Annotated in this window: 48 protein-coding genes and 1 riboswitch (1 of these 49 only partly in view); of the genes, 12 read left to right on the top strand and 36 right to left on the bottom strand. The window is 36.3% G+C overall.

Features of this window, described 5'->3' with window-relative positions; translation table 11 throughout:
* Window positions 1-217: 217 nt before the first annotated feature.
* From HZF24_RS11915 to HZF24_RS11880, 8 genes are all read right to left on the bottom strand, one after another.
* Entirely contained in the window at window positions 218-442 is a 225-nt protein-coding gene (locus HZF24_RS11915) for a hypothetical protein (RefSeq protein ID WP_179238547.1), read from the bottom strand.
* Complete coding sequence (locus tag HZF24_RS11910) at window positions 435-980, bottom strand: replicative helicase loader/inhibitor (protein WP_179238546.1); 546 nt, start codon at window positions 978-980, stop codon at window positions 435-437. The genes HZF24_RS11915 and HZF24_RS11910 overlap by 8 nt, the downstream gene beginning before the upstream one ends.
* A complete protein-coding gene (locus HZF24_RS11905; protein ID WP_179238545.1) occupies window positions 967-1,731 on the bottom strand; it encodes a helix-turn-helix domain-containing protein in 765 nt (254 codons plus the stop codon). Before HZF24_RS11905 ends, HZF24_RS11910 begins: the two co-directional genes overlap by 14 nt.
* Before the next feature lie 54 nt (window positions 1,732-1,785).
* Entirely contained in the window at window positions 1,786-2,289 is a 504-nt protein-coding gene (locus HZF24_RS11900) for a hypothetical protein (RefSeq protein ID WP_179238544.1), read from the bottom strand.
* A 1-nt stretch (window position 2,290) separates the two neighbouring features.
* Window positions 2,291-2,953: a hypothetical protein gene (locus tag HZF24_RS11895; protein ID WP_179238543.1), complete on the bottom strand. Its 663-nt coding sequence runs from the start codon at window positions 2,951-2,953 to the stop codon at window positions 2,291-2,293.
* Between the two features lie 201 nt (window positions 2,954-3,154).
* Window positions 3,155-3,352, bottom strand: coding sequence for a hypothetical protein (locus HZF24_RS11890; RefSeq protein WP_179238542.1), 198 nt, complete (start codon window positions 3,350-3,352; stop codon window positions 3,155-3,157).
* 5 nt (window positions 3,353-3,357) lie between these two features.
* Complete coding sequence (locus HZF24_RS11885) at window positions 3,358-3,549, bottom strand: MerR family transcriptional regulator (RefSeq protein WP_179238541.1); 192 nt, start codon at window positions 3,547-3,549, stop codon at window positions 3,358-3,360.
* A gap of 15 nt (window positions 3,550-3,564) precedes the next feature.
* Window positions 3,565-3,753, bottom strand: coding sequence for a helix-turn-helix transcriptional regulator (locus tag HZF24_RS11880; RefSeq protein WP_179238540.1), 189 nt, complete (start codon window positions 3,751-3,753; stop codon window positions 3,565-3,567).
* A 198-nt stretch (window positions 3,754-3,951) separates the two neighbouring features.
* Between HZF24_RS11880 and HZF24_RS11875 the strand changes: the two genes are divergently transcribed.
* From HZF24_RS11875 to HZF24_RS11865, 3 genes are all read left to right on the top strand, one after another.
* Window positions 3,952-4,437 carry a helix-turn-helix domain-containing protein gene (locus HZF24_RS11875; protein WP_179238539.1) on the top strand — a complete coding sequence of 162 codons (486 nt, stop codon included), beginning with the start codon at window positions 3,952-3,954 and terminating at the stop codon, window positions 4,435-4,437.
* Window positions 4,438-4,452: 15 nt separating this feature from the next.
* A complete protein-coding gene (locus tag HZF24_RS11870; RefSeq protein ID WP_179238538.1) occupies window positions 4,453-4,620 on the top strand; it encodes a hypothetical protein in 168 nt (55 codons plus the stop codon).
* Between the two features lie 92 nt (window positions 4,621-4,712).
* Window positions 4,713-5,144, top strand: a complete 432-nt coding sequence (locus tag HZF24_RS11865) for a DUF4231 domain-containing protein (protein WP_179238537.1) — start codon at window positions 4,713-4,715, stop codon at window positions 5,142-5,144.
* Here the strand turns inward: HZF24_RS11865 and HZF24_RS11860 are convergent.
* Window positions 5,137-5,397, bottom strand: coding sequence for a hypothetical protein (locus HZF24_RS11860; RefSeq protein WP_179238536.1), 261 nt, complete (start codon window positions 5,395-5,397; stop codon window positions 5,137-5,139). The two genes, HZF24_RS11865 and HZF24_RS11860, sit on opposite strands and share 8 nt — an antisense overlap.
* A gap of 44 nt (window positions 5,398-5,441) precedes the next feature.
* Between HZF24_RS11860 and HZF24_RS11855 the strand changes: the two genes are divergently transcribed.
* The 3 genes from HZF24_RS11855 (at window position 5,442) to HZF24_RS11845 (ending at window position 7,764) form a co-directional block, all read left to right on the top strand.
* A complete protein-coding gene (locus HZF24_RS11855) occupies window positions 5,442-5,828 on the top strand; it encodes a TIR domain-containing protein (protein ID WP_179238535.1) in 387 nt (128 codons plus the stop codon).
* A 124-nt stretch (window positions 5,829-5,952) separates the two neighbouring features.
* Entirely contained in the window at window positions 5,953-7,134 is a 1,182-nt protein-coding gene (locus tag HZF24_RS11850) for a tyrosine-type recombinase/integrase (protein WP_179238534.1), read from the top strand.
* A 429-nt stretch (window positions 7,135-7,563) separates the two neighbouring features.
* Complete coding sequence (locus HZF24_RS11845; RefSeq protein WP_179238533.1) at window positions 7,564-7,764, top strand: cold-shock protein; 201 nt, start codon at window positions 7,564-7,566, stop codon at window positions 7,762-7,764.
* A 92-nt stretch (window positions 7,765-7,856) separates the two neighbouring features.
* On the opposite strand, the gene HZF24_RS11840 is transcribed toward HZF24_RS11845, so the two are convergent.
* The 21 genes from HZF24_RS11840 to HZF24_RS11740 all read right to left on the bottom strand — a co-directional run bounded on the left by HZF24_RS11840 (window position 7,857) and on the right by HZF24_RS11740 (window position 27,923).
* A complete protein-coding gene (locus HZF24_RS11840) occupies window positions 7,857-9,218 on the bottom strand; it encodes a pyridoxal-phosphate dependent enzyme (protein ID WP_179238532.1) in 1,362 nt (453 codons plus the stop codon).
* A gap of 143 nt (window positions 9,219-9,361) precedes the next feature.
* Window positions 9,362-9,913: a M23 family metallopeptidase gene (locus HZF24_RS11835; RefSeq protein WP_179238531.1), complete on the bottom strand. Its 552-nt coding sequence runs from the start codon at window positions 9,911-9,913 to the stop codon at window positions 9,362-9,364.
* Between the two features lie 99 nt (window positions 9,914-10,012).
* A complete protein-coding gene (locus HZF24_RS11830; RefSeq protein ID WP_246346108.1) occupies window positions 10,013-11,215 on the bottom strand; it encodes a DUF346 domain-containing protein in 1,203 nt (400 codons plus the stop codon).
* 93 nt (window positions 11,216-11,308) lie between these two features.
* The gene (locus HZF24_RS11825; RefSeq protein WP_179238530.1) at window positions 11,309-13,279 is read right to left on the bottom strand and encodes a sigma 54-interacting transcriptional regulator; all 1,971 of its coding nucleotides are present in this window, start codon (window positions 13,277-13,279) and stop codon (window positions 11,309-11,311) included.
* A 97-nt stretch (window positions 13,280-13,376) separates the two neighbouring features.
* Window positions 13,377-14,333: a 3-dehydro-scyllo-inosose hydrolase gene (iolN, locus tag HZF24_RS11820; RefSeq protein ID WP_179238529.1), complete on the bottom strand. Its 957-nt coding sequence runs from the start codon at window positions 14,331-14,333 to the stop codon at window positions 13,377-13,379.
* Window positions 14,334-14,354: 21 nt separating this feature from the next.
* Window positions 14,355-14,714 carry a cupin domain-containing protein gene (locus tag HZF24_RS11815; RefSeq protein ID WP_179238528.1) on the bottom strand — a complete coding sequence of 120 codons (360 nt, stop codon included), beginning with the start codon at window positions 14,712-14,714 and terminating at the stop codon, window positions 14,355-14,357.
* A gap of 37 nt (window positions 14,715-14,751) precedes the next feature.
* The gene (locus HZF24_RS11810; protein ID WP_179238527.1) at window positions 14,752-14,976 is read right to left on the bottom strand and encodes a MoaD/ThiS family protein; all 225 of its coding nucleotides are present in this window, start codon (window positions 14,974-14,976) and stop codon (window positions 14,752-14,754) included.
* Between the two features lie 8 nt (window positions 14,977-14,984).
* Entirely contained in the window at window positions 14,985-16,688 is a 1,704-nt protein-coding gene (locus HZF24_RS11805) for an aldehyde ferredoxin oxidoreductase C-terminal domain-containing protein (protein ID WP_179238526.1), read from the bottom strand.
* Window positions 16,689-16,702: 14 nt separating this feature from the next.
* A complete protein-coding gene (locus HZF24_RS11800) occupies window positions 16,703-18,181 on the bottom strand; it encodes a tripartite tricarboxylate transporter permease (RefSeq protein WP_179238525.1) in 1,479 nt (492 codons plus the stop codon).
* Window positions 18,182-18,193: 12 nt separating this feature from the next.
* The gene (locus HZF24_RS11795; protein ID WP_179238524.1) at window positions 18,194-18,670 is read right to left on the bottom strand and encodes a tripartite tricarboxylate transporter TctB family protein; all 477 of its coding nucleotides are present in this window, start codon (window positions 18,668-18,670) and stop codon (window positions 18,194-18,196) included.
* Between the two features lie 9 nt (window positions 18,671-18,679).
* Window positions 18,680-18,859 carry an indolepyruvate ferredoxin oxidoreductase subunit alpha gene (locus HZF24_RS11790; protein ID WP_179238523.1) on the bottom strand — a complete coding sequence of 60 codons (180 nt, stop codon included), beginning with the start codon at window positions 18,857-18,859 and terminating at the stop codon, window positions 18,680-18,682.
* A gap of 73 nt (window positions 18,860-18,932) precedes the next feature.
* Complete coding sequence (locus HZF24_RS11785) at window positions 18,933-20,033, bottom strand: tripartite tricarboxylate transporter substrate binding protein (protein ID WP_179238522.1); 1,101 nt, start codon at window positions 20,031-20,033, stop codon at window positions 18,933-18,935.
* 47 nt (window positions 20,034-20,080) lie between these two features.
* The gene (locus HZF24_RS11780; RefSeq protein ID WP_179238521.1) at window positions 20,081-20,845 is read right to left on the bottom strand and encodes a CoA-transferase subunit beta; all 765 of its coding nucleotides are present in this window, start codon (window positions 20,843-20,845) and stop codon (window positions 20,081-20,083) included.
* A complete protein-coding gene (locus HZF24_RS11775; RefSeq protein ID WP_179238520.1) occupies window positions 20,838-21,767 on the bottom strand; it encodes a CoA transferase subunit A in 930 nt (309 codons plus the stop codon). Before HZF24_RS11775 ends, HZF24_RS11780 begins: the two co-directional genes overlap by 8 nt.
* Window position 21,768: 1 nt before the next feature.
* Entirely contained in the window at window positions 21,769-22,212 is a 444-nt protein-coding gene (locus tag HZF24_RS11770; protein WP_179238519.1) for a hypothetical protein, read from the bottom strand.
* Between the two features lie 56 nt (window positions 22,213-22,268).
* Window positions 22,269-22,928 carry a nitroreductase family protein gene (locus HZF24_RS11765; protein ID WP_179238518.1) on the bottom strand — a complete coding sequence of 220 codons (660 nt, stop codon included), beginning with the start codon at window positions 22,926-22,928 and terminating at the stop codon, window positions 22,269-22,271.
* Between the two features lie 266 nt (window positions 22,929-23,194).
* Window positions 23,195-24,241, bottom strand: a complete 1,047-nt coding sequence (locus HZF24_RS11760) for an Ldh family oxidoreductase (protein WP_179238517.1) — start codon at window positions 24,239-24,241, stop codon at window positions 23,195-23,197.
* Between the two features lie 21 nt (window positions 24,242-24,262).
* Complete coding sequence (locus tag HZF24_RS11755; protein ID WP_179238516.1) at window positions 24,263-25,438, bottom strand: NAD(P)-dependent malic enzyme; 1,176 nt, start codon at window positions 25,436-25,438, stop codon at window positions 24,263-24,265.
* Window positions 25,439-25,451: 13 nt separating this feature from the next.
* Window positions 25,452-26,003, bottom strand: a complete 552-nt coding sequence (locus tag HZF24_RS11750) for a Fe-S-containing hydro-lyase (RefSeq protein ID WP_179238515.1) — start codon at window positions 26,001-26,003, stop codon at window positions 25,452-25,454.
* 30 nt (window positions 26,004-26,033) lie between these two features.
* Window positions 26,034-26,879, bottom strand: a complete 846-nt coding sequence (locus HZF24_RS11745; protein ID WP_179238514.1) for a fumarate hydratase — start codon at window positions 26,877-26,879, stop codon at window positions 26,034-26,036.
* A 108-nt stretch (window positions 26,880-26,987) separates the two neighbouring features.
* Window positions 26,988-27,923, bottom strand: a complete 936-nt coding sequence (locus HZF24_RS11740) for a peptidase (RefSeq protein ID WP_312815192.1) — start codon at window positions 27,921-27,923, stop codon at window positions 26,988-26,990.
* A gap of 453 nt (window positions 27,924-28,376) precedes the next feature.
* Here HZF24_RS11740 and ytvI point away from each other — a divergent pair, with 453 nt between their 5' ends.
* The gene (ytvI, locus tag HZF24_RS11735; protein WP_179238513.1) at window positions 28,377-29,450 is read left to right on the top strand and encodes a sporulation integral membrane protein YtvI; all 1,074 of its coding nucleotides are present in this window, start codon (window positions 28,377-28,379) and stop codon (window positions 29,448-29,450) included.
* A 435-nt stretch (window positions 29,451-29,885) separates the two neighbouring features.
* Window positions 29,886-30,007: riboswitch (molybdenum cofactor riboswitch) on the top strand.
* Window positions 30,008-30,083: 76 nt separating this feature from the next.
* Window positions 30,084-31,505 (top strand): aldehyde dehydrogenase family protein, encoded by a 1,422-nt coding sequence (locus HZF24_RS11730; RefSeq protein ID WP_179238512.1) that lies wholly within the window; start codon window positions 30,084-30,086, stop codon window positions 31,503-31,505.
* Window positions 31,506-31,607: 102 nt separating this feature from the next.
* On the opposite strand, the gene gdhA is transcribed toward HZF24_RS11730, so the two are convergent.
* The 4 genes from gdhA to HZF24_RS11710 all read right to left on the bottom strand — a co-directional run bounded on the left by gdhA (window position 31,608) and on the right by HZF24_RS11710 (window position 35,742).
* Entirely contained in the window at window positions 31,608-32,951 is a 1,344-nt protein-coding gene (gdhA, locus tag HZF24_RS11725) for an NADP-specific glutamate dehydrogenase (RefSeq protein ID WP_179238511.1), read from the bottom strand.
* A gap of 306 nt (window positions 32,952-33,257) precedes the next feature.
* Window positions 33,258-33,905 (bottom strand): redox-sensing transcriptional repressor Rex, encoded by a 648-nt coding sequence (locus tag HZF24_RS11720; RefSeq protein ID WP_179238510.1) that lies wholly within the window; start codon window positions 33,903-33,905, stop codon window positions 33,258-33,260.
* Between the two features lie 142 nt (window positions 33,906-34,047).
* The gene (locus tag HZF24_RS11715) at window positions 34,048-34,671 is read right to left on the bottom strand and encodes a DUF47 domain-containing protein (RefSeq protein ID WP_179238509.1); all 624 of its coding nucleotides are present in this window, start codon (window positions 34,669-34,671) and stop codon (window positions 34,048-34,050) included.
* A gap of 15 nt (window positions 34,672-34,686) precedes the next feature.
* The gene (locus tag HZF24_RS11710; RefSeq protein ID WP_179238508.1) at window positions 34,687-35,742 is read right to left on the bottom strand and encodes an inorganic phosphate transporter; all 1,056 of its coding nucleotides are present in this window, start codon (window positions 35,740-35,742) and stop codon (window positions 34,687-34,689) included.
* A 184-nt stretch (window positions 35,743-35,926) separates the two neighbouring features.
* Here HZF24_RS11710 and HZF24_RS11705 point away from each other — a divergent pair, with 184 nt between their 5' ends.
* The 3 genes from HZF24_RS11705 to HZF24_RS11695 all read left to right on the top strand — a co-directional run bounded on the left by HZF24_RS11705 (window position 35,927) and on the right by HZF24_RS11695 (window position 39,519).
* The gene (locus tag HZF24_RS11705) at window positions 35,927-36,466 is read left to right on the top strand and encodes an ABC transporter substrate-binding protein (RefSeq protein ID WP_179238507.1); all 540 of its coding nucleotides are present in this window, start codon (window positions 35,927-35,929) and stop codon (window positions 36,464-36,466) included.
* 130 nt (window positions 36,467-36,596) lie between these two features.
* Window positions 36,597-38,303 (top strand): IS1634 family transposase, encoded by a 1,707-nt coding sequence (locus tag HZF24_RS11700; protein WP_246346105.1) that lies wholly within the window; start codon window positions 36,597-36,599, stop codon window positions 38,301-38,303.
* Window positions 38,304-38,511: 208 nt separating this feature from the next.
* Entirely contained in the window at window positions 38,512-39,519 is a 1,008-nt protein-coding gene (locus HZF24_RS11695) for an ABC transporter substrate-binding protein (RefSeq protein ID WP_179238505.1), read from the top strand.
* A gap of 55 nt (window positions 39,520-39,574) precedes the next feature.
* Here HZF24_RS11695 and HZF24_RS11690 read toward each other — a convergent pair whose 3' ends face one another.
* Both HZF24_RS11690 and HZF24_RS11685 read right to left on the bottom strand, forming a co-directional pair.
* A complete protein-coding gene (locus tag HZF24_RS11690; RefSeq protein ID WP_179238504.1) occupies window positions 39,575-39,823 on the bottom strand; it encodes a hypothetical protein in 249 nt (82 codons plus the stop codon).
* Window positions 39,824-39,867: 44 nt separating this feature from the next.
* A complete protein-coding gene (locus tag HZF24_RS11685; protein WP_179238503.1) occupies window positions 39,868-42,363 on the bottom strand; it encodes an S-layer homology domain-containing protein in 2,496 nt (831 codons plus the stop codon).
* 202 nt (window positions 42,364-42,565) lie between these two features.
* Between HZF24_RS11685 and HZF24_RS11680 the strand changes: the two genes are divergently transcribed.
* On the top strand, window positions 42,566-43,148 hold the 5' portion of the coding sequence (locus tag HZF24_RS11680) for a response regulator transcription factor (protein ID WP_281372291.1). The gene runs 83 nt beyond the window's last position; the window shows 583 of its 666 coding nt (coding positions 1-583); the start codon lies at window positions 42,566-42,568; its stop codon lies off the right edge, out of view.

Here is a 43,148-nt window from a genome sequence, read left to right as displayed (position 1 = left end):
CTTGAACTGGATCATATTTTTTTAAATTTAATCTTTCAATAGTTTAATTGTGAAACTCATTCATGCGTTTGTCGTGTCAAAGTCCTCACTCCCTATTGATTTTTATTTATTGCTAATGTATAATAAAGATGGTATATTGCTTTGAGAGTGAAGACTTTATTAATGAGCTGCTGTTGGCAGGCAGCTTTTTTATTTCACAAATCAATTATTATCTTGATTATTTACGTATACCGTTATTGAGCAACTCATAATTTTGATGTGCCAATTCTTTTAATATATTTCTATTTTCTGATGATTTAATATCTATACTCGGTAGTTGACCGTGGTAACTGCCTCTACGGCAACTACACTGAAACATATAATTGTACGATGTGCCATTCTTACCAGTCTTACGGATGATTACTATCCCTGCATCTAAACATTGATAACATTCTTTAGCCATTTACACCACCTTCAATCATAGTTGATGCATTCTCCATTAATTTCTTCACATCAGACGGCAGCGCCTTATATTCTTTGTTCTGAGTCAGTTCTACTCGGTACGACCTCATTACATTCGATGCTATCACGGTTTGCGCTTCTTTGCTTTCGGTTAAAGCCCAGTCTTTTAACTGCGACGGTCCACCAACTACCTTTTTTAATATTTCAGGAAGCTTGTCAAACTCTTCAGCAGCATGATAAGCGCTGTTCTTGATTGCCCGGCTAACGTGGCTCCATGCTTCTTGCTCTGTCATTTGAGCAGGGGATGTAATAATATTTAATTTTTCTTTTATTTGACCTATTACAGGAGGAAACCCCTTTGTGTCGCTTGCAATATGAGCCTTGACCGCCGCCTTGACTGTATTAAAATCATCAGCAGCAAACATTTCAGCCCATAAATTCACTATATTTTCCGCCTCTTGCTTGCTTATATCTTTATAAAAAGCAGGGTACGCACTTTTTAATACGCTTAGTATGCCTAAAGTTTCAATCTTGTTCATTTCCTATTACCTCCTTGAACATCTCCGCGAACGGATTGCTGTTAGTATTTCCATTTGAGTGATTTTTAGGTTCATTCTCATTCTTTCTATTCCAGTTTAAGATTGTGGCATAATCACTTTTATATCTTTTTCCGGTAGAAGCCTTGTAATTATCAAGCTTGGAAACCATGTCTTCGGTTTTATGCATACCAAATTTATCTACAAGCTTGTTAAATTCATCATTCGTCAAACATACTTCTTCAAACTCACCATATTTTTCTTTTTTTTGTTTTGACTTTAGGCTTTCATCCGGGACAGATATATATATATCTTTTTTATTCTCATTATTAATCATTATTGTATCATTATTGTTTATGTCTTTCTGTTGTACCATCTGTTGTCTTTCTGTTGTACTTTCAGTTGTACCTTTTGTTGTATTGTCTTTCTGATATTTTGTGTAATTTAGAACGGTTATTACTGTCTTTCTGTTGTCCCTTTTTACGTCTATTTGCTGTTCACGTTCTAAGTCATTTAAGAAACGCCGTGTTTTGTTCCTTGACCACCCCCATCTTTCCGAAAGTTGAAGCTCAGAAGTTATTCTTTGTCCCGGTTCAACGTCGTATATGGAATCCCGAAAATATACTTTATCCGGATTATGATTAACTAACAGCAATATATCAATCCATGCTTGACCCTTTGAAAAGGGCTTATCTTTCCACGTCCAATTGTTCCATATTTGCCTATGAATGCTTATCCAACCTTCTCCTGCCAATCTATCACCACCCTCAGAAGCCCCATTGGAGCCCCACCTTAACTAAATCATTCTTTATTTCAATACTTCCAATACCTTTTCAATAACTGTTTTTCCGGTATCAATACTTCGTGTAATAATGTTACGTCTTCTCAACTCCTCACCCACTCTTTCGATTACCATTTGTCTTGCATTTCTCAACTTTTCTTCTTTTGAAAGATACTTCATTGCCTCTACCGCAAGATTACGTAAATCTTGAGTGCTGATATCTCTTAACATACAATCCAGATTATACTCATTTTGGCTGTACTCATTTAAAAGGTATATGTATTTATGTATATCTTCTATTAACTCTTCTTCAAAATAGCCTTTTAAAACGTTGGTAAATAAATAGATTCCGTCACAGTTCAGGTATACATCGTCGTCGTAAAATTTTACGAACTCTCCAAAGTTTTCATTTTCTTCAACCAACCTAAGGATCCGATTCCTTATTTGAAGCAAATAGGTAAGCTTGTCTGTTTTCTTGCATAATTTGTATAAACTCAGTACAAAAGGCTTGAATTCTTCATTTTCTCTCATATTAAACCTCTGATAAATCTTTTATGTTTTTGTCAGTATCACGAAGTATAACCGGAACTGTCTGCGAGATTATACTTTTGTTCAGTTCTTCAACTTCCTTGTTTATTTCATCCTGATATTTTTTCAAATTATCATCTGTAGGTAAGATCCCCTTTAATATCAAATTTTTAATATTTCCTCTTTTCACATGCTGATTCCATCCATAAAGCGTGTTTATATCAAGCGGAGAAGTATCAATACCCAATATAATATCTATAACCTGAGATTGTTTTTCGTAGTCCATCATAGTTACTATCACAGGATATATTCCTTTAAATTCCGGTATGGATTCCGTTAACTGCTTAACTTCATTCAACTTTCTTCGTTGAATTACATAATCTAATATGTATATCAATCTGTTACATGCTGAAGGTCTCGTTTTATTAAACACCGCCTTACCCTCTTGGCTCATCGATAAATAGGCAACTATTGTTTCCTTGAAAAGGTCAAATCCGTCATTATCAGCATTTAGAATTATCTTATCTTCATTCTCATTGTAGAACATAGTTAGATTATCCAACTTACCATCAACTTGTTTGTTAAACGTTTCTACCTCTTCTGAACCTAAATCCTTTGTACTGCATGAATAAATTCCTAATTCTTGATTAATTAAATTGTAACTCATAATTTTTCTCCTATTCTTTTTTAAATTTTTATTGATATTTCATATACGAATAGGCTATACTATTATTAATACATGCCTATTCGTTTGCAGCCTTTGCTCATCGGCTTGAGACTGTAATTAAAACCGTAGGCTTGAATGCAGCTTCTTACCCGGAGGCTGTATTCTTTTTGCCTATTTTTCAATATTGAACCTCCCATATTCTTAATTTGATTGAAATATGTATAATCCACCAAAAACCTTTCCCTCAACAACATCCTGCCTGATACATTTAACTCCTAATCTTTGAAGATAATCCATTAGTTCAGGCTTATTCGTATATATGCTGATTTCTCTGACATCATGGTTAATTGTGATGCACGTTTCAATGCCGTACATTTCGATTAATTCATCTCTGCTCATTCTTTTTATAGGTGCCTCCCCTCTCTTGCAGCCTTATCAAGATATTCTTTCATCAAAGGCATGTTTATCTTGGTGTATGGACCTACTTTGACCGATGGTACTGTATCGTCTGCATAACACAACTCTCTTAATTTTTCTCTGCCAATCCCTAATTGCTTGGCAGCCTCAGGAATACTGAGTAAGTATTGATTTTTCATATTGATCACCTCTCTCTATTTATTAAAAAATAATGTTAAAACATCTTCACCCAATACATTAGCAATATTTTTCATATCCTTCTTTGTTGCAGTATCATCGTTTCCATTTTCTATTCTGCATAACTTCTTAGGAGAAATATGAACCAATTTACATAGTTGTTCTTGAGTTAATCCAGCCTTTATTCTGGCAATTTTTACATTCATAGTATCACCTCTCAAACTTCTTTTAACGTAGTTTTTCTAAAATTATACTTCTTTAAACGTAGTATGTCAATGCAATTTTTATATTTTATTTCCATTAACGAAGTATTTTGATATATTTATTATATTTTTAGGAAGTTTTGTATTGTTTTTTGAAATTTATTGATTATAATAAAAGAAAAGGATTAGGGAGGGAACAATATGAAGGTAGGAGAAAATATAAAGTTATATAGGAAGAAAAAAGGGCTAACCCAAACAGAACTTGGTAAAAAAATAGGGGTTACCGGAGCGACTGTAACAAGATATGAAAAAGGGCAACTCAATCCAAGCATTGAACAAATTGGGAAAATATCATTAGCCTTGGATACTTCACCTTCCGAATTAATGGGCTTAGACATAATTTGGAATGAGGTTAAAGACAGGATAGAAACAGAAGAAAGATTAAGGCAAGTATTTAAAGCTATAGATTGTGAAATTAAGGTAATAACAGGGGTTGACCCTTCCAAAGACGTTGAAGACTCTCATAAATATTTTACATATTATAAATTCGAATATAAAGGAAATTTATTTAATGTAAATGTTCTGGAATATCGTGATTTAATGGAAAGTGTTAAAAAGTTTTTACGTTTTCAAGTTAATGAACTAATGGAGAAACATAATCATGAAAGTAATGAAGAAAAAATCTAAGAAAAATAAGAAGAAGTGAATGAGAATGAAAAAGAAATTGCTATCATCATTTTTAGCGTTAACGTATACGGCAGCGTACCTGCCGGCATACATATAGAAGCTGTAGAAGACATAATCCGGCCGGAAAGAGATATTTTTAGGTTGGGTAAAAGATGGACAAGAATACATAGCTCTCCGAATTAAAGCCTTATAAAGAAAATCAGAGAATTCAAAAATCGCACCAATGGTATTTGTACTTAAATCTACCCAATAAAAACAAAGGAGAAGAGTATGTCATGGATGAAGAAAGATACATAAAGGAAAGATTGGACGATCAACAAGAATGGCATGGTAAAAAAGCACAGGAATTTAAAAAGGCATACTACAATAGTAATATAGCCATATTGATATGTACGACATTAATAACTGTATGTTCTCCGTTTACAAATATATACATAAGAATTTTTACTTCTATATTAGGAGCTACCGCAACTGTTTTATTAGGTATAAATAAACTAAAAAACTATCACGAAAATTGGCTTCATTACAGATTAATTTCAGAAACCCTTAAAAGAGAGAAATATTTTTATTTGTCAAGATCAGGATTTTATAAAAATCAAGAAGAAAACTCTCTCAATATATTAGTCGAGAGAGTTGAGCAAATTATTTCTGATGAAAATTCTAATTGGGCACAGATAAATACCCAATGCAGCGAAAAAGCTAATTAACTACTTCGTAGGTTTTGGCGAATATATCAGGTTTGCACGGATAAAATTCCCCATGAACACCCCTTATAATAAAATCATTTAGATTAGCTCTGTGATCGCCCTCTAATGTTTTTATTATGAGCTCATTATTAGAATTTACATAAGCATGCCTATTGTTTTTTTTACAACCATTTATTATGCTAAGTATTTCATGTAAGTTAGTACCTACATATTGAAAAGCTTCTACTACAACAGGTTTTTTTCTATATAGCATAAAACTCACCTCACTTAATAATATATTACCGAAAGGATGGTGTAATGTCAATGTATAATATTTTTATAAGTCACGCATGGAAATATGATGATGATTATTACAAAATTGAAGAATGGTTAAGAAATTCAAATATATCCTATAAAAACTACAGCGTTCCACAGCATGACTCGTTTGCAAGTAATACAAACTTAAAAAAAGCTTTAACAGAACAAATAAAACATGCAAATGTTGTGTTAATAATTGCGGGAATGTACGCAAATTACAGTGATTGGATTGATTACGAGATAGATGAAGCTGTAAGAATGGAAAAATATATTATAGGTATATATCCATGGGGTCAAGAACGAGCACCAATAAAAATTACAACCTTTGCAGATAAAATGGTAGGTTGGAATAGTGCATCAGTAATAAATGCAATAAAGGAAACATAATAAATATTTTGAGTGGTGAGTTTTATGCAAAAATATTTATATAACCAATAATAACAGGTCCCCCTGGACCTTTTATTATAAACTATTAACCAAACATTCGTTTGAGAAAGGAGGAATAAATGTTATGGCAAACAAACCAAAGATAAATTCAAGTATAAACGGGCACGAATATTATCGCACAAGGGTAACTGTTGGCTATGATGCCAAGGGAAAGCCTATAAGAAAGAACTTCTATGGTACCTCAAAGAGCGATGCTGAAGCTAAAAAGAAAAAGTATCTTAAGGATATTGAATCAGGCCTGAATCCCGATTTAACTACTCACTCATTAGATATGTCAGTATATACATGGCTATGGAATATAGAAAAATCCTCCGGAAATAAATCTTCGAGTTTTGAGAGATACGAGGGCATATATCGAAATTATATTAAGGGAACTGAATTAGGCCGGCTTACAATTTCCGAGATAAAGAAGATTGCAATACAAAAATATTATAATGAGCTGAGAGCATCCGGGAAAAGCATATCTCAAGTCACTAATCTACATAAGCTGCTTAATAAGTTTTTTGGTTATGCAGAAACAGAGGGATACATTGTAAAAAATCCATGCAGGGGAATAAAAATTGCCAAGGAAAATGAAGAGGATCTCATTGATGATAGTGATTCTGTTATAGAAACATTTACTACCGATGAAATTAATACCATTGTAGAGAGTTTAGGACATGAAAAGCTTAGATACATCGTTATGTTTGCATTGCTGACCGGACTAAGAGAAGGTGAAATACTTGCTTTGGAAAAAACAGATATAAAGAATATATCCACCGTAAAGATAAATAAGACACTGCGTACAGTTAAAATATATGAAACCGAAGAAAAGTATCATTATGAAATGAAAGCCACCAGACCTAAAACCAAGAGCTCAAACAGGGAAGTTCCACTGCCGGAAATCCTATTATCAGATCTTAAAAAATTAGAAAAGCTTGTAGCAGAGGAAAAACTAAAACTCGGACCGGCATATGAAGAAAATAATTTGTTGTTCCCCTCTATATCCGGTACCTATATAGATGCAAAAAATTTAAGGCGCTCCTGGGAAAGAGCATTAAAGAGTGCAGGAGTTGGATATAAAAAATTTCATGCTCTCAGACATACTTATGCAACCAGGCTATTTGAGAATGGAGCATCTATTTTGACCGTTTCTCGGCTGCTCGGTCATAGCTCCATAAAAACAACAGAAATTTACACTCATGTATTGGAAGGAATAAAAGCTGCCGAGGTTGAGTGCTTGAATAACATGTTTAAAAAGGTTTAAATCTTTAGTCCATATTAGCCCTTTTTTAGCCCTTTCAAGATAATTTTTAATGGTATGCTTTGGATTGATTTTGAATATATAACATGTAGTTGCAAGCAATTCAGAATATTATTGAATGCTTCAGAATGATAAAAATTGAATCTGTTGGTCGGGGGTTCGAATCCCTCATGGTTCATAAAAAATCGCGCAGATATAAATCGCGCGATTTTTATTTTATATTCATTTCTTAACAGGTTTCTTAATACAAACAAATAATAAAAAATTATTGACATATATAAATATCTGTGATATTGTAATTAAGTATTACAGATGTATTTATAGATATCACATGTTTTTAGAGATCATATAAGTGTTTGTGTATATGATTTGTAAAAATGTGTGATTTTTTTTAACTTACATTGGGATATAATAAAAATTAGGAGGTACCTCATGAATAAAGGTACAGTAAAATGGTTTAACGCGGATAAAGGATTCGGATTTATTACAGCAGAAGGTGGAGATGATGTATTTGTTCATTTCTCATCTATCCAGGGGGACGGATTTAAATCTTTAGACGAAGGTCAGGCAGTTAGCTTTGATATTACTCAAGGAAACAGAGGACCACAAGCATCTAACGTACAAAGAATATAACTATATTTTATCGTAAGAGTACTAAAAGCCGAAAAGTTAATTTTCGGCTTTTTTATTCTATCTGCGAGAATTTCTTAAATATGGTAAATTGCTTAAGCCTGTTCCGTATTATTGTAAATCATTCTATAATATGCGGTTTTAAAACCTATTTTTTGATATAAGGTTCTTGCTTTTTTGTTTTCTAAATCTACGTGAAGTGAAAGCCGGCCTTCAGTTATTTCAATCAGATAATTTAAAAGCTCCGATGCTATTCCACGACCCTTGTTTCCTTCTTTTGTACCTATATATACTAAGTGGTATGTAGGTATGACCTTTTCAAATCCAAGGTTGACAACGACACCTATACCTTGAGGAATATTGTTTCTCAAGGCAATAACTACAAAGCCGTTTCTCATGGCAAATTCAATGGCCTCTTCAGTTTCATCCAATGTATCTGAATAATCCTGCAGCCACTCCTTTGTCCACTTAGTAAGACTTTCTTTTGAATACTCTTTAAAATTTTCAATCCTTATTAATTCTAAATCACTTTTACCGTTATTTAAAATTATAACATGCTTACCGTTTTTTATTTTTCCTTCCTTTGCCATCTTATAGAAACCGGCGAATGAATATCCTTCTTGAGCAGTTAAATATATGTGCTCCTGCTTTCTTAGAAAATGAACACTTTCTGTTAGCAAAGCTTCATCTACGGGAATTATTTTTCCGTCCGTATCGTTGATTGCATTCAATGCTTCTTCTAAAAGAGCGCCTTCATCTGCAAATAAATTCTTTGTGTATTTATTTGCCTTAACATCGAAATCATCCATGCTCAGATCGTTAAGCTCTAAATTCTTTTTATAGTCATTATATATAATATTACCGTATGGTATTGTACAAGAAAATATTTGAGGGTATTTGTTTATCTCACCTTCAACCCATTTATCAACAAAACCGTTGTATAATCCGGATACGGTATATCCATTGCTTAACTGCGTAAAAACAGTTGAAATATTATTTCCTAATCTCTCTGCAATTTCCTCTCCTATTTTTTGAAGGGATACGATGCTAAGATGCTTATTCCCATACGAATTTGATGCATTATAGTAGTTGTTTTCCTTACAGTATTTTTCTATTAATTCGTGTTTATTATTTATCTTATTATTTCTGAAATCTACAAATGACATGTTTTGAAATAAAGATTTTTTCCATTGCTCATTTTTAAATAGGGAAACTTTTATGTCTATATCAAATTTTTCAGAATAGTTAATAATTGATTTTATGTAATCGCTTGGCCCATCAACTAAAAGACCGCCGCGTTTACGAACTATTGCATCTTTGACCAATGTTTCGGAAATTCTGTCAAACTTATTTCCATAAGGATTTGCACCCTCCAGCTTCAAATAAATTTCTTCTACTCCCAAAGCTTTCTCTAATTTTTTTGACCTCATCAATGGTGTTTTACCTGTCTTTATCAAAATATCACTCCTTCTTCATATATTTTTCTTAATTAATTATTTATTATACCACAATATACTTGAATTTTGAACATTTGGAAAATATATACAAAAAATTTCAGAGGCGAACCTATAAAAGTTCGTCTCTGAATATGATTTGTCTGTTATTTCATTGCTTTTGCCAATTTTAAAAACAAAGCATCCGGATATGGATGTTTTGACAGATATTCCATGGTATTATTATCAAAGCCCGTTTTTTCCTGAACTAATTTCTTGGCTGCATCAACCTGACCCTGTTCCCAAGCCGCCAATATTTTAAAATACTCATCCGGATCTATTGCAATATTATCTGATTTTCTTCTGACCTCAAAATGCAAATGGCTGCCGGTAGTATATCCTGTCTGCCCTTCGATTCCTATCAATTGACCTTTTGCTACGGTTTCACCGGCATTTACCGTTCTTCTGGACAAATGACAAAAGAATAAAAAGAATCCGTTTAAGTCATCCATTTTAACATAATTGCCCCACTCCCAGGTAAGATTGCTTCTGTCGGTTATGATTTGAGATGTTACAATTTTTCCGTTAGTAGGTGTAATTATATTTTTACTATCTACACCTACATAATCAATTCCTTTATGAAAACTTGAATCACCGTTGCTTAATTTACGAGGACCATAGCCACTGCTTATTATATAGTTACCATTATATAACCTCAATTTTATCACATCCTAAAATTTTAAGGTATAGTAAAATACCTACCTTACACACAATATATGCGTTTAAAACCTATAAAGCGACTGTTAGTTTTCATGTAATTATTGACCCTGCCACGTATGAATTAAATTTCTGTTTTGCCCTCTCGCAAATACATCGGTCCTGTTTGGTCCCCAAGACACTGCAGCAGGTTCGGAATCCAAGTTACCTCCAAGGTCTTGCCAATCCTCCCAGCGGGAGCCATTCCAAGTTCGCTTATACAACCTGTTACCATTTCCTCTTACAAATACGTCTAATTGGTTTGGTCTTTTTGAAGATACTGCAGGTCCTGATGTTAATACGCCTCCTAAGCTTTCCCATCCGCTCCAACGATTGCCGTCCCACCATCTATGGATCAGTTCGTTATTTGTTCCTCTTGCAAAAACATCTATCCTATTTGGTCCCCAGGATACTGCCGCAGGTGATGAAGTTAAATTGCCGCCGAGATTTTCCCAGTCACTCCAGCGTCTACCGTCCCACCATTTGTGGTATAAGGAATTGTCAGTTCCTCTGACAAAGACATCTAATCTATTCGAGGTCCATGAAGATGCTGCCGGAGCGGATGTCAGTATTCCTCCCAAGCTCTCCCAATCACTCCACCTGCTTCCGTCCCACCATTTATGGTATAAGGAATTATCAGTTCCTCTAACGAAAGTGTCTATTCGTTCAGGACCCCATGAAACAGCAGCAGGTGATGACGCCAATATCCCGCCTAAGCTTTCCCAATCACTCCAACGTCTGCCATCCCACCATTTATGATACATGGCATTATCTGTGCCACCGGCAAAAACATCCAATCTGTTTGCAGCCCATGAAGATACTGCAGGAGCCGTTGATAATACACCTCCTAAATCCTCCCAATTTGACCAACCGGGCGCCGGTCCGGGGCTTGGCTGTCCGCTTCTGATTATATTTAAGATTATCTCTATAATTCTAACTATAAATCTGTCAATTTCATTTTGCCCCATGGGAAATTGTCTTGCCATTAAGTTAAACAACGGGAATTGATTTCGAATCTGGCTGTAAATTTGGCGCGGCGGGCGATTAGTATCAGTTTGATTCATAATATAGTTAATCAAAAAAAGTAATAAATTATCTGCTACTCCTCTATTTATACCTGCCTGCTCCAATTCAGCGTATATATCTCTGTTCTGCGAGCGAAATGTCTGCATTACATCCTGTGCATTTCTTTGTCTCTGTACACTGATAAAATCCATATCATTATATATAGGAAATGGAAAGCCTTCATACGGATTTCTAAACATTATAACCTCCTTGAAAATATTCTTTGATACCTTATTTTATTTTCAATTTGATTACATGTTACAGAAATAAAAATATAGTTTGAGGTTCTTATTCTATTCTTCTGACCCCTCCATGTTTTTTAACCGTCTCCATAATGTAGTTACACTTATACCAAGCCTTTCAGCCGCTAAGGACTTATTGCCGTTGGTTTCTTCGAGAATATTTTTTATTGTTTCATTTTCTATATGCTTCAAAACTCCTCTGTTACTGTTCTGAACTTCTTTATCCGTATCTTCTGTTCCGTTTATATGTGTGGGTATGCCTATTATAGCTTCATCAATAACATCTACATTTATCACGTCTCCTGCACACAACACGACGCATCTTTCTAAAAAATTTTCTAATTGTCTTACATTTCCCGGCCAATCATACAGTACAATCTTTGCAATTGATTCGCTTGATATACCTTTAATTCTTATATTCAAAAGTTTGCTTTTTTCATATAGGAAATATGATACCAATTCATACAGATCATCTTTTCTTTGTCTTAATGGAGGTATGTCCAACCTTAACACACACAATCTGTAAAATAAATCCTCCCTGAATTCGCCTTCCTCAACAAACTTATATAAATCTCTGTTAGTAGCTGCTATAACCCTTACATCTACAGGAATTATTTTATCATCTCCTAATCTTACAACTTCCTTTTCCTGAAGAACTCTCAAAAATCTTGCCTGCAAATTTGGAGACATCTCGCTTATTTCATCAAGAAATATAGTACCCCTGTGAGCTAACTCAAATAACCCTATTTTACCGCCCTTTCTTGCACCGGTAAACGCCCCTTCTACATAGCCGAACAACTCACTTTCCAGAAGATTCTCGGGCAATGCAGCACAGTTTACTGCAACAAACGGCTTATCTCCTCTTAAGCTTGCATTATGTATGCTTTGAGCAAAAAGTTCTTTCCCCGTACCGGTTTCACCTAAAATTAATACCGTACTGTCAACTCCTGCATATAATCTTGCCTTTTCTTTAGTTTTTAGTATTTCTTTACTTTTGCCCTTTATATCATCAAATGTTGTTTTTGCAATATGACCCTTTGCAAGTAATTTTTTTCTGATCTGTGTTTCCATTTTCTGAATCTTTTCTATTTCCTGAAAGGTAGCAACAGCTCCCAATATTTCACCCTCAACAACAATAGGTACTCTGTTGGTAACTATTGAGGTATTTCCTATTTGCTGTATTTCTCCTAATTCAGGGATGCCTGTCTTTAAAACCTGAATCATTCTTGTGTTTTCTATCACATCATCTACTGACTTTTCTATGGCATGATTGTATACTACTCCCGTAATTTTTTCTGCCACGGGATTAAATACTGTTATTAAGCCGTTTTTATCAATTCCTAATATACCGTCGTAAGCAAAATCTATGATAGATTTCAATATAGCTGCCTTTTCCTTTTCAATCATCTGTACTTCCATTATACCTTTTGCATAGCTGATAGCTTCTGCAATTGCTTCTTTGCCTGTTTCTATCAGAACCCCGGCATATCCTAATCTGTCTAAAACATCCATAACTGCCTGTCCGCCTATAAACACTCTGCATCCCAATAAATATAAGTTTGTTATGTGATGTTCTATTTCTCTTTCTGATTTAATAGTTGTGGTGATAATTTTAGCTGAAAATGTTTTCTCCAAAATCGAACTGACTTTTTTATATGTTAATGACAAACCGCTAAAACCGACTATACCTATCATATTGGAATATTGAATTGCTTTATGAATAGAATTAATAACATCATAGCTGCCGAATTCAATTTCAATCACAGGAATTTCTACATTTCGTTTTATTAAGTTACCCGTTCCTCCACGGCTGATAATCAGGTTTGCTCCGTTGCAAACAGCCAATCTTGCATATTTCAAGCCTTCACTGAACGAGCCGCGATATACTTCTATATCTTCGTTCAATTCATGTATAACCTCTTCGGCAGTTGCGGCTACTTTTTCATCCGGTACCACAAATACAATTTTTCCGATCATAGTATCACCCCAATTGATAACGTTATCTTTTAGAATATTATACATTAATTCATAGGTTATTAAAATGTTTATTTATAGCAATTAAAATACTGAAACTGAACTTCGCAGATATGCGAAGTTCAGTTTTAAAGGAGGGAACAACTTAAATTGGATAACGGTGAGCGTATAAGCTCTTACCGCCGTTGTGCGGACCTTTTAATAACGCTTCAATTACAGCACGGTCTTGTTCTGTAACATCACCGGGATCCGGAAGTACTCCCGGAGGGAATCTTTCTAAAATATCATTGTGTAATTTAATGAAGTAATCCAGTAATGCCTCCAATCCTTCTTCTGCTTTCTTCGGATCTGCCAATGACGGTTTTCCTACAACTCCTTCAGGATAACCTTTTATTTCAAGGTATCCGCAGCCCATTGTACAATGTCCCGGTAACGGCCATTGGTAAACATCTCCGCCCAAGTCTATATGACCATGCGGCAGGAAGCCTTTTGGTTCTGTATCTTCGAAATCTTCGGAATGATTAAGCTCCGGAAACAATGCCATGGCATAGGATGCTTCAACTTCATCCGCATGCCTGAAGGCAGTTTCCCACGGTCCACCGTGATTTTTGTCTCTTAAATGCTTAGCGATTGCCGTCGGCCAGTTTAAAAATGTAATTACAGCAGGCACCTGACATATTTTCCCGAATTCATGTATTGCGTTTGGTATTACGTATTCCTGTCCATGTCCGTTTAATAATATCATTTTTCTGAATCCCGCATTCCAATATCCTGCGATTACAGCTCTTATATATCCGATAAATATATCTTCCGGTATTACTATTGTTCCGGGCATGCCTATCTGACTCCATGGATGAGAACCGAACCATATTGGCTGAGATACTGTACAACCTGTTTCTTTTGCTACAATTTCAGCCATCCTTGTTACCAAAAATCCATCTTCTCCGGTACATTGCCCTCTACCGTGCTGTTCTGTAGACCCGATCGGAATAATGATTATATCGTTAACCTTTAGTCTCTCTTCTATTTGTTTCCACGTCATATTTTGAAAATATATTCCGTCACCTTTATCAAGGTGACCCTTTGAGTATTCATATTTCATGGCTTCCTCCTTACACTTATGTTATTTTAAATGATCCGGCAACGGTGGTGCATATGCCCAAACGATTTTAAAAGGTGTATCGCCCGTATTAATAATCTGGTGTTCTACTCCTAAAGGAGAAAACAATGCTGTTCCGGGATACAAGTCGTATTCTTCATTGCCGCATATTAATTTTCCTGTTCCTTCTATTACAAACATTGCTTCTTCGGAATCCGTATGCTTATGAATCGGAATACCGCTTCCCGGTTCTGAAACATTAGTTCCCATTGATATTTGTTTTGCTCCAACTGTGTGTTCACTTATTAATATTTTTGATACTCTTGGCCACGGGGTTTTTTTAGTACCCTCTACATCACTTTCTCTAACAATTACTTTTGCCATTTTCTATCTCCTCTCAATTAATTTAATTTTTATATTTTTATCCACCTTCAAGGTGAGGAAATAACTGTATTACATCATTTTCTTCTACTATGCAGTCCATGGGGGCCCATCTGCCATTTTTTATAATCATGCCAATCTCAGACTGTGTTAATCCGACTTTACTAATCAATTCATGAAGACTAACAGGACATTTTACATCTAATTCTATAACCTTTTTCCCGACGATATATATTAATGTTAAATTTAATTTTATAGTTATCATGACATACCTTAAACAATAGCTTTTAACATTTCCTCTTCTGTTAAATCAAATACTGCATTGGTCGGGCTTAAAGGTTCCTCATACAGATATTCGGGTAACTTGTCGTGTGCCGGACTTACTCCGGCTTTTATATTAAACTCCCTTTCAAGCTTCAATGTTTCAATTCCTAATTCCCAAATCGTATCTTTGTCAAAGCTGCTGCCTGATCTATAATTTACTATATTGGCAAGTATACTTGCATCTGCAAATAACGGACCTCTGGCAAACATGCAAAGCCCTATGCAGTCAAGTGTACCGATTTGTATTTGAAGCGTCCTGGACAGCTCTCCCTGGCTTTCGGTTCCTAATGGATCAACAGTTGCTCTTGAGCCAAAACAGTTTCCTGCAGTATGATCTCCTCCCATCGTAGACATAGAATATGTTACACCGTTTCCTTTCAACGCCCTTGGGTCATATCCCGCAAATCCCTGGCCCTTTCCTGTAGGTATTCTGTCACATCCCAATATCTGTCCTGTTAAAAGCGCACCGTTTCCTATCAATCTGCCAAGAGGAGTATTTCTGCTTATTTCATTTATCAATGCCATACAATCCTCTATACAACCAAATCTGCCGTACCCCATGTCGAGAGCAACACCCAATGCACATCCTGTTTCAATTGTATCTAAACCTAAATTGTTTATTTCATAATTTAACTGCGCAACCTGATCAAGATTTTTCATTCCTAAGTTAGAGCCAAGCAGTGCTATATTTTCATATTGCATTGTAGAAACTAATTTTTTACCGTCTTTATCCGGATAAATCGTACTGCACCTTATAGCACATATCTCCATGCATGAAAGAGCTAATTTTCCTTCACCGCCTCGGGACAAAATAAGTTCATTCATTTTTTCGCCGGACAAATCAGATACATGTTCGGTTGAACCATATCTGAAATTACATGTAGGAAGTGCTCCCATACCGTTAACTGCCTTTACAATAGCAGTTGTTCCATAATTATGATAAGTTCCCGTAACCTTGGGATCGCTTGCTAATTTTTTATTGTAATCCTTAGCTAATTCTATAAATTTTTCTTTATCTTTATATGTTATTAAATTACAGCCCTTATCATCGACTACAATTGCTTTGAGCCCTTTTGAGCCCATTACTGCACCCAACCCGCCACGGGCCGCAAATTTAAGCTCTCCTATGGAATCGCTTGATGCAATGCACGCACCTCTTAAACCTCTTTCTCCCGTAGGTCCGACACAAAGAATGCCTGTTTTCCTGCCGTATTTATTATAAAGATTTTCAACTGTATCGTAATTACCCAGATACTTTAATTTATTCATCACTTCAAGCTTGTAGCCATCTTTAGTTATAACAAGCACATAGCATTTATCATCTTCTGATTTTCCTTCAATAATGATTGCTTGTACTCCGCATTTTGACAGTTTGCCTCCGGCAACACCGCCGCAATTTGTCTCCTTAATGCCGTTTGTAAGGGGGCTTTTTGCTCCGATTGATATTCTGCTTGCACTTGAAGCAATAGTCCCTGACAACAAGCCCATAGCTATTACTAATTTGTTTTTTCTGCCTAAGGGCTCACAGGTTGGCTCCACCTCATCATATACAATTCTTGAGCTTAATGATCTTCCGCCTAAAAACTCATAATCTTTATTTATTTCACTTTTAATTTCATGAGTTGTCATATTAACTCTTATGATGCTTGACATATATATCACCCCGACTAATTTTCTGCTTCTGACTTCTTATTTGATTTAACTGTGAATGATTGAAGTACAAATGATGCTACCACTAAAATCAATATTGCTAATGCAAGCGGTCTTGTTATGAATGACATAAGAAGAGAAGATACCGAGCCTGCACTTATTAGCGCCTGCCTGAAATTAGTTTCAATCATTGGTCCAAGTATAATACCCAATACTATCGGCGACACGGGATATTCGCACTTTTCAAATAAATATCCTATAAAACCGAAGAAAGTCATTATTATTACATCATTAATACTGTTTTGCAGCGCATATGAACCGATAATACACAACATTGTAATCGTCGGAACTAATGCCCACTTTGGAAACTTTAAAACCTTCAGCATTATATTTGCTCCTAACAAACCGCTAAGATAAGCAAATACTATTCCTATTGCAAGGAATATTAATATATAATAAAAGTATCTTTTTTCTGTTATCATAAATGTTGGTCCCGGCAATAATCCATGCATATAAAAAGCACCTATTATAACTGCAGTAATTGAATCCCCCGGTATACCAAGTGTCAGCATCGTAGTTAAAGCACCGCCTATCGCAGCATCATTTGCTGTTTCAGGAGCTGCAACACCCTCATATGATCCTTCACCAAATGGTCTGTTTGGATTTTTAACTATGCTTTTAGTCGCTCCATATGCTACCAATGATCCAATGTCCCCGCCCGTACCCGGCAACAAACCTATTATCCAGCCTATAACAGCTGACCATGTCATCGTCGGAGCTATCCTTTTAATAATTTCTTTTTTAGGAAATAAATCTTTAATTTTATAGTTTTCATCAATTTTAAATGTTTTACTTCTCTTTAATTGAGTTAAAACTTCTTTCATGCCGAATAGTCCTATCATAGCTGCAATATAATTTATACCGCCGCTTAACACCTTGGAGCCAAGTGTAAATCTCATCAGACCTGTTATCGGATCCATGCCTATCATTCCAACAAATATACCTATAAAGGCGGCAATTAATCCTTTTGTCATTTTACCCTGGCTCAAAACAGCAACCAAGGTTATTCCCCATAAAGTGATTAAAAAGTATTCCTGCGGTCCAAACTTAAGAGCAATTTTTCCTAATAAAGGTCCCACCAGTCCAAGGATAGCCAAACCGAATATTCCTCCTATTAAGCTCACAAACAATGAAATTCCTAACGCATTATTTGCTTCACCCTTTAGCTTCATCGGATAACCGTCAAAAACAGTTGATACCGCAGCAGCTGTTCCCGGAATATTCAAGGCGATAGCTGAAATTGAGCCGCCCATAACACCTCCTGCAAATGCGCCTATTATAAAAGCCAAGGCAGGAATCATTGCCCAGCCGAAGGTCAGTGAAACCACCAATACTATAGTCATTGTTACAGTAAGCCCCGGAAGCGCACCCATTACCAAGCCGATAACACATCCTGCAAATATATATAATATGTATATCAATTCAAATTCTATCATTATTGCACCTCCCTACGGTAACATGACCTTAAATACTTCATGAAACACATAATATAAAACAGGTACTGTAATACAAGAAACAATAGCTGCATTTATAATTTTTTTACTATATTTTTCTTCATCATAATTCATAAATACCATTCCTGTTATTAAGAACAGGATGGATCCTAAGATAAATCCGATTTTACCTATTACTAAGGAATACGTTAAGACACCAATTATATAAATTATGACAACTACCATATCGTGCAGCAATTCTTTTGAATCATCCTTATTTGTTGTAACTGCTTTTTTTATGTCTTTTATTATTGTTAATATCCAACATACTAAAAGCGTAACACCAACAAGAAATGGAAAAATCAACGGTGAAGTTACTGAAAATAACTCAATGCCCTTATTGTTAACAAAGCCATAAATGCTAATCAATATAAAAGCAGTGATAGCTCCGACTATAGCTATTACTAACCAATCTATCCATCTCAGCTTCATAAGCTCCTCCTATTCCTCTTCGTAAATTGCTTCTTGAGGACAAGTGCTCATGCATGAATAGCATTCAATACACATATCAGGGTCTATGTAAGCTTTACCTTCTGCTTCATTTAATATTGCTGCACCTGCACCGCAAACCTCTGAACAAACACCGTCTCCGTTACATTTGTTTATATCTACTATTAACATAGCAACCCTCCTGTTATTTCTGTTTAGACAGCCCTTTGCCAAGCTTTAAGCAAGGGCTGTCATGAAAGCAATTTTATTCAGGTTTCTTAATTCCGAAATCCTCGGGAGAATTAGGAGCTGCCCCTGTTTCATATAACAGCCATGCTGCCTTTGATGTCCATTTTTCCAGATATTCATAAGCTGCTTCTTCATCGTAATCTATTTGAGTTAAGTACAATTTTGTGCAATATTCACTCCATCTTGGGTCAGCCATAGCTTCTGTCATTTTTTCCTTTAAGAACTGAATAATGTCGTCCGGAGTTTCTAACGGTGCAAACAATCCGAAATATGGTCCGTATGGAACATAATCCTTAAGTACAGGATAAACAGAGCTTATTGGAACTATATCATCAAGACCGGGAATCGGTTCGTTTGTAAACGAAGCCAATATCTTTAAATTTCCGCCCTTATGCGCTTCAACCATCGATTGTACCATTTCAATTGTTGCATCTACCTGACTGCCCATAACTGCAGTTATAGCCGGACCTCCGCCCTGAAACGGAACAAATGTAAATTCGGCACCAACATATTGTTCAAGCAACAGCCCGCTTATATGTGGAACTGTCGCAGGACCGGCAGTGGCAATTCTTAGTTCCCCAGGATGATCAATTGCATACTGGATTAATTGCTCTGCCGATTCAAATTTTGAATCCGGCGGAACTGCCAAAACGGGTGTTGCTTCAGCAACTAATTTAATTGGAATAAAGTCTCTTGTAGGGCTCATATCCATAGTGCCCATTGTCTGCCATACCGACATTATTTCCGAACCGAAAAATAACGTATATCCGTCAGCTTTTGCATCCTTTACACTTACAGCGGCAGTTGCGCTCGCAGCGCCCGGAGTATTTGTAATAGCAATACCTTCACCAACCAAATCCTGAAGAATCGGTACGATACCTCTTGCTATAACATCAGTCGGTCCTCCGGCTGAAAAACCAACAACAGCATTAATGGGTCTCTCCGGATATTTCAATTCGGGTTTTGCCGGTTCCTGAGGTGCAGCCGGTTCTGCCGGTGCAGGCACGGGAGCCGGTGGCGGTGCAGGTGTTTGAGTTTGTTGAGTACATCCTGAAAACCCAAAGGATGCAGTTAAAATCAAAGCGAGAACTAAACATAAAGTTTTAATCTGTTTCATTTCTACCTCCTTGGCAAAATAAATAATTTTTTTCATACGATTATATATTAAATATATAATTTTTTTGGGTCTATAACGTTTCTTAACAAATAGATTTCATTATCATCCGGCAAATCGGTTTCTTTCAAATCACCTGCAAATTTAATGTCAAATCCTGTGTTTTCAATAATCTGATCTTTAGTGACACCAGGATGAACTGATTCAATCTGCATTTCTCTCAGCTGATTATTAAAATTCATTACACACAAGTTAGTTATGATTCTTATACTCTTACACTTGGGCAGTCCGGAATTTTCTCTCGTGGCTCCTCCGTTTAAGTAACCTACCGTCGTTATAAAATCAACCATATCTACAATTTTTCTTTTTTGGTGTTTGGCTATGGCAAAAATATTCTTTGAATAGGATGCTATGTCTGCTGCTCCACCACTCCCGTTAATATGTCTGAAATAATCCTTTTCGTGTACTCCCGTGGAATTTATATTACCGAACTTGTCTATTTGCAAGCCGCCTAAAAATCCCACATCAACCAATCCTCTTTGCAGTATGTGACCCAGAGAACCTATAAAGCTTGTAAAGTAATCACTTCTGTACCATAATCTCGGATCGGCTATTCCAACACCTGTGTCAACGCTTTCAGGGTTTACAACTCCAATTTCAAATATGATATTTAAATGAGGAGCATGTGTACTTTTAGCAAGAAGCGTTGCAACCTGCGGTAATCCTAAACCAACTACTATATTTTGACCATCCTTAAGCAGCCTTGAGGCTGTAACAGCCATTAATTCATTAGTTGTAAATTTTGAATTACTCATATTTATCACCCCAAACCTTTTTATAACCGTAGACAGGGTCGGCTTTTAATTTATTTAATGCAGAAATACCGCCGCATTTTTCTAAAAATTCATTGTGATTGCTTGTTCCCGTAACATATTCATCTATGAATAAATCAAAATCTTCTTGTTTTTTATTGGTTTTAGCATACTTTGTCAACATATCACTATCATAATCATACATTTTATAAACAGCCGTAGGATAAGCTCCGTAAGGTACTTCTATGACTGCATGGGTATAAACATTAGGTATGACAACCTTTTCCGGATGCATCTTGATATACTCATTTGAAATAATCTGGTCTACAGTAACATACAGTTTTTTTGCTGCTTTTGCTAATTCCAGGTCCCACACAGGTCCATCAATCAATACATTTCCCTTTTCATCGGCATACGGAGCATGTATTACCGCATAATCAGGATTCAATGCTTTCATAAAAACATATTTTTCACCGTCACCATACGGAGATTCAGAAATCATAACAGACTCATCTTTCTTATCAAGCAAATTTTTTAAAATGTCAGTTCCTAACAATGTCTTTGTAGGTATATACGGAACTCCTAAAGAGCCTGCCAAAAATCTGTAGGTTAAGCTTAGTCCGCTGAACTCTCTTGCATCTATCGTTTTATTTTCAAACGCTTCATTGATTCTCTCCATTCTTCCGAATCTGTCCAGAGAACCACCGCCATAAGACAGCTTCTTTACAGATTTTGCTCCTACAAGCATATCCGTAGCCATACAGACTATAGGTTGATATATATTAAGGTCTTTCTTATTTTGCCTTATCATTTCGCAGGCAAAAGCTACGGGGCTTCTTGTTATTGCAAACCCGCCAAATGCAATTTCTGCACCATCTGGTATTTCTCTGACGGCATCAATTAAATTCATAACCTTGCTATTCATGCTAATTACCTTCAACTACAGCCGAATCAGCTATTTTAGCACATCTGATGCCGCAATACTCTCCCTTGATGTCTATCGGAAGCAATTCGGGAGACAGGCCAAGTTCACTTTCAATGGCACTCATAAACATATTGGCAATCGGACAGCTCAAAGGCTGCATACCCTTTTCATAGAATGAGTTGCTTATATTATACAGACAGCAATTTTTCATTTTAGCTTTGAATTCAATCTCATCCTGTTCTATTTCAATTTCTGTGCAGAATTTGTTTTCTATCAGCCAATTCTTTATCATTTCAATGTCATTCGCTTTTTCTCCAAGCTGAGATTTTATATAAGGTACACCTGTTAAGGTTAACCTATATCTTGCACCCTTCCCTCTTTCATCATAGAATGCCTTTTGAACCTCATACAGCATTTGATCTTTAAAGTTATTTATATCACTCATTTTATATCCTCCATAGCTTTCATTTAGATATTGGCGTTAATTATCTGGGCATCATATTATTCTTCGTAATATGCTTCTCCGAACTTTTCATTGAAGACCAAATCCTTTAAAGGAATTCTAGGTCTTGGATTTGCCATTTTAGCAGGATATCCTATTGAAATAATAGCAAACAGCTTATACTCATCAGTTATTTCGAAATACTCCTTCATTCTGAGCTCGTCTCTTATATCTATACATGGAGCTACCAGCCAGCATGCTCCCAAGCCTAAACTTGTTACCGTCAAAAGCATATTTTCAATAGCGGCAGAGGTATCAAAGGGAGCATCCCAAACCTCTTTTTTCCCTAATACAATTATGTTTACATCGGCTTCGCTGACAAATGACGATACATTACCGGAAGTCAATTTTTTATATGCGGCAATCTTTTTTTCTTCATCCTGTAAGCCTGTAAATCTTGCCTGCATTTGTTTGCTTAAAAATTCTCCTGTGAACCTTCTTCCGCTTCCATGTTTACCGACGTATGACAAGAAATCCTTACTGTCTTGGTCTTTAATCACAATAAACCTCCACGGCTGTGCATTTTCTCCTGAAGGTGCTTGTCTGGCACTTTCTAATATAAGCCTTAAATCTTCTTCTGTAATTCTTTGCTCCGTATACTTTCTTATACTTCTGCGGTCCTTAATTACCTGAAAGAATACTTCCTTAGTATTTTCCATATTGCACTCTCCTTAAATATTTTCGTTTTTTTATGAAAACGTTTTTATAGATTCTGTAATACTATTTATTATTTCAATATGCAAATTAAGTGCCATACAAGGTTTATTTTATAAAATAAATAAACCTTGTAATTTTAATGTTAATTGTTAAATAAAGTTTGGGATTATTTACGGTATTTCATTATGAAATATTAAATAGATTAAATTGATATTACGATATTTAATTATGAAAAGATTTCAATAAGGTTATTACCCGTCATTCAACGTTATAATTTTGTTCCATCGTATTTTTCTGCTAATTTGTTTAATTCTTCAATAACTTCAATTTCTACAGGTATGCCTAAGGATCTTCTTTCATCCATCAGTCTTTGTTCAATTTCACCTGCCATAAAAATTTCGTTATTACCTTTAGGAGGTAATGATTTTATATTATTTACAACTGAGTCAACATTCTTCTTATAAACATCAGTATCAATAAAGCTGCTGATATTTACGGCTATAAATACATGACTTGTTTTGGAAGGGCCGCTCATATCGGTAATATTCTTTACTTCACCAGTTAAGGAAGTATCTGTTAAAACACCGGTAAGCAAATCAACTATCAAAGATAAACCCGAACCTTTAACACCGCCGATAGGCACTAAACTACCCTTCAATGCCTCATATGGGTCAGCTGTGGGGTTGCCTTCCTCGTCCAACCCCCAATCTAAAGGTATTTCTTTATTTTGCAGTGCTGCCATTCTGATTTTGCCTCTTGCAACAGTAGACATGGACATATCAAGAACAATAGGTTTTTTATATTTTGCGGGCACAGCTACGGAAAGCGGGTTAGTGCCAAGCAATGGTGCCTTTGTGCCGAACGGAGCTATAGCAGGCGATGCATTTGTCATAACCAATCCAATCATATCGTCCTTTGATGCCATCATTGAATAATATGAAGCCACACCAAAATGGTTGGAATTTTTTACTGCCACCATCCCTATTCCATAAACTTTTGCTATGTTCATAGCTTCCTTCATTGCTTTATATCCCGCAACCTGTCCCATTCCGTTATCCGCATTCAGCATCGAAACAGCAGCAAATGGATTATTTATAAGTTTCATTTCCGGCTTGTTATTTACAACACCTTTTTCCATTCTTTCTATATATGTGGGTAATCTTATTATACCGTGTGATTTTACATTTCTCATTTCAGCAAACATTAATGTATCGCTCATAATTTCTGCTTCCTCTGAGCTCATACCGGCTTTTATAAACATGCCGATGCAAAATTCATTAAGTGTATTAAGATCATACACAATAGGTCTGTCCATACCATCACCACCTTATATTTTTTATAGTAATGCCACACCCGTACTTCTTGCTGCTTTCGCCACCGCCTCTGCAACCGCCGGTCTTACTCTTTTATCAAAAGGCATTGGTATTATGTAATCTTCAGTTAATTCTTCATCCGATATAAGCTCGGATAATGCTTTAGCCGCCGCTAATTTCATTTCTTCATTTATAGTAGTAGCTCTGACGTCAAAGGTACCTCTGAAAACTCCCGGGAATGCCAATACATTGTTTATCTGATTCGGATAGTCTGACCTGCCTGTTCCTACTACCCTCGCTCCTGCTTTTTTTGCAAGTTCGGGATCAATTTCCGGAACCGGGTTTGCCATTGCAAAAATTATGGCATCATTATTCATACTTTTAACCATTTCTTCCGTAACGATGTTAGCTTCCGATACTCCCATAAATACGTCTGCACCAATCAACGCATCTGCCAGACTTCCTTTTTTATTATCCTTATTAGTAACCTTCGCAAGCTCTTCCTTAGCCCAATTCATTCCTTTTTCTCTGCCCTTGCAGATAATTCCGGTTCTGTCAACCATCAGCATATCTTTTACCCCTATATTGAGTATTATCTTTGCAATAGCAACACCGGCAGCACCTGAACCGTTTATTACAATTACTAAATCCTCCATTTTTTTCTCAGTAATTCTAAGAGCATTCATTAAGCCTGCCAAAACAATGATTGCAGTTCCATGCTGATCATCGTGGAAAACGGGAATTGATAGTCTTTCTTTAAGTTTTCGTTCTATTTCAAAGCATCTTGGTGCCGACATATCCTCTAAATTTATACCGCCAAAAACCGGTTCAATCATTTCAACTATATTAACTATTTCGTCGGGATCTTTGGTTTTAACACAGATCGGAAAAGAATCAACTCCGCCGAATTCTTTAAATAATACAGCTTTTCCTTCCATAACAGGTATTGAAGCATAAGCACCGATATCACCAAGTCCTAAAACGGCAGTTCCATCCGACACAACCGCCACTAAATTGCCTTTTGATGTATAATCGTAAACTAAATTAACATCCTTGTGTATTTCCTTGCATGGCTCAGCTACACCCGGCGTATATGCCAGACTTAAGCTTTCTTTATCCGTAACGGGAACCTTGCTCATTAAATTTAACTTACCTTGATTATCCTTGTGCAATTTCAATGCATCATCTCTTAATGACATATGTTTACCTTCCTTATATTATTTTGTATTTTTCTTTGCCGATTTTGTATAAATCATTTCCTTGATTGTCTATTATTACTGTTACTGGAAAATCTTCAATTCTCAATTTATATATTGCCTCCGCACCTAAATCCGAAAATGCTATGACTTCTGCTTCCTTTATCGCTTCGGCAAGCAAAGCACCGGCACCGCCTACGGCTGCAAAATATACTGCATTATTCTTTACTATGGAATCAACAACCTGCTGATTTCTAAGACCCTTGCCTATCATTCCTTTAAGACCTTCGTCTATCAATAAAGGTGCGTAGGCATCCATCCTTCCGCTGGTGGTAGGTCCCGCAGACCCGATAACCTGACCCGGCTTAGCGGGACATGGTCCAACATAATAAATCGTTTGATTTTTTATATCCATTGGCAGCTCTTCACCTTTATTAATAAGCTCTGCCAATCTTTTGTGAGCCGCATCGCGGCCGGTATATATAATACCGCTTAATAAAACTCTGTCTCCTGCCCTAAGTTCATTAATCACTTCATCCGTTAACGGAGTATCAACTTTCTTTACCATTTCATATACCTCCACACTTTCAATAAAAGACTAAATTATTGCTTCCTGATGCCTTGCAACATGGCATTGAATATTTATTGTGACAGGCATACTTGCTATATGAGCAGGGAAAGTTTCAATATGTACGGCCAATGCTGTAGTTCTTCCGCCAAATCCTTGAGGACCGATTCCAAGCTTATTGATTTCCTCTAATAATTCTTCTTCTAATTTCGCTATATCAGGATTTGAATTATGTTCACCTACTGTTCTCAACAATGCTTGTTTTGCGATTAAGGTTGTTTTCTCTATCGTGCCTCCTACACCTATTCCGACTATTATGGGGGGACATGGATTAGAGCCTGCCTTGTCAACGGTATCTAATACGAATTGCTTTATTCCTTTTACACCATCCGAAGGCTTAAGCATTGCCAAAGCGCTCATATTTTCACTTCCGCCTCCCTTTGGCGCCAATATTAATTTAACTTTATCTCCGGGTACTATTTTGGTATGTATAATTGCGGGTGTATTGTCTCCTGTGTTTTTTCTGACCATGAACGGATCATCAACTGCCGATTTTCGAAGGTAACCGTTTTTATATCCTCTTCTGACGCCTTCATCTATTGCTTCGTTTAAATCTCCGCCTGTTAATCTTACTTCCTGCCCTAATTCTAAAAATATTACCGCAAGACCTGTATCCTGACAGATAGGCACATTGTTTGTCCTTGCTATTTCTTGATTTTTAATAATATCCTCAATTATTTCCTTTGCAAGGGGAGATTCTTCTTTTTCTAAAGCATCCTGTAATGCTTTTTTTACATCTTGCGGAAGATAATAATTCGACTCAATACACAGCCTTTCAACAGTCTTGGATATTAATTCTACATGAATTTCTCTCATTTTTTTCTCCCTCATAAAATATATATAATTATCTCTCCTGCAAGAAACAAATCAAACAAGAGAGATAATTTAACAATTTATCAGTATGCTGCAAATAGCAGCAACTAATTAATATGCTAAAGCGGCTTCTTTTACATCTGCTATTTGTGGATCTGCCTCTCCGGCTTTTAACTGAATTGCTTCAGGATAATATCTGTGAACCATTTCAAGAACTATGGCTGCCTGTCTGGCCATATCGATACCATTTTGTGCAGTTGTCAATTGACCATGCCCTGATACACATGAATTACCTGTTTTTAAGTAAACCGGTGAACAACATCGCACCATTTCAGGAGCTTCATACACTCTTATAAATCCGCCTGATCCCGGAGGATTGTCTGTATGTAAGTCTAACGGAACTTCAATTGTTTGTCTCAATGCAGCCAACATAGGGATTGACAAATCTCTTACAGGATTTATGGAGTCAGCACCTAATCTTTCAAGCAGCTTAAAGCTTGCGGGATTTCCTTGTCCGTTATGTGCCGAATTCTTGAATTTCATATCTTCAGGAAGCTGTCCTGCTTTTCTTGCTTCATCCAACACCCACAACAAACCTTCATCATAAACTATTAAGCCTCTTATTCCTGCTTCAGCTATACGTTTCGCATCTTCTATTGCTCTTGCAACTTGCTCTTGTCCTCTTAATCTGTATGCTATAACTCTTCCTTGTTCACTTAATCTTGTAGCACTTGTGTCATAAGCAGCTCTTGGCCCTATGGACATGTTCAGGCCGGAACCGTGAGCTTTACAAATAGCAGCATATTCTTTTAATTCAGTAAAGGTATGGCGAAATGCACCGTAGGTTTCGTCAACCCTGTTTATTTGTATACCTAATCTTTCTGCCTCTTCTATAAGTGCCTTACATGCTACCGCAGTATTAATAGTCGGGACCTCTATACCGAAATGAGCTCCTGAAGGAAATCTTTTTTCAGAAGTCGGGCAATCAAATGCATCACCTTTTGGTAAGCCGATACCTGATAAAAACTCTCTTGTATTTTCCATCATTTTGTTTAATCCTCCATAATCTTATTAAATGATATTTAACTCAAGCTTGAAATATAAAAATCTACCATTTCCGGATTTGGTACAATATTTTATTATTTGCTTGTATATGGAGCAATAATTATGCCAAAATAATAAAAAAACAATAATTAATTTTAATAAAATTTATAATGCTTGAATTTCAATAAATTCTACTGTCATGTATCTATAATTAATCAATAGTACATTACAAAAAAAATATATTTGTTTCAAAATGAAAAGTATATTTTAATAATGAAAAATATAATGAAATTCTTACGGTTTTCTAATCATATTTTAGTGATAATTATATATTATATAATTGGTTGTTACAATAATAAGTTTAGTTTGCAATAAAAACAATATTATTTTTATTTTTATTGCAAATAATAGCTACAAATATTATAATTATAGGAAAACATATTACAGGAGTCTAAGATGACTTTAGATGATAAAAAGAAATTTATAATTAATATAGCTTTTATAATTACAGCTTACTCAGTTCTGTATTTTGTATTTGTTTATGTAATTCATTGGATTATGCCTTTTATTGTAGGGTTTTTAATTGCACTTTCACTAAGACCGATAGCAAAATTTATCAGAAAGTATATTAAGGGTACGGGAAAGGGAGTCGCCATATTTGTAGTGGCTTTATTTTATGCCTTTGTAGCTATAATTCTATGGCTGTTTATTACTTTTTTAATTACCCAGCTTACTGACTTAATTTATGCAATGCCGAATCTGTATTTCAACAAAGTAGAGCCATTGCTGCTGGAATTTAATGATTGGATAGTAGCAAATACGGAGCTTATCTCCGAGGATGCGGCTACAACCTTATCGCAGGTTATTACAAACGGAATTAACTATATTTCAGATGTTATTAAAAACGCCTCAATAAACATAGTACAAATAGCAACAAAGATAATATCAAATTTTCCGTTATATTTAATTTCAGTAATATTTACGATAGTTTTATCAGTCTTTATAAGTGTTGAATATGACAACATTATAGCTTTTATAAAAAGACAGCTTCCTGACAAATTCAACTCAACCTTTGAAGAATCCCGAGTATTCTTAGTAGGAAAGGTCTGGAGAATGATAAAATCTTACATAATAATTATGTTTATTACTTTTTTTGAGATTCTGGTGGGCTTATCCTTTTTGAAGGTCAAATATGCTTTGCCTATTGCTGCGATAATAGCAATACTTGATATAATGCCTGTGTTGGGTACAGGAGGAATATTAATACCGTGGGCAATTGTTGAAATCATATTAAAAAATTATACCTTAGGATTTGGATTGCTGGCATTGTATTTGGCAGTAACTGTTATCAGAAATGTGATTGAACCAAGAATTGTAGGATATCAGATTGGCCTTCACCCTATCATTACAATTACCGCAATGTATGCCGGGCTTAGATTATTTGGATTCTTCGGATTGCTTATCGCTCCGATAACTGCAATAGTTGTAAAATATTTAAACGATACAGGAAAAATAAATTTATATAAGTAAGCAGACAGCCCAAATCTTGATTTGGTGCTGAGCTTATCCTGAGCAAAACCGAAATTTGCCCTAACCCCAATTTCTCAGAATTTTTTTCTGAGAAATGGCTGGTAGGTCATTCGCAACGAATTCCCAATGTTTGCGACCAAAGGGAACTAAAACATTGGTGAATTAGACTGCGGATCTCGTTGTACAAAAGATGAGATCCTTCACTTCGTTCAGGATGACACAAGCGAAGTTTATCAATAACCTGAGATTATGCAATAGCATAATCTTTTTATTTACAACTTTTCAAATTGAAAACATCGTATGTTAATTTGAAATGTATAATGTTTGTTTAATAAGTGTTTTTCCCGTCATTCATGGCAATTTACCTTAGTTTTAATCCGAAATATCAACAAGCCTAATAATGGCACAATACTTGCTATATATTTTAACAGATTAAAATTTAATATGGTTCAAGTCCTCAAAGTCTAAGGGCATTGCCTATGATTTTTGGACCAATGAGTTTGTATAAGAAATTTGCAGGCTTTCCGTGTTTGAGAAGAACCTTAAGCTTAATTCGGTATTTTGTATCAGACGTGCTTTTTTGGTTCACTCGTCTGATTTTTTTATTTATAAAAAATTAATTGGAGGATACTTATGAAACACTACAAATTATTCATAGGCGGAAAATGGGTGGATTCAGATGAAAGGTTTAACGTTACCGATAAATATAACGGCAATCCTTTTGTGACAATAGCCCAGGCTACGAAAGAAAATGTAGATACTGCTGTTATATCTGCAAGAAATTCATTCAATAACAACTACCTTACACCAACCACGCGATATAATATTTTGATGAATGCAGCTGAGATAGTTATACGAGATAGGGAGATACTGGCGGAAATTTTATCTAGAGAAGTAGGAAAACCCATCAGTGAAGCCAGAGGAGAAGTATCCGGAGTTATTTTAAACTTTAAGAATATGGCTGAAGAGGCAAAACGAATAACAGGAGAAATGGTTCCTATAGATGCAACCTCCGGATTTGAAAATAGAATCGGCTTTACTCTAAGGGTACCTGTTGGGATAGTTTGTGCCATTACCCCGTTTAATTATCCCCTCAGTTTATCTGTATCTAAAGTTGCTCCCGCAATAGCTGCCGGCAACGCCGTAATTTTAAAGCCTACTCAACAAACTCCGGTCAATGCATGTAAATTAGTTGAAGTATTATTAGAAGCCGGATTGCCGCCGGAGCACATACAATTGGTTATGGGACCGGGATCTACCGTCGGTGAAATGCTTCTGAATAATAATGATATTAATTTTTACAGCTTTACCGGAAGTGCCGAAATAGGAGAGCATATAACAAACACCATAGGAATAAGACGCTCAACTATGGAGCTCGGCAGCAACGCTGCCGTCATAGTACATAAAGATGCTGATATAGAAGCCGCTGCTAAGGAATGTACATTAAAAGGATTTTATAATGCAGGACAAGTATGTGTCTCTATCCAGAGAATAGTTGTCCATAAGGATGTATTCGAAAAATTTGTCAGCATATCAAAAAAACATGCTGAATCTTTAGTTTTAGGAAATCCGATGGAAGAAAATACAACAATGGGACCGATGATCAGTAAAAAAGAAGCAGAACGAGTTGCCAAATGGGTTGATGAAGCAGTATCCCAAGGTGCAAAGACAGTTTGCGGAGGAAAAATTCATAATGAAATATTCTATCTTCCAACAATTTTAACAGATGTAAAAAAAGACATGAAAGTATACAACAATGAAATCTTCGGACCTGTAATTATAATAAATACATATGATGATTTTGATGAGGCGATAAGCTATGTTAATGATTCTGTTTACGGTTTGCAAGCAGGAGTCTACACAAAGGATATACATCTCGCAATGACGGCAGCCAGAAAAATACAATGCGGCGGAGTTATAATTAACGATACTTCATATTTTAAGGCGCGCAATATGCCTTATGGAGGACTGAAAAAAAGCGGTTTTGGCAAAGAAGGCGGAAAATATGCGGTTGAAGAAATGACCGATGAAAAAATGATTGTTTTGAACGTATAATCAGATGGTACAAATCTCCGGAGCCAGCCGTTTATCCTGAGCGAATGGAAAACAAACTAAAAGCAAGGTCATACACCTTGCTTTTATTATTTATTTATCTAATTAAATTATACCTTGTGCCATCATAGCATCAGCTACTTTTTTGAATCCTGCTAAATTAGCTCCGGCTACTAAGTTATATCCTAATCCGGCTTCTTCTGCTGCTGCAACACTCATGTTGTAGATATTTTTCATGATGCCGTGTAATTTTTCATCAACTTCTTCGAATGACCAAGCATATCTCATAGAGTTTTGAGCCATTTCCAATGCTGATGTAGCAACTCCGCCTGCATTAACTGCTTTTGAAGGAGCAACTATCATACCGCTGTCCATGATGTATTTTAATGCTTCATTTGTAGTAGGCATGTTAGCAACTTCTATATAATATTTAGATCCACTTGCTACTATTTTCTTAGCTTCATCCATGTTTATTTCATTTTGAGTAGCACATGGCATATAAACATCAGCTTTAACACCCCATGGTTTTTGTTTTGGGAAGAATTCTACTCCAAATTTATCAGCGTAATCCTGAACCTTATCTCTTCCTGAATTTCTCATTTCTAACATGAAATCTTCTTTTTCGCCTTTCACTCCGTTTGGATCATAAATATATCCGTCCGGACCGGAAATAGCTACAACCGTTCCGCCTAATTGATTAATTTTTTGAACTGCACCCCAAGCAACGTTACCAAATCCTGATATTACAAATGTCTTGCCTTTAACTTCCTCACCAAAATGATTTAATACTTCCTGTGCATAGTAAACAGCGCCGTATCCTGTAGCTTCTGTTCTCGCCAAGCTTCCGCCGTATGGTATACCTTTACCTGTTAATACGCCGTTTTCGAAAGCTCCCCTTATTCTTCTATATTGACCATACATATATCCAACTTCTCTTGCTCCAACACCTATATCTCCTGCAGGAACGTCAACATCCGGTCCTATATGTCTGAATAATTCAGTCATAAATGCCTGACAGAATCTCATTATTTCTGCATCTGATTTTCCTCTTGGGTCAAAATCAGAACCACCTTTTGCTCCGCCTATCGGTAAGCCTGTCAATGAATCTTTGAAAGTTTGTTCAAATGCCAAGAATTTCATTATGCTTAGGTTTACTGAAGGATGGAATCTCAAACCACCTTTGTAAGGTCCTATAGCTCCGTTAAATTGAACTCTATATCCTCTGTTAGCATGAACTGTTCCGTTGTCATCTACCCATGAAACTCTAAATGATATTACTCTTTCCGGTTCAACTATTCTTTCCAACAATCCAGCTTTTTCATACTCCGGATGCTTTTCTATCATTGGCTCTAAAGTATATAATACTTCTTCAACTGTCTGAATAAATTCTGGTTCCTGAGAATCTCTTTTTTTAACTGAGTCAATGATTCTTTCAATATATGCATTCATATGTGTAAAACCTCCATATAATTATAAATGTTTTCCTCCTTTATTATATCAAAAGCAAGTTACAATACAACAAATTTAATATTAACTATTTGTAATTTAAAACTTTTATATAGACAAGCAGTACACATTACATGTATTTTTTAATTTAAAATGCATTTTTTTAATATATAATTATTTATATGTTAACAAAACGTAATAATTGAATTTGATAAAAGTTATTGTTAGGGCATAAGTTGAATGTAGCAAATAGGGTCAGTACATAAAAAAACAGAGATAATATAATTAAAATCTCTGTTTTTAAAAAAATTATTCGCTTTTTTTCTTATTCATTTGATTGTAATAATATGTCAATGAAAATAGACTTTCATTCAAATGAACATTTTCCACATGTACATAATCAGGCATTTTCAAATCTTTCGGAGCAAAGTTCCAGATGGCTCTTATGCCGCACTGCACTAATTGTTCGGCAACTTGTTGGCTTACACTTTTCGGAGTACATATTACTGCAATATCTATATTTTCTACGTTCAAAAATTCTTCCAATTCGTCAATATCCTTTATTAACGCATTTCTCATAGACATTCCAATTAATTTCGGATTTTTATCAAACAATGCTACAACTTCATAATCTGCCTCATAGAAACCGGTATAGTTTGCAATTGCCTGACCAATATTTCCGGCACCGATAATAATTATTTTATACTTTTTATCTAAGCCAAGAATTCTCGCAATCTCATTGCGTAAGTTTTCTACATCATAGCCAAAACCTTGTTGTCCAAAACCTCCAAAGTTGTTCAAATCCTGACGTATTTGGGATGCTGAAAAGCCTGTCATCTCACTTAATTCTCTTGATGAGGTCTTATTAAGACCCATCTTGGTCAATTCTCCCAAATACCTGTAATACTTTGGCAATCTTCTTATTACTGCAGGTGAAATTTTATCATTATTGTTCATATGCATGCCTCCTGCTTATATTTTAACAAACATTTTTTAACATTGCAAATGTTTTTTTGCAAAATAAACTTTTTTTCACAACTTTTTTACATTTTTTTAAGCAATAATATTTGATTTAAGCAATTTAATATATTTTCAAATGTTATGAATTTTTCATTATAATGCTTTCAACTACATTCACTGCCTGCTCACATGCGTCACAGCATTTTTCAAATCTGTTAAAAGCAATTGTCCAGCTCATTAATTCAATCGGATCCTTCGACGTCATATGCAATTTTCTGACTGCTTCCGTATATAAATTATCTCCATCTTCTTCTAATTTATTTATATAAACAATTTTATCATGAATAACTTTTGATTTTCGGAAATTCTTAAACTCTTCCAAAGTAATTTTCAATTCTTCACAGCTTTTTAAAATTAATTTTGAAAATCTTAATGCCTCATTTCTGATTTCCTGAACATTGTACATATACATATGTATCAGTACGTCCTCAACACAATCCGTTATATCATCAATTTCATGAGTAAGAGTTACAATATCTTCTCTCTCAATAGGTGTTATAAATTCTTTTGACAACCTTCTCGTTATTTCATGTCCGCATAAATCAGCTGCATGCTCTATATCGTGCATCTGCTTCATTTTTTCTTCTAAGGTTGAAGCCTCAAAATTTATTAATACCTCATCCAGCATTTTAGCAGCATTACAACAATATTCGGATAATTTTACAAATGCGTCAAAATAATCAAATTCTTTTTTGCGAGCCATAATTCACCTCTAAATTTAGTTAAATACAATCATAAATAATTTTGCCATCAAATAACCTATTAATCCACATCCGGGAAATGTCAATATCCAAGTCAAAACCATCTCATTAACTAATTCCCAATTAACGGATGATATTCTTTTTGCCGCGCCTACACCCATAATAGCTGTTGTCTTTGTATGTGTCGTGCTTACCGGAATTCCTGAAACCGAGGAAATCAAAAGGCAGGTTGCGGCTGCCATATCAGCGGAAAATCCTTGATACTTTTGTAAACGGCACATATCCATTCCCACTGATTTTATAATTTTATATCCGCCTATTGAGGTGCCTAAAGCCATAACAAGCGAGCATAAAATCATCATCCATGTTGGAATGACAAAATCTGTAACATTCGCTTGTCCATTAGCTAAATAAATTCCAAGCATAAAAACTCCCATAAACTTTTGACCGTCCTGAGCTCCATGCATAAATGCCATGGCGGCACCACTGGCAACCTGAGCATTTTGAAAAAAAACGTTTGTTTTTCGTCTGTTAAATCCTTTAAAAATCACTTCCATCAGCTTTACGGTTATCCAGCCAAGCGCAAATCCTAAAAAAGTAGATAAAACCAAACCATATAATACCTTAATCCATTCATTTCCGTTTATGCCGGATAAACCGTTATGTAATGAAATTGCAGCACCTGAAATTCCCGCAATTAGTGCATGGCTTTCGCTGGTAGGTATACCAAACCACCAGGCAGCGGTAGCCCAGATTACTATGGCAAACATTGCAGCACACAAAGCAATTAAAGCTTCCCTTGAATTTCCTCCGAAATCAACCATATTGTAAATGGTTTGAGCAACATTGGCATTTATAACAGTCATTACGAAAACACCAAAAAAATTAAAAACCGCCGCCATTAAAATAGCTGACCGTACAGATATTGAGCGGGTTGAAACACATGTTGCAATGGCATTCGGTGCATCAGTCCAACCATTAACCAGGATTACTCCCATCATTAACAAAGCTGTCACCAATAAAATCGGATTAGAAATTGCCTGTGCCAAAAAATCAGAAAAAGATACAACCATAATTTCTCCTGTTTCTATTTTTTATTTTACAAAAAATAACACCCTTATTTTACACAGCAAATTAAATATAACATATTTAAAACAATTATGCCATTAGTTTTTGAGGTAATTGTCATAAATTTATCGGTAACTTTTTTTCATCACATTGAATATTATGAATAACGAGCAAAAATGGGAGGTATCTATGAAAAAATTTATTTCTTTACTGTTAGTTGTTTTACTTGTATCAGCGTTAGTCCTGACAGGATGCGAGCAAAAGCAAACGGATGTGGCAAAGGTGCGTTTAATAGAAGTAACTCATTCAATCTTCTATTCACCGCAATATGTGGCTATTGAAAAGGGGTTTTTTGAAAAACATGGACTGCAAATTGATTTAACGAACGGCGGCGGAGCTGACAAATGTATGGCTGCCATGGTAAGCGGCGAAGCTGACATTGCATTTATGGGACCGGAAGCAAGCGTATACGTTTATCTGCAGGGTCGTGAAGATTTTGCGGTTAACTTTGCACAGCTTACCCAGAGAGACGGTTCTTTTATTGTGGGAAGAGAAAAGGACGACAGCTTTACATTGGAAAAATTAAAGGGACATACGATACTTGGAGGCCGTAAGGGCGGAATGCCTTTGATGGCGTTGGAATATGCCATGAAGCAGGCAGGATTGACTCCCGGTGAGGACGTTGAAGTGAGAACAGATGTACAATTCCCTAAATTCTCATCAAAATAAAATATAGTAATCTCTCTAGTCTTGAATTAAACAACAATTCAGGATATTTTTTATGTCAAATTTAAATCTTTTTATTGTAATTCTATGTAATTCGTGATATAATTAATTAGAAAAAGAGGTGATTATGACCATGTTTCTTAAGAAAGATAAACGCCCAAATGGCAGAATCCATCTATCCATTGTTGAAGGTTACAGAGATCCCCTTACTGGAAGACCAAAACAAAGAAATGTTCAAACATTAGGGTACTTAGATGAATTAGAGAAAAAATTTAACAATCCCATCCTTCACTTTTCCGAAATTGCAAAGAAAATGACTGAGGAAGAAAAACAAAATACTCATCCTTTGACTTTTTCATTTCGGCTGAACGAAATCATAGATTCTTCCACCACCTTAAGAAAGAATCTTGGATTTGTTGTTTTAAGTTACTTTTATCATAAATTAGGTATTGATGGATTTTTAATCAATAGGCAAAGAAATTTGAATATTGAATTTTCTCTCAACAATATTTTCCAACTCCTTGTTTACTCAAGGGTTCTAAATCCATGCTCTAAGAAGGAAGCTTTTGAAACTAAGGATGATCTTTTTATGGACTTGGATATTGGTATAAATGATGTCTATAGGTCTTTAGATCATTTTAAGCGGTATAAGGATGATCTGCTTTTACATTTACACGAAATGATTAGAATACATTATGGCAGAGATACCAATAAGGTATATTACGATGTCACTAATTACTACTTTGAGATTAAAGAACCTGATGATTTGCGAAAGAAGGGCGTATCTAAGGAAAACAAGAAAAACCCAATTATACAAATGGGTTTATTGATGGATAACAACGGTTTACCAATTACATACAGACTGTTTGAGGGCAATACTAACGACTGCGAAACCTTAATGCCCGTTCTTGATAATTTAAAAGATGATTATGCCTTGGGCAAAATTATTGTAGTTGCTGATAAAGGTATGAATACTGGAGAAAATATTGCTTACAACATACTTAAGAAAAATGGTTATATCTATTCGCAAACTATTCGCGGTGGTACTGATGAGTTTAAAAAATATGTCTTGGATCAAAGCGGATACATAATACATGATGATGGTTTTAAAATTAAATCACGGGTTGTAAGTGTTAAAATAAATGTTACAAACACTGAGGATAAAACTAAAAAGGTTGATATTATTCAAAAGCAGGTTGTATTCTACAGCCCTGACTTTGCCAAACGAGCTGGACACGAAAGAGAAAAAGCTATCGAAAAAGCAAGAAAACTTATGAGTATATCAAAGAACGGGAAATTACCAGAAAAAGGTGCAGCTAAATATATTAAATCTCAATCATTAGATAAAAAAACAGGTGAAATATTTGAGTTGTCTGAAGTCCACTGGATAGATTCAAATAGAATTGCTGAGGAATGTAAATATGACGGTTACTATGCAATTGTAACCAGTGAATTAGATATGCCCAACGAAGAAATATTAGATGCTTATCGTAGTTTATGGAAGATTGAAGAAAGTTTTAAGATAACTAAAACCGAGCTAAAGACAAGACCTGTCAACGTGTCAACTCCAGAGCACATTGAAGCTCATTTTCTGACTTGTTTTATTGCTCTATTGCTTATTAGGCTCTTACAGTTAAGCACTGACAACAAATATTCAACAAGGATTCTTGTAAATGAATTGAATAAAATTTCAGGAACTTATCTTGATAAAAATTACTATATGCTTGACTATTACAGCGATATAGTTAAGGAATTTGAATCAATTACAGGTACTGACTTCTCCAAGCGTTTCATGACTTTAGGAGAAATTAAAAAAATTATTGCTAATGTTAAAAGATAGACCATAGAACTACAGGTTTATGATGAAAACAAAACCCTTACTCCCATTTGTTTTACTTGGATGTACGGGTTTTTTCTTCTTTTTTAATGAAAATTTCAAGTTAAAACAATTATGCCATTAGTTTTTGAGGTAATTGTCATAAATTTATCGGTAACTTTTTTTCATCACATTGAATATTATGAATAACGAGCAAAAATGGGAGGTATCTATGAAAAAATTTATTTCTTTACTGTTAGTTGTTTTACTTGTATCAGCGTTAGTCCTGACAGGATGCGAGCAAAAGCAAACGGATGTGGCAAAGGTGCGTTTAATAGAAGTAACTCATTCAATCTTCTATTCACCGCAATATGTGGCTATTGAAAAGGGGTTTTTTGAAAAACACGGGCTGCAGATTGAATTAACAAACGGAGGAGGAGCCGATAAATGTATGGCTGCCATGGTAAGCGGAGAAGCTGATATAGCCTTCATGGGACCGGAAGCGAGCGTCTACGTTTATTTACAGGGGCGAGAAGATCATGCGGTTAACTTTGCACAGCTAACCCAGAGAGACGGTTCTTTTATTGTGGGAAGAGAAAAGGACGACAGCTTTACATTGGAAAAATTAAAGGGACATACGATACTTGGAGGCCGTAAGGGCGGAATGCCTTTGATGGCGTTGGAATATGCCATGAAGCAGGCAGGATTGACTCCCGGTGAGGACGTTGAAGTGAGAACAGATGTACAATTTGATATGATGGCAGGTGCCTTTGCTTCAGGTGAGGCAGATTACACCACACTTTTTGAACCATTGGCTTCAACGTTTGAACTACAGGGCAACGGTTACGTGTTGGAGTCTGTAGGAAAACTGGCAGGATATATTCCATATACATGCTACAGTGCTTTGGGAAGCTATATAGAAAAAAATCCTGACGTAATTCAAAGCTTTTCAGATGCACTTTACGAGGGAATGGTATGGGTTAACGAGCATTCTGCCGAAGAAGTAGCAGAGGTTATAGCACCACAATTCCCTGATTCGGATAAAGAATTCATTGCAAAAATAGTTGAAACCTACAGAGATATCGGAGCATGGAACCCCGATCTGGTACTGGGAGAGGACGGTTACAACAGATTGATCGACATAATGAAGACAGCAGGAGAAATAGAAGAAGGCGCACCCTATGATAAAATACAAACTCCGGATTTTGCAGCAAAAGCAAAGGAAAACTACGGTAAATAAGTAACAAACCAAGAACCCGACCTCTTTAACGAAAACCGGGTTCTTGGTTATTTCTTTATTCTTTTATTGTTTGAATTGACAGCCATTGCAGAACTTCCTCCAAGGTAATCCGAGGACCGTCCTTCCAGAAAATACTCTCTCCGTTGGTATCGGGCCGGGGCAATACCTCCAGATCTCTGAGACTGTCATAGCCCTGATTTATTCTTGGTAAATGCCGGGTATCGAAAAGAATCAGATGTCCGTTACTTAGCTCAATATCCAGGGTCTGACCGTCAACAATATCAACTCTGGTTATTTGCAGCATAAAACTCACCTCATTTCAGATTATTTCAGAAATTTTTCCTTATCCTATAATCCCATATATTCTATGAAGCGTTGGAGTACTGCCGCTATTTCTGCTCTTGTGGCAGGAGCCTTCGGGTTGAAGTTGTTGTCTGGGTCTCCCTGCATTATGTTTGCGCTCCTCATTATTTCGATTGCTTCCATTGCCCATGGGCTTATGGTGCTGCCATCTGCAAAGGATTGTGCTCCTTCTCCCGAAGGAAGATAATATCTCATTGCTTTTGCGAAATTAACCAGAATTACGGCTAATTCTTCTCTCGTAACCGGATTGTCCGGTGAGAAGCTGTTATTTCCTGTTCCCATTGTTATATTGCTTCTTAAGCTCCACTCAGCATACGATCCGTAGTAGGATGACATGTCAACATCATTGAAGCTGCCCGATGTGAAGTCAAGCGCATTTATCCCCGCAAGCCTTCCAAGTGCCGTAATAAGCATACCCCTGTTCATACGTGCATCGGGAGAGAATTGCTCCGCTGAGGTTCCCGTCATTATGCCCCTGTTATATACGAATCGGATGCTGTCAAGCGCCCAATGTGTTCCCACATCATTCAACACCTGTTCTACAGGCTTTTTCGAAGTTTCTGCCGGAGGTGTCGGTACTGTTGGTGTAGCAGGAGATGTATCCTTGTCTCTGCCGCCGCCGTTGTCGTCATCGTCATCCTTGCCGCCGGAAGTAACAGGAACTATTTTAACGTATTTACTTGTAGTAAAGGTTGCAGCGGTATGGTTTGTTACTTCCTTGGCTGAATCCTTATCTTCACCGGCATAAACCTTGTATTTATAGCCGGAAGCAAATGTCGGTGCTGTGTTGAAGGCGTACAACTCTACATCCCATTCATCAAAGCTTTCAGCAGTAATAGTGCCGCCGCTGATTATAATTTCATCTCCATACAGACAGTTTGATACAATTGAAGATAGCTCCAGAGTACCATTTTTTATCTCTAAGGTTCCCCCTGCTTTCAGGCAGCAGGATTTATCTTCGCCATGCTCCATAATCGTTATAGTTCCTTTGGCATCAATGGTGATGTTCTCAGCTGAGATTCCTTGTGCCCTATCATAAATCGTCAGGCTGCCGCTGCCTTGTACGGTTATATTATTATCAGAGATAATACCGTAGTAAACAGTATAATCCTCAGATTCACCTTGATCCGCGGGTTTATTTCCTATCTGACTGCTGCCTTTTAACTCTATGGTCAGATTTTCAATTCCGCCGTACACCTCAATGGCTGCTCCGATATAGTATCCATCTGTTGGATTGTCAATTACCGCTATTTCAGCATTGTCGAGAGTGAGGGTTTTAGTGTGCGGATTATAACTGACGGTGCCGCTTCCGTCTATACCCTTCCCTTTGATATTGCCGCAATTTTCACTTGAAACCCTAACTCCACCCACGGTGAGACCATAATATTCCTTTGTGATACCTCCGACAATTCCGTATTCCTCAAGAACACCGTATAAAAAATCGTAAACCTCAGTGTAGAATGCCACTAAAGTTTCCCAATTTCCGTTACTTATTGCATCTTCGTCGTCGGTTATATTGTATTTGGTGCTAATTTCCGTAAATGCTGATTTTATTTTATTTTCAATTTCGTCGAAAGCATTCTCATCTATTTTACCGCTCTGCAATCCGACGTTTATTCTCATTGATAATAACACTACCTCATACTTAAGCTGGGCATACTCCCATGCCTCATCCTTGAAAAAAGGCTTTGCAGCATCAGCAAGCTTATCCGAAGCATCTTTGTACTCTTCAAGCAATTCATCAATTATAACTATTAAGCCATCCAGATTCTTAAGATATTTACTTATAAGACTTTCATCATCAAAATAATCTTTAAATTTTTCACCCGTTTCCATGAATTCCTCTAATGCATCCTCTATCGCTGCTTCAAAATCATCCTCATCCTCAACCTCAACATAGGCTTTGGATTTGTCATGTAAAAATCCAATTATTTCATACGGAATCTGAATTTCTAAAGACTTAATAAAAAGCTCCATGATAGTCTCCATAAACTCCTTGTCTATTATGGTAAGTTCAAAGGGCCCGGATTTTACACCGTCTTCAGGCAAGCTTCCGCCTTTGATGGTTAATGTCAGCCCTTCTGTGGTTCCCGCTGCGGTAGCAGTATTTCCCGCCAATTCAAAGGTACCTTTACCTTCATAATCAATATTAACCGTAGTACCCTTCATACTTACTCCCGTGGGCAGATTGTCAACAGTTGCGTTGTAAGTTCCTTCACCAATATTCTCAGTTTCCAACCTATATGTTACGTGACTGAACATCTCGTTATCAGCACTTTCCACTCCTTCATACAATACGCCTTCCTGAGTTCCTACGGTTATGGCTGCTCCGGTGGTTAACGTACTTATCACATACGGCTTCACAGTCTGAGTGATAGTATCATCCGATTTCCCTGTTTCGGCGTATGCCGTTACCGGCAGCATGGTTATAAGCATGCATACTGCCAATATTATGCTTATTCGTTTTCTTGTTTGTTTCATTGTTATATCCTCCTTGTTTTATTATTGATTATCTGTTATTTTTGAGGATATCAGAATTTTTTTACGTTGTGTGAAAGGTTAAGAAATCTTGACCGTTTGTTATAAAAAATTTTTTCATTTCCTTTTTTGGTGTAATGTGGTAAGATTGTACTGATAAATTGTTGATAATCGGGGTGATGTCGTGAAAACAATAAAGCTTTTGATGATAGAGGATGAGGCGGATGTGCTGGAAATCAACCGTGAATATTTTGAAGGCAGGGGATATGAGGTAGTGTGCGCCTCCACCATGGCAAAGGCGCGGTTTCTCTTAGAGGAGCATGCCCCCGATTTAATTCTTTTGGATGTGATGATGCCCGACGGCTCAGGCTTTGACTTCTGCTCCGAGCTGAGACAAAAAACAAACGCCCCCATCATCTTCCTGACGTGCAGGGACGAAAACGAAAGCGTTGTAAAGGGTCTTTTGCAGGGAGGGGATGATTACGTAACCAAGCCCTATGATTTGAATATATTGAATGCAAGGGTGGCTGCACAGCTTCGCAGATCCGGTATAATGACTGCCGGAAAAATTGAGCTTGAACCTCTTGTCATTGACTTTCTGTCAGGGGAAGCAACCCTTGACGGAGAACGGATTTCCCTCACTCAGAAGGAGCTGCAGCTTTTGGGCTGCTTTGCCCTGTTTGCGGGACGGCGTCTCAGTGTTGAAGAAATTTACCGCCGCGCATGGGGTGAGGCATCTCCCAGCGCCACTGGAACTATCAAGACCCATGTGGCCAATCTGCGAAAAA

Source organism: Sedimentibacter hydroxybenzoicus DSM 7310, from assembly GCF_013403245.1.
GTDB lineage: Bacteria > Bacillota > Clostridia > Tissierellales > Sedimentibacteraceae > Sedimentibacter > Sedimentibacter hydroxybenzoicus.
Note: the sequence above shows the minus strand (reverse complement) of the source record. Positions and strands in the feature narration are given on the sequence as shown.

What these genes read in the sequence shown, in the direction of transcription:
- HZF24_RS11915 (WP_179238547.1), bottom strand. Translation starts at nt 442, where the DNA reads ATGGCTAAAGAATGTTATCAATGTTTAGATGCAGGGATAGTAATCATC.
- HZF24_RS11910 (WP_179238546.1), bottom strand. Translation starts at nt 980, where the DNA reads ATGAACAAGATTGAAACTTTAGGCATACTAAGCGTATTAAAAAGTGCG.
- HZF24_RS11900 (WP_179238544.1), bottom strand. Translation starts at nt 2,289, where the DNA reads ATGAGAGAAAATGAAGAATTCAAGCCTTTTGTACTGAGTTTATACAAA.
- HZF24_RS11895 (WP_179238543.1), bottom strand. Translation starts at nt 2,953, where the DNA reads ATGAGTTACAATTTAATTAATCAAGAATTAGGAATTTATTCATGCAGT.
- HZF24_RS11890 (WP_179238542.1), bottom strand. Translation starts at nt 3,352, where the DNA reads ATGAGCAGAGATGAATTAATCGAAATGTACGGCATTGAAACGTGCATC.
- HZF24_RS11885 (WP_179238541.1), bottom strand. Translation starts at nt 3,549, where the DNA reads ATGAAAAATCAATACTTACTCAGTATTCCTGAGGCTGCCAAGCAATTA.
- HZF24_RS11880 (WP_179238540.1), bottom strand. Translation starts at nt 3,753, where the DNA reads ATGAATGTAAAAATTGCCAGAATAAAGGCTGGATTAACTCAAGAACAA.
- HZF24_RS11875 (WP_179238539.1), top strand. Translation starts at nt 3,952, where the DNA reads ATGAAGGTAGGAGAAAATATAAAGTTATATAGGAAGAAAAAAGGGCTA.
- HZF24_RS11865 (WP_179238537.1), top strand. Translation starts at nt 4,713, where the DNA reads ATGGATGAAGAAAGATACATAAAGGAAAGATTGGACGATCAACAAGAA.
- HZF24_RS11860 (WP_179238536.1), bottom strand. Translation starts at nt 5,397, where the DNA reads ATGCTATATAGAAAAAAACCTGTTGTAGTAGAAGCTTTTCAATATGTA.
- HZF24_RS11855 (WP_179238535.1), top strand. Translation starts at nt 5,442, where the DNA reads ATGTCAATGTATAATATTTTTATAAGTCACGCATGGAAATATGATGAT.
- HZF24_RS11850 (WP_179238534.1), top strand. Translation starts at nt 5,953, where the DNA reads ATGGCAAACAAACCAAAGATAAATTCAAGTATAAACGGGCACGAATAT.
- HZF24_RS11845 (WP_179238533.1), top strand. Translation starts at nt 7,564, where the DNA reads ATGAATAAAGGTACAGTAAAATGGTTTAACGCGGATAAAGGATTCGGA.
- HZF24_RS11830 (WP_246346108.1), bottom strand. Translation starts at nt 11,215, where the DNA reads ATGTTTAGAAATCCGTATGAAGGCTTTCCATTTCCTATATATAATGAT.
- HZF24_RS11825 (WP_179238530.1), bottom strand. Translation starts at nt 13,279, where the DNA reads ATGTATAATATTCTAAAAGATAACGTTATCAATTGGGGTGATACTATG.
- iolN (WP_179238529.1), bottom strand. Translation starts at nt 14,333, where the DNA reads ATGAAATATGAATACTCAAAGGGTCACCTTGATAAAGGTGACGGAATA.
- HZF24_RS11815 (WP_179238528.1), bottom strand. Translation starts at nt 14,714, where the DNA reads ATGGCAAAAGTAATTGTTAGAGAAAGTGATGTAGAGGGTACTAAAAAA.
- HZF24_RS11810 (WP_179238527.1), bottom strand. Translation starts at nt 14,976, where the DNA reads ATGATAACTATAAAATTAAATTTAACATTAATATATATCGTCGGGAAA.
- HZF24_RS11805 (WP_179238526.1), bottom strand. Translation starts at nt 16,688, where the DNA reads ATGTCAAGCATCATAAGAGTTAATATGACAACTCATGAAATTAAAAGT.
- HZF24_RS11800 (WP_179238525.1), bottom strand. Translation starts at nt 18,181, where the DNA reads ATGATAGAATTTGAATTGATATACATATTATATATATTTGCAGGATGT.
- HZF24_RS11795 (WP_179238524.1), bottom strand. Translation starts at nt 18,670, where the DNA reads ATGAAGCTGAGATGGATAGATTGGTTAGTAATAGCTATAGTCGGAGCT.
- HZF24_RS11790 (WP_179238523.1), bottom strand. Translation starts at nt 18,859, where the DNA reads ATGTTAATAGTAGATATAAACAAATGTAACGGAGACGGTGTTTGTTCA.
- HZF24_RS11785 (WP_179238522.1), bottom strand. Translation starts at nt 20,033, where the DNA reads ATGAAACAGATTAAAACTTTATGTTTAGTTCTCGCTTTGATTTTAACT.
- HZF24_RS11780 (WP_179238521.1), bottom strand. Translation starts at nt 20,845, where the DNA reads ATGAGTAATTCAAAATTTACAACTAATGAATTAATGGCTGTTACAGCC.
- HZF24_RS11775 (WP_179238520.1), bottom strand. Translation starts at nt 21,767, where the DNA reads ATGAATAGCAAGGTTATGAATTTAATTGATGCCGTCAGAGAAATACCA.
- HZF24_RS11770 (WP_179238519.1), bottom strand. Translation starts at nt 22,212, where the DNA reads ATGAGTGATATAAATAACTTTAAAGATCAAATGCTGTATGAGGTTCAA.
- HZF24_RS11765 (WP_179238518.1), bottom strand. Translation starts at nt 22,928, where the DNA reads ATGGAAAATACTAAGGAAGTATTCTTTCAGGTAATTAAGGACCGCAGA.
- HZF24_RS11760 (WP_179238517.1), bottom strand. Translation starts at nt 24,241, where the DNA reads ATGGACAGACCTATTGTGTATGATCTTAATACACTTAATGAATTTTGC.
- HZF24_RS11755 (WP_179238516.1), bottom strand. Translation starts at nt 25,438, where the DNA reads ATGTCATTAAGAGATGATGCATTGAAATTGCACAAGGATAATCAAGGT.
- HZF24_RS11750 (WP_179238515.1), bottom strand. Translation starts at nt 26,003, where the DNA reads ATGGTAAAGAAAGTTGATACTCCGTTAACGGATGAAGTGATTAATGAA.
- HZF24_RS11745 (WP_179238514.1), bottom strand. Translation starts at nt 26,879, where the DNA reads ATGAGAGAAATTCATGTAGAATTAATATCCAAGACTGTTGAAAGGCTG.
- HZF24_RS11740 (WP_312815192.1), bottom strand. Translation starts at nt 27,923, where the DNA reads ATGATGGAAAATACAAGAGAGTTTTTATCAGGTATCGGCTTACCAAAA.
- ytvI (WP_179238513.1), top strand. Translation starts at nt 28,377, where the DNA reads ATGACTTTAGATGATAAAAAGAAATTTATAATTAATATAGCTTTTATA.
- HZF24_RS11730 (WP_179238512.1), top strand. Translation starts at nt 30,084, where the DNA reads ATGAAACACTACAAATTATTCATAGGCGGAAAATGGGTGGATTCAGAT.
- gdhA (WP_179238511.1), bottom strand. Translation starts at nt 32,951, where the DNA reads ATGAATGCATATATTGAAAGAATCATTGACTCAGTTAAAAAAAGAGAT.
- HZF24_RS11720 (WP_179238510.1), bottom strand. Translation starts at nt 33,905, where the DNA reads ATGAACAATAATGATAAAATTTCACCTGCAGTAATAAGAAGATTGCCA.
- HZF24_RS11715 (WP_179238509.1), bottom strand. Translation starts at nt 34,671, where the DNA reads ATGGCTCGCAAAAAAGAATTTGATTATTTTGACGCATTTGTAAAATTA.
- HZF24_RS11710 (WP_179238508.1), bottom strand. Translation starts at nt 35,742, where the DNA reads ATGGTTGTATCTTTTTCTGATTTTTTGGCACAGGCAATTTCTAATCCG.
- HZF24_RS11705 (WP_179238507.1), top strand. Translation starts at nt 35,927, where the DNA reads ATGAAAAAATTTATTTCTTTACTGTTAGTTGTTTTACTTGTATCAGCG.
- HZF24_RS11700 (WP_246346105.1), top strand. Translation starts at nt 36,597, where the DNA reads ATGTTTCTTAAGAAAGATAAACGCCCAAATGGCAGAATCCATCTATCC.
- HZF24_RS11695 (WP_179238505.1), top strand. Translation starts at nt 38,512, where the DNA reads ATGAAAAAATTTATTTCTTTACTGTTAGTTGTTTTACTTGTATCAGCG.
- HZF24_RS11690 (WP_179238504.1), bottom strand. Translation starts at nt 39,823, where the DNA reads ATGCTGCAAATAACCAGAGTTGATATTGTTGACGGTCAGACCCTGGAT.
- HZF24_RS11685 (WP_179238503.1), bottom strand. Translation starts at nt 42,363, where the DNA reads ATGAAACAAACAAGAAAACGAATAAGCATAATATTGGCAGTATGCATG.